This is a genomic window from Rhodococcus sp. NKCM2511, from assembly GCF_014905595.1.
In the GTDB taxonomy this organism is placed as follows: domain Bacteria; phylum Actinomycetota; class Actinomycetes; order Mycobacteriales; family Mycobacteriaceae; genus Rhodococcoides; species Rhodococcoides fascians.
This window is the reverse complement of sequence record NZ_BNHJ02000001.1, coordinates 291,877-349,547: the sequence shown is the minus strand read 5'-3', so window position 1 is coordinate 349,547 and position 57,671 is coordinate 291,877. Positions and strand designations below refer to the sequence as shown.

General features: G+C 66.1%; 55 protein-coding genes (2 of these 55 only partly in view). 44 read left to right on the top strand and 11 right to left on the bottom strand.

The genetic code is table 11. The features are described from left to right. The 8 genes from alaS to aroB all read left to right on the top strand — a co-directional run. Positions 1-1,647, top strand: partial view of an alanine--tRNA ligase gene (gene alaS, locus JLZ96_RS01430; RefSeq protein WP_027496968.1) — the 3' portion only. It extends 1,023 nt beyond the left edge of the window; the window shows 1,647 of its 2,670 coding nt (coding positions 1,024-2,670); its start codon lies off the left edge, out of view; the stop codon is at positions 1,645-1,647. Positions 1,648-1,649: 2 nt separating this feature from the next. Next, the gene (gene ruvX, locus JLZ96_RS01425) at positions 1,650-2,183 is read left to right on the top strand and encodes a Holliday junction resolvase RuvX (protein WP_032391452.1); all 534 of its coding nucleotides are present in this window, start codon (positions 1,650-1,652) and stop codon (positions 2,181-2,183) included. Next, positions 2,180-3,613, top strand: a complete 1,434-nt coding sequence (gene mltG / locus JLZ96_RS01420; protein ID WP_027496970.1) for an endolytic transglycosylase MltG — start codon at positions 2,180-2,182, stop codon at positions 3,611-3,613. Before ruvX ends, mltG begins: the two co-directional genes overlap by 4 nt. Position 3,614: 1 nt before the next feature. Next, the gene (locus JLZ96_RS01415) at positions 3,615-4,427 is read left to right on the top strand and encodes a shikimate dehydrogenase (protein ID WP_094694465.1); all 813 of its coding nucleotides are present in this window, start codon (positions 3,615-3,617) and stop codon (positions 4,425-4,427) included. 162 nt (positions 4,428-4,589) lie between these two features. Then, positions 4,590-5,177, top strand: coding sequence for a prepilin peptidase (locus JLZ96_RS01410; RefSeq protein ID WP_080729239.1), 588 nt, complete (start codon positions 4,590-4,592; stop codon positions 5,175-5,177). A 12-nt stretch (positions 5,178-5,189) separates the two neighbouring features. Continuing rightward, a complete protein-coding gene (gene aroC / locus JLZ96_RS01405) occupies positions 5,190-6,377 on the top strand; it encodes a chorismate synthase (RefSeq protein WP_201009381.1) in 1,188 nt (395 codons plus the stop codon). Continuing rightward, on the top strand, positions 6,374-6,928 hold the full coding sequence (locus JLZ96_RS01400; protein WP_027496974.1) for a shikimate kinase: 555 nt from the start codon (positions 6,374-6,376) through the stop codon (positions 6,926-6,928). Before aroC ends, JLZ96_RS01400 begins: the two co-directional genes overlap by 4 nt. A gap of 10 nt (positions 6,929-6,938) precedes the next feature. After that, complete coding sequence (aroB, locus tag JLZ96_RS01395) at positions 6,939-8,051, top strand: 3-dehydroquinate synthase (protein ID WP_032387325.1); 1,113 nt, start codon at positions 6,939-6,941, stop codon at positions 8,049-8,051. Positions 8,052-8,152: 101 nt separating this feature from the next. Here aroB and JLZ96_RS01390 read toward each other — a convergent pair whose 3' ends face one another. After that, a complete protein-coding gene (locus tag JLZ96_RS01390; RefSeq protein ID WP_032382143.1) occupies positions 8,153-8,803 on the bottom strand; it encodes a B-4DMT family transporter in 651 nt (216 codons plus the stop codon). A 115-nt stretch (positions 8,804-8,918) separates the two neighbouring features. Between JLZ96_RS01390 and JLZ96_RS01385 the strand changes: the two genes are divergently transcribed. The 16 genes from JLZ96_RS01385 to JLZ96_RS01310 all read left to right on the top strand — a co-directional run bounded on the left by JLZ96_RS01385 (position 8,919) and on the right by JLZ96_RS01310 (position 26,336). Further along, positions 8,919-10,010: a Xaa-Pro peptidase family protein gene (locus tag JLZ96_RS01385; protein ID WP_094694467.1), complete on the top strand. Its 1,092-nt coding sequence runs from the start codon at positions 8,919-8,921 to the stop codon at positions 10,008-10,010. Between the two features lie 76 nt (positions 10,011-10,086). Further along, on the top strand, positions 10,087-10,650 hold the full coding sequence (efp, locus tag JLZ96_RS01380; protein ID WP_027496978.1) for an elongation factor P: 564 nt from the start codon (positions 10,087-10,089) through the stop codon (positions 10,648-10,650). A 1-nt stretch (position 10,651) separates the two neighbouring features. Then, positions 10,652-11,206 (top strand): transcription antitermination factor NusB, encoded by a 555-nt coding sequence (gene nusB, locus JLZ96_RS01375; RefSeq protein ID WP_032365740.1) that lies wholly within the window; start codon positions 10,652-10,654, stop codon positions 11,204-11,206. Positions 11,207-11,347: 141 nt separating this feature from the next. Then, complete coding sequence (gene pyrR / locus JLZ96_RS01370) at positions 11,348-11,935, top strand: bifunctional pyr operon transcriptional regulator/uracil phosphoribosyltransferase PyrR (RefSeq protein WP_094694469.1); 588 nt, start codon at positions 11,348-11,350, stop codon at positions 11,933-11,935. Beyond that, positions 11,932-12,900 (top strand): aspartate carbamoyltransferase catalytic subunit, encoded by a 969-nt coding sequence (locus JLZ96_RS01365; protein ID WP_201009380.1) that lies wholly within the window; start codon positions 11,932-11,934, stop codon positions 12,898-12,900. Before pyrR ends, JLZ96_RS01365 begins: the two co-directional genes overlap by 4 nt. Continuing rightward, positions 12,897-14,213 carry a dihydroorotase gene (locus JLZ96_RS01360; RefSeq protein WP_032400778.1) on the top strand — a complete coding sequence of 439 codons (1,317 nt, stop codon included), beginning with the start codon at positions 12,897-12,899 and terminating at the stop codon, positions 14,211-14,213. Before JLZ96_RS01365 ends, JLZ96_RS01360 begins: the two co-directional genes overlap by 4 nt. A gap of 4 nt (positions 14,214-14,217) precedes the next feature. After that, positions 14,218-14,724 (top strand): hypothetical protein, encoded by a 507-nt coding sequence (locus JLZ96_RS01355; RefSeq protein ID WP_027496983.1) that lies wholly within the window; start codon positions 14,218-14,220, stop codon positions 14,722-14,724. Then, complete coding sequence (carA, locus tag JLZ96_RS01350) at positions 14,610-15,851, top strand: glutamine-hydrolyzing carbamoyl-phosphate synthase small subunit (RefSeq protein ID WP_373453881.1); 1,242 nt, start codon at positions 14,610-14,612, stop codon at positions 15,849-15,851. Before JLZ96_RS01355 ends, carA begins: the two co-directional genes overlap by 115 nt. After that, complete coding sequence (gene carB / locus JLZ96_RS01345; RefSeq protein WP_032365742.1) at positions 15,851-19,192, top strand: carbamoyl-phosphate synthase large subunit; 3,342 nt, start codon at positions 15,851-15,853, stop codon at positions 19,190-19,192. Before carA ends, carB begins: the two co-directional genes overlap by 1 nt. Then, on the top strand, positions 19,189-20,019 hold the full coding sequence (pyrF, locus tag JLZ96_RS01340; protein ID WP_201009379.1) for an orotidine-5'-phosphate decarboxylase: 831 nt from the start codon (positions 19,189-19,191) through the stop codon (positions 20,017-20,019). The genes carB and pyrF overlap by 4 nt, the downstream gene beginning before the upstream one ends. 205 nt (positions 20,020-20,224) lie before the next feature. Beyond that, complete coding sequence (gene mihF, locus JLZ96_RS01335; RefSeq protein ID WP_027496987.1) at positions 20,225-20,545, top strand: integration host factor, actinobacterial type; 321 nt, start codon at positions 20,225-20,227, stop codon at positions 20,543-20,545. Between the two features lie 5 nt (positions 20,546-20,550). Beyond that, positions 20,551-21,162, top strand: a complete 612-nt coding sequence (gmk, locus tag JLZ96_RS01330; protein ID WP_032391446.1) for a guanylate kinase — start codon at positions 20,551-20,553, stop codon at positions 21,160-21,162. Between the two features lie 72 nt (positions 21,163-21,234). Beyond that, positions 21,235-21,540 (top strand): DNA-directed RNA polymerase subunit omega, encoded by a 306-nt coding sequence (rpoZ, locus tag JLZ96_RS01325; RefSeq protein ID WP_008716576.1) that lies wholly within the window; start codon positions 21,235-21,237, stop codon positions 21,538-21,540. Between the two features lie 23 nt (positions 21,541-21,563). Beyond that, positions 21,564-22,817 carry a bifunctional phosphopantothenoylcysteine decarboxylase/phosphopantothenate--cysteine ligase CoaBC gene (coaBC, locus tag JLZ96_RS01320; RefSeq protein WP_027496989.1) on the top strand — a complete coding sequence of 418 codons (1,254 nt, stop codon included), beginning with the start codon at positions 21,564-21,566 and terminating at the stop codon, positions 22,815-22,817. 180 nt (positions 22,818-22,997) lie between these two features. Next, positions 22,998-24,212, top strand: a complete 1,215-nt coding sequence (gene metK / locus JLZ96_RS01315) for a methionine adenosyltransferase (RefSeq protein ID WP_027496990.1) — start codon at positions 22,998-23,000, stop codon at positions 24,210-24,212. A 156-nt stretch (positions 24,213-24,368) separates the two neighbouring features. Next, positions 24,369-26,336: a primosomal protein N' gene (locus tag JLZ96_RS01310; protein WP_201010625.1), complete on the top strand. Its 1,968-nt coding sequence runs from the start codon at positions 24,369-24,371 to the stop codon at positions 26,334-26,336. Between the two features lie 96 nt (positions 26,337-26,432). On the opposite strand, the gene JLZ96_RS25185 is transcribed toward JLZ96_RS01310, so the two are convergent. Beyond that, entirely contained in the window at positions 26,433-26,855 is a 423-nt protein-coding gene (locus tag JLZ96_RS25185; protein WP_371832492.1) for a hypothetical protein, read from the bottom strand. Between JLZ96_RS25185 and JLZ96_RS25180 the strand changes: the two genes are divergently transcribed. The 3 genes from JLZ96_RS25180 to JLZ96_RS01295 all read left to right on the top strand — a co-directional run bounded on the left by JLZ96_RS25180 (position 26,850) and on the right by JLZ96_RS01295 (position 29,746). Beyond that, positions 26,850-27,269 carry a PadR family transcriptional regulator gene (locus JLZ96_RS25180; RefSeq protein WP_032365748.1) on the top strand — a complete coding sequence of 140 codons (420 nt, stop codon included), beginning with the start codon at positions 26,850-26,852 and terminating at the stop codon, positions 27,267-27,269. The genes JLZ96_RS25185 and JLZ96_RS25180 overlap by 6 nt on opposite strands. An 87-nt stretch (positions 27,270-27,356) precedes the next feature. Continuing rightward, on the top strand, positions 27,357-28,280 hold the full coding sequence (gene fmt / locus JLZ96_RS01300) for a methionyl-tRNA formyltransferase (protein ID WP_032372469.1): 924 nt from the start codon (positions 27,357-27,359) through the stop codon (positions 28,278-28,280). Beyond that, the gene (locus JLZ96_RS01295; protein WP_032388415.1) at positions 28,277-29,746 is read left to right on the top strand and encodes an RsmB/NOP family class I SAM-dependent RNA methyltransferase; all 1,470 of its coding nucleotides are present in this window, start codon (positions 28,277-28,279) and stop codon (positions 29,744-29,746) included. The genes fmt and JLZ96_RS01295 overlap by 4 nt, the downstream gene beginning before the upstream one ends. On the opposite strand, the gene JLZ96_RS01290 is transcribed toward JLZ96_RS01295, so the two are convergent. After that, positions 29,747-30,136, bottom strand: coding sequence for an MmcQ/YjbR family DNA-binding protein (locus JLZ96_RS01290; RefSeq protein WP_032391442.1), 390 nt, complete (start codon positions 30,134-30,136; stop codon positions 29,747-29,749). 36 nt (positions 30,137-30,172) lie between these two features. Here JLZ96_RS01290 and rpe point away from each other — a divergent pair, with 36 nt between their 5' ends. The 15 genes from rpe (at position 30,173) to ppc (ending at position 46,352) form a co-directional block, all read left to right on the top strand. Next, the gene (gene rpe / locus JLZ96_RS01285) at positions 30,173-30,847 is read left to right on the top strand and encodes a ribulose-phosphate 3-epimerase (RefSeq protein ID WP_032391441.1); all 675 of its coding nucleotides are present in this window, start codon (positions 30,173-30,175) and stop codon (positions 30,845-30,847) included. A gap of 38 nt (positions 30,848-30,885) precedes the next feature. Next, entirely contained in the window at positions 30,886-31,878 is a 993-nt protein-coding gene (gene ribD / locus JLZ96_RS01280; protein ID WP_201010624.1) for a bifunctional diaminohydroxyphosphoribosylaminopyrimidine deaminase/5-amino-6-(5-phosphoribosylamino)uracil reductase RibD, read from the top strand. Continuing rightward, positions 31,879-32,490, top strand: a complete 612-nt coding sequence (locus JLZ96_RS01275; RefSeq protein ID WP_032391440.1) for a riboflavin synthase — start codon at positions 31,879-31,881, stop codon at positions 32,488-32,490. Between the two features lie 87 nt (positions 32,491-32,577). Beyond that, complete coding sequence (locus tag JLZ96_RS01270) at positions 32,578-33,879, top strand: bifunctional 3,4-dihydroxy-2-butanone-4-phosphate synthase/GTP cyclohydrolase II (protein ID WP_052053351.1); 1,302 nt, start codon at positions 32,578-32,580, stop codon at positions 33,877-33,879. After that, positions 33,876-34,373 (top strand): 6,7-dimethyl-8-ribityllumazine synthase, encoded by a 498-nt coding sequence (ribH, locus tag JLZ96_RS01265; RefSeq protein ID WP_032382074.1) that lies wholly within the window; start codon positions 33,876-33,878, stop codon positions 34,371-34,373. Before JLZ96_RS01270 ends, ribH begins: the two co-directional genes overlap by 4 nt. Beyond that, positions 34,370-34,843 carry a PH domain-containing protein gene (locus JLZ96_RS01260; RefSeq protein WP_027497001.1) on the top strand — a complete coding sequence of 158 codons (474 nt, stop codon included), beginning with the start codon at positions 34,370-34,372 and terminating at the stop codon, positions 34,841-34,843. Before ribH ends, JLZ96_RS01260 begins: the two co-directional genes overlap by 4 nt. An 80-nt stretch (positions 34,844-34,923) precedes the next feature. Next, positions 34,924-37,017: an excinuclease ABC subunit UvrC gene (uvrC, locus tag JLZ96_RS01255; RefSeq protein WP_048318514.1), complete on the top strand. Its 2,094-nt coding sequence runs from the start codon at positions 34,924-34,926 to the stop codon at positions 37,015-37,017. 86 nt (positions 37,018-37,103) lie between these two features. After that, entirely contained in the window at positions 37,104-37,970 is an 867-nt protein-coding gene (gene rapZ / locus JLZ96_RS01250) for an RNase adapter RapZ (RefSeq protein WP_027497003.1), read from the top strand. After that, positions 37,967-38,995, top strand: coding sequence for a uridine diphosphate-N-acetylglucosamine-binding protein YvcK (gene yvcK, locus JLZ96_RS01245; protein ID WP_201009378.1), 1,029 nt, complete (start codon positions 37,967-37,969; stop codon positions 38,993-38,995). The genes rapZ and yvcK overlap by 4 nt, the downstream gene beginning before the upstream one ends. After that, positions 38,986-39,969 (top strand): DNA-binding protein WhiA, encoded by a 984-nt coding sequence (gene whiA, locus JLZ96_RS01240; protein ID WP_027497005.1) that lies wholly within the window; start codon positions 38,986-38,988, stop codon positions 39,967-39,969. The genes yvcK and whiA overlap by 10 nt, the downstream gene beginning before the upstream one ends. A 121-nt stretch (positions 39,970-40,090) precedes the next feature. Continuing rightward, entirely contained in the window at positions 40,091-41,110 is a 1,020-nt protein-coding gene (gene gap / locus JLZ96_RS01235) for a type I glyceraldehyde-3-phosphate dehydrogenase (RefSeq protein WP_032365753.1), read from the top strand. Between the two features lie 5 nt (positions 41,111-41,115). Continuing rightward, the gene (gene pgk / locus JLZ96_RS01230) at positions 41,116-42,327 is read left to right on the top strand and encodes a phosphoglycerate kinase (RefSeq protein WP_027497006.1); all 1,212 of its coding nucleotides are present in this window, start codon (positions 41,116-41,118) and stop codon (positions 42,325-42,327) included. 3 nt (positions 42,328-42,330) lie between these two features. Then, a complete protein-coding gene (tpiA, locus tag JLZ96_RS01225; RefSeq protein ID WP_201009377.1) occupies positions 42,331-43,116 on the top strand; it encodes a triose-phosphate isomerase in 786 nt (261 codons plus the stop codon). Between the two features lie 119 nt (positions 43,117-43,235). Beyond that, positions 43,236-43,469 carry a preprotein translocase subunit SecG gene (gene secG / locus JLZ96_RS01220; RefSeq protein ID WP_027497008.1) on the top strand — a complete coding sequence of 78 codons (234 nt, stop codon included), beginning with the start codon at positions 43,236-43,238 and terminating at the stop codon, positions 43,467-43,469. Positions 43,470-43,520: 51 nt separating this feature from the next. Further along, complete coding sequence (gene ppc, locus JLZ96_RS01215; protein ID WP_201009376.1) at positions 43,521-46,352, top strand: phosphoenolpyruvate carboxylase; 2,832 nt, start codon at positions 43,521-43,523, stop codon at positions 46,350-46,352. Positions 46,353-46,652: 300 nt separating this feature from the next. On the opposite strand, the gene pgl is transcribed toward ppc, so the two are convergent. Genes pgl through tkt form a run of 5 tightly spaced genes read right to left on the bottom strand, consistent with a single transcriptional unit; the run spans position 46,653 to position 53,081 of the window. Further along, a complete protein-coding gene (pgl, locus tag JLZ96_RS01210) occupies positions 46,653-47,396 on the bottom strand; it encodes a 6-phosphogluconolactonase (protein WP_027497010.1) in 744 nt (247 codons plus the stop codon). Next, positions 47,389-48,297, bottom strand: coding sequence for a glucose-6-phosphate dehydrogenase assembly protein OpcA (opcA, locus tag JLZ96_RS01205; protein WP_027497011.1), 909 nt, complete (start codon positions 48,295-48,297; stop codon positions 47,389-47,391). Before opcA ends, pgl begins: the two co-directional genes overlap by 8 nt. Then, on the bottom strand, positions 48,294-49,850 hold the full coding sequence (zwf, locus tag JLZ96_RS01200; protein ID WP_032372462.1) for a glucose-6-phosphate dehydrogenase: 1,557 nt from the start codon (positions 49,848-49,850) through the stop codon (positions 48,294-48,296). Before zwf ends, opcA begins: the two co-directional genes overlap by 4 nt. A 3-nt stretch (positions 49,851-49,853) precedes the next feature. Then, positions 49,854-50,978: a transaldolase gene (gene tal, locus JLZ96_RS01195; protein WP_027497013.1), complete on the bottom strand. Its 1,125-nt coding sequence runs from the start codon at positions 50,976-50,978 to the stop codon at positions 49,854-49,856. 3 nt (positions 50,979-50,981) lie between these two features. Further along, on the bottom strand, positions 50,982-53,081 hold the full coding sequence (gene tkt / locus JLZ96_RS01190) for a transketolase (protein WP_201009375.1): 2,100 nt from the start codon (positions 53,079-53,081) through the stop codon (positions 50,982-50,984). Positions 53,082-53,525: 444 nt separating this feature from the next. On the opposite strand from tkt, the gene JLZ96_RS01185 reads away from it, so the two are divergent. Further along, positions 53,526-54,530, top strand: a complete 1,005-nt coding sequence (locus tag JLZ96_RS01185; RefSeq protein ID WP_027497015.1) for a heme o synthase — start codon at positions 53,526-53,528, stop codon at positions 54,528-54,530. Positions 54,531-54,558: 28 nt separating this feature from the next. Here the strand turns inward: JLZ96_RS01185 and JLZ96_RS01180 are convergent, their stop codons facing one another. Further along, positions 54,559-55,524 (bottom strand): quinone oxidoreductase, encoded by a 966-nt coding sequence (locus JLZ96_RS01180; RefSeq protein ID WP_201009374.1) that lies wholly within the window; start codon positions 55,522-55,524, stop codon positions 54,559-54,561. 135 nt (positions 55,525-55,659) lie between these two features. Here JLZ96_RS01180 and JLZ96_RS01175 point away from each other — a divergent pair, with 135 nt between their 5' ends. After that, positions 55,660-56,034, top strand: a complete 375-nt coding sequence (locus tag JLZ96_RS01175) for a hypothetical protein (protein ID WP_027497017.1) — start codon at positions 55,660-55,662, stop codon at positions 56,032-56,034. A gap of 189 nt (positions 56,035-56,223) precedes the next feature. On the opposite strand, the gene JLZ96_RS01170 is transcribed toward JLZ96_RS01175, so the two are convergent. Both JLZ96_RS01170 and JLZ96_RS01165 read right to left on the bottom strand, forming a co-directional pair. After that, positions 56,224-57,228 carry a heme A synthase gene (locus tag JLZ96_RS01170; RefSeq protein ID WP_032365763.1) on the bottom strand — a complete coding sequence of 335 codons (1,005 nt, stop codon included), beginning with the start codon at positions 57,226-57,228 and terminating at the stop codon, positions 56,224-56,226. A 67-nt stretch (positions 57,229-57,295) separates the two neighbouring features. Next, positions 57,296-57,671: the 3' portion of an ABC transporter permease gene (locus tag JLZ96_RS01165; protein ID WP_032365764.1), read on the bottom strand. The gene runs 425 nt beyond the window's last position; 376 of the gene's 801 nt are visible here — the last part of the coding sequence; its start codon lies beyond the right edge, outside the window; the stop codon is at positions 57,296-57,298.

Below are 57,671 nucleotides of genomic sequence, written 5' to 3'. Positions count from 1 at the left end.
TCGTACCCCAACCTGGTCACGGACTTCGATCGCATCCTCACCGTCGCAGTGGGGGAGGAGACCGCCTTCCTCAAGACCCTGACGTCGGGCTCGCGGCTGTTCGAGGGTGCCGCGGAGGCCGTCAAGGCGTCGGGCGCGAAAAAGATCGGCGGCGCCGAAGCCTTCGCGCTGCACGACACCTACGGGTTCCCGATCGACCTGACGCTCGAAATGGCCGCCGAGGCCGGACTGTCCGTGGACGAAGACGGATTCCGCTCGTTGATGGCCGAGCAACGCACTCGCGCCAAAGAGGACGCCCGCGCGCGCAAGCATGCACACGCCGACCTCACCGTCTACAAGGATTTCGTCGACGGTTCGCCGACCGAGTTCACCGGGTTCGACGAACTCGGTTCCGAGGCAACGGTTCTCGCGTTGATCTCCAACGGCGTTCGGGTTCCGACCGCGGTCGCCGGCGAGAGCGTGGAGATCATCCTCGACCGCAGCCCGCTGTACGCGGAATCCGGTGGTCAGATCGCCGACATCGGCACCATCACCGCACCCGGCCTGACCGTCAAGGTCAACGATGTGCAGAAGATCGCCAAGAAGGTGTGGACCCACAAGTCCGTGGTCGATACCGGCCAGATCACCGAGGGTGACACCGTGCATGTCGACGTCGACCACGCCTGGCGCAAGGGCGCCACCCAAGGACACTCGGGCACGCACATGGTGCACGCCGCACTGCGCCAGGTGCTCGGACCCAATGCGACGCAGGCAGGCTCGCTGAACAAGCCGGGGTACCTGCGATTCGACTTCTCCTGGCAGGGCTCGTTGTCCGAGGCGCAGCGCGACGACATCGAGAATGTCGCCAACGATGCGGTCGGCTCGGACTACGAGGTCAACACCCTCGTCACCGACCTCGACAGCGCCAAGAAGATGGGGGCAATGGCGCTGTTCGGCGAGAACTACGGCGACGAGGTCCGCGTGGTCGAGATCGGCGGGCCGTTCTCGATGGAACTGTGCGGTGGCACTCACGTCCAACACTCGTCGCAGATCGGTCCGGTCACCATCCTCGGCGAATCCTCGGTCGGCTCGGGAGTACGCCGCGTCGAAGCCTTCGTCGGCCTCGACTCGTACCGCTACCTGGCGAAGGAACGCGCGCTCTTGGCCGGCGTCGCGTCGTCGTTGAAGGTCCCGTCCGAGGAGGTGCCGGCGCGCATCGAGAACCTGGTGGAGCGTCTTCGGGTCGCCGAGAAGGAACTGGAGTCGGTCAAGGCCGCGGCCGTACTGGCCTCGGCGGGAGAGTACGTCGGTAAGGCCGAACGGTTCGGTGACGTGCGAGCAGTCGTCGCGCAGGCACCCGACGGCGTCGGCGGGAACGACCTGCGCACGCTGGCCACCGACATCCGCGGCCGACTCGGGACGGATCCGGCCGTGGTCGTGCTGTTCGGCACGGTCGGTGGCAAGGTCCCGTTCGTGGTCTCGGTGAACAAGGCCGCCCAGGAGACCGGAATCGCGGCCGGCGAGCTGGTCGCGTCGTTCGGCCCGAGCATCGGTGGCCGAGGTGGTGGCAAGCCCGAACTCGCCCAGGGATCGGGCTCGGATGTCGCGGGCATCGCCGCAGGGATCGACGCCGCTCGGGCGCGATTGACCGAACTCACCACCCACTGACGATCGTGCCGACTCAGGGGCGAGGCCCCGATCGACCCGGCGTCGACGATCCGGGCCGCGGCAGACGCATCGGCATCGACGTCGGGAGCGTTCGCATCGGCATCGCGTCGTCCGACCCCGACGGCGTCCTCGCGACGCCCGTCGAAACGGTGCCGCGGTCCAAGGTCAAGGGACCCGATGCGCCGGACGTCGTCCGGGTGGCGGAAATTATCGCCGAGTACGAGGCCGTCGAGGTCGTCATCGGACTGCCTCGGACGTTGCGCGGTGAACGTGGAAGTGCAGTCGACGCGGCGGAGAGATTCGGCCGTTCTCTGCACAGGCGGTTGGCCGGCGTGCCGATTCGCATGGCCGACGAGAGACTGACTACGGTGAGCGCGTCGCGTGCCTTACGGGAGAGTGGTGTGCGCGCGAAGGATCAGCGATCGGTCATCGACCAGGCCGCCGCGGTAGCGATACTGCAGGGTTGGCTTGACGAACGACGGGCCGCGGCGCACCGAGCAACGACGAATTCAGGATCGACGGAGGTCGACGAGTGAGCAACCATGGGTCCGATGATCGGGGTCGACGGCGGGTGGCTCCGGACGAGGCCCACACCGATCCGATCGGGTATCGCGTGGACGAGGGCAGTGAGTTCCACCGGAGTATGAATCGGTCCCGGCCGCCGCAACGCAGTGAACCGCATACGCAGGGCACCCGTCGTGCGGACCGCGAAGCCGGCGGCGGCCCGGTAGTCGACCCGGATGCCGGAGCGATGCCGCAGGCCGTGGGTCGGAGCCGCGCCGCCGGTCGCAGGGAACGCGCTGCGTCCAGCCGGAAGCGTCGTGGCCGAGTAGTCGCCCTGGTTCTCGGGCTGCTGTTGGTCGTCGCCGTGGCAGGAGGGGGGTACTTCGCAGTGAACAAGTTCGGGAATCGAACGACACCGAACGAGGACTTCGCGGCCGGTTCGTCCGGTGACGGAGTCGTGATTCAGGTCCATCCCAACGACACCGCCCAGCAAATTGGTACCGAGGCTGCGGACAAGGGCGTGGTGGCGAGTTCCGGAGCGTTCCTCGAAGCTGCGCTGCAGAACAATGCGATCACGTCGGTCCAGCCGGGCTTCTACCTGCTCACCAGCGGTGTTCCGGCTTCCCGCGCGGTCGAGGAGCTGGTGGATCCTGCCTCGCGGGTGGGAAACATGGTCATCTCGGAGGGGCGTCAACTGCACGACGCGAGAGACGTGAACACCGGTTCGGTCAAGAAGGGGATCTACACCTTGATCTCCGAGGCCAGCTGCGTGGATCGGACCGGCAGCGGCAGTCCGACGTGCATCAGCTACGACGATCTGAACGCAGCAGGAGCGGTCGACGATCCGGCAGCCCTGGGAGTGCCGCAGTGGGCAACCGACCGCGTCGAGGGCGTGCCGGACCGAGACCGGCAACTCGAGGGTCTGATCTCCGCCGGAACGTGGGACTTCGATCCCAGCGCCGCTCCTGCGGACATCCTGAAGCAATTGGTGTCCGAGAGCGCCACCCGGTACGAGGACACCGGAATCCTCACCGCGGGCAGCAACTCCGGACTGACCCCGTACGACACACTCGTCGCGGCCTCGCTGGTGGAGCGTGAATCCCTGCCGCAGGACTTCAGCAAAGTGGCGCGGGTGATCCTCAACCGTCTCGCGGTGCCGCAGAAGCTCGAATTCGACTCGACGGTGAACTACTCGCTCGACACCACCGAGGTGGCCACCACCGACGCCGATCGCGCCACGGTGACGCCCTGGAACACCTATGCCAGCGAAGGGCTGCCCGCCACTCCGATCTCGTCCCCGAGCATCGGTGCGGTACAGGCCGTCGAGATGCCGGCCGACGGAGACTGGCTGTACTTCGTGACCATCAACCAGGCTGGGGAGACGCTGTTCACCCGCAGTTACGACGAGCACCTGGCCAACATCGGCAAGGTGGAAGCCGGATTCCTCGACAGCGGCCGCTGACATGCGTGCCGCCGTACTCGGCAGCCCGATCGAGCACTCGAAGTCACCGGTGCTCCATCGGGCGGCTTACCGCGCCCTCGGCCTCGACGAGTGGACCTACGACCGCATCGAGTGCACGGCCGAGCAACTTCCCGGACTGGTCGACGGTTTCGGGCCGGATTGGGTCGGCGTGTCGGTGACGATGCCCGGCAAAGTCGCCGCTCTGACGTACGCGTCGGAACGTACCGAACGCGCCGTCATGGCCGGGTCGGCCAACACTCTGCTGCGGACGACGTCGGGATGGCGGGCGGACTGCACGGACGTGGACGGCGTCGTCGGCGCACTGCGAGATGCTCGAATCGACGATCTGACCGGTGCCGCCGTGACGGTGGTGGGTGCAGGAGGTACGTCGAGACCCGCGATCGTGGCACTGGCAACACTGGGTGCCGCGTCGGTCACGGTGGTTGCTCGATCGGCCGATCGTGCGACGGCCACTCTCGAGTGCGCGGTGGCCGCCGGGCTCCGCGCCGACTTCGCACAGTTCAGCGATCCCGGGCTCGCCGACGTCGCAGCGGCGTCGGCCGTGCTGGTCAGCACCGTGCCCGCAGCCGGAGTTGCCCCCTTCGCGGCCGCTCTCGGCCGGGCACCCGTCGTACTCGATGCGATCTACGACCCCTGGCCGACCGCACTCGCCGCTGCGGTCGACGACGCCGGCGGAACGGTCATCAGCGGACTGTCGATGCTGCTCAACCAGGCCTACGGGCAGGTAGAGCAATTCACCGGTATGCCGGCACCCAGATCGGCCATGCGAGAGGCGCTCGGCGTCGTTCTGTAGCCGCGTCTGTGGTCGACCGGCGAGCAACCTCGATCTGCGCCCGTCGGGTCATCGGCTGTGCACAAGACATCGGCTGTACACAGGGCGGCGGTTGTCCACAGGTCTTTTCGTGACCTGGACTGTGCGCGCAACTCGGTTCGTCTCGGTGCGACGCTTCGAGCCATGTGGAGTCTGGGTGTTGCTGTCACGGTCGGTGCTGTCGCCGGTGTGGTGCTGCGCGTCGTGTTGCGTCGATGGGAGCCGCGTCTTCTACCGGCGCTGTGTGTCCTCGGATCCGGGTGGGCGTGGTGGCGGTTCGGGGAGAGCCCGGATGCCGCGTCGTGGGGGCTGATCACCTGGTGCGTACTGACGTGGTGGTTCGCAGCGCTGATCGCCGTCGACCTGCGGTGTCGCCGGCTGCCGAACGTGTTGACCGTTCCCGGTGCGGTCGTGGTTCCAGCAGTGCTGGTGGCGACGGGTTCGGCTCAGGCTCTGCTGGGCGGCGGGCTGCTGTTCGGCATCTACCTCGTGGTTCATCTCGGTGCGCCGAGGGCGTTCGGCGCGGGTGACGTCAAGCTCGCCTGGTCGGTGGGTTCGATCGCTTGCCTGGGCGGTACAGCCGGGTGGACCGTCGCGGCGTTGGCGGCGCCGGTGGCCACAGCCGTGGTGGGGTCGATCGCGGCGGTCTGCGGATACCCCGGTGCGCGCATCGCGCACGGGCCGTCGATGTGCGCGGCCACCCTGCTGGCAGTTGCGGCGGCCACGACGTGAAAAGATGTTCGAGTGCTGCGCTGGATAACTGCCGGAGAATCCCACGGACCCGCTCTCGTCGCCATCCTCGAAGGAATGGTCGCGGGAGTCGAGGTGACCTCGGACGACATTGCTCGCCAACTCGCTCGCCGCCGCCTCGGTTACGGCCGCGGTGCTCGCATGAAGTTCGAAGCGGACAAGGTGACCCTCACGGGCGGCGTTCGTCACGGCCGGACCATGGGCGGGCCGGTGGCGATCGAGGTCGGTAATACCGAATGGCCGAAGTGGGAACAGGTGATGTCGGCCGACCCCGTCGACGAGGCCGTCCTCGCCGATCTGGCCCGCAACTCTCCACTGACTCGACCACGACCCGGGCATGCCGACTTCTCCGGGATGCTCAAGTACGGTTTCGACGACGCACGTCCGGTGCTCGAGCGTGCCAGTGCGCGTGAGACCGCGGCGCGGGTGGCGATCGGAACGGTCGCGCGGCTGTTCCTGAAGCAGGCGTTCGGCATCGACGTCGTCTCGCACGTGATCTCCATCGGTGCCTCGGATCCCTACGTCGGCCCGCCGCCCGCGGGCGCGGACATCGATACCATCGACGAGTCTCCGGTGCGGGCCTTCGACAAGGCCGCCGAGGAGTCCATGATCGCCGAGATCGAAGCCGCCAAGAAAGACGGCGACACCCTCGGCGGCATCGTCGAGGTCGTCGTGCACGGACTGCCGGTCGGCCTCGGCTCGTTCGTCTCGGGTGAACGCAAGCTCGACGCCAGACTGGCGGCTGCGCTGATGGGCATCCAGGCGATCAAGGGTGTCGAGGTGGGCGACGGTTTCGAGACCGCGCGCCGACGCGGCAGTGTCGCACACGACGAGATCAAGCCGGGGCCAGACGGAGTTCTCCGCTCGACGAACCGTGCGGGCGGGATCGAAGGCGGAATGACCAACGGTGAGGCTCTGCGGGTGCGTGCCGCGATGAAGCCCATCTCCACGGTTCCCCGCGCCCTGTCGACGGTGGACATGTCGACCGGCGACGAAGCGGTCGCCATCCACCAGCGCTCGGACGTATGCGCTGTTCCGGCCGCCGGGGTCGTGGCAGAGACGATGGTTGCCCTCGTGCTCGCGCAGGCAGCGTTGGAGAAGTTCGGTGGGGATTCGCTGGCGGAGACGACGAGCAACGTCGACCACTACGTGAAGGGCACCGCCGCCCGACCTCCGCGATGAGCCCGTACGCGGTCCTCGTCGGACCGCCGGGTGCAGGGAAATCGACCATCGGACGGCGACTGGCCCAGGCGTTGAATCTGGATCTGTTCGATACCGACGTGGCCATCGAACGAAAAACCGGGCGAACCATTGCGGATATCTTCTCGCACGACGGTGAGCCTGCATTTCGCGAGATCGAAGAGCGGATAGTCGCCGATGCCCTGGCCTCGCACGACGGCATTCTTTCCCTCGGCGGCGGAGCCGTGTTGTCGGCTGCAACCCGGAAGCTGCTTGCTGCGCACACTGTGGTCTATCTGGAAATCAGTGTGTCGGAGGGGCTTCGGCGAACGGGAGCCAACACGTCTCGGCCACTGCTCGCGGGCCCGGACCCGCGCGCCAAGTACCAGGAATTGATGCGTCACCGCCGCCCGCTCTATCGCTCGGTTGCCACCGTGCGAGTGCGGACGGACAGTCGTAGTCCGGCCCGAGTCGTGAATCAGTTGGTGGCCAAGCTCACTGCTCTCGCACCGGTGCCCGTTCGCGAAGTGAACGACGAAACCCCCAGTAGATGAAGGTGATTCGATGACAGAGCCCGTACGCGTCCAGGTCGAGAGTGCCAACCCTTACCCGGTGATCATCGGCCGAGGCCTGTTGACGGACCTCGTCGACGAGCTCGCCGGAACCGCGACGGTCGCGATCTTCCATCAGCCACCCCTGGCCGAGACGGCCGAAGCAGTGCGAGCAGCGTTGGCGGACAAGGGGATCGATGCACACCGCATCGAAATTCCGGACGCCGAGGACGGCAAGGACCTCGCGGTCGCCGGATTCTGTTGGGAGGTGCTGGGACGCATCGGCCTGACCAGAAGTGACGCCATCGTCTCGCTCGGCGGCGGCGCGGCCACCGATCTCGCCGGTTTCGTTGCGGCGACGTGGATGCGCGGCGTTCGAATCGTCCACGTTCCGACGACTCTGCTGGCCATGGTCGACGCCGCCGTCGGTGGAAAGACCGGAATCAACACCGATGCCGGCAAGAACCTGGTCGGCTCGTTCCACGAACCGGCCGCGGTGCTGGTCGACCTCGCGACACTCGAGACAGTGCCGAAGAACGAGATCGTGTCGGGCCTGGCCGAGGTGATCAAGACCGGCTTCATCGCCGACCCGGCGATTCTGGACATCATCGAATCAGACCCCGCTGCGGCGCTCGATCCGACCGGCGACGTACTGCCGGAGCTCATCAGACGGTCCGTGGAAGTCAAGGCCAGGGTCGTGGCCGCCGATCTGCGGGAATCGAATCTACGGGAGATCCTGAACTACGGGCACACCCTCGCCCACGCCATCGAGCGACGCGAGCAGTATCGCTGGCGGCACGGAGCCGCGGTGTCGGTCGGGCTCGTGTTCGCCGCCGAGCTCGGTCGTCTGGCGGGCCGGCTCGACGACGCGACCGCGGACCGCCATCGGACGATTCTCGAATCGGTCGGTCTGCCGGTGACCTACGACGAGCACGCATTCGCGGATCTGCTCAAGGGAATGCAGACGGACAAGAAGAACCGCGCAGGCCTGCTTCGATTCGTCGTCCTCGACGGATTGGCCAAGCCCGGTCGACTCGAGGGCCCGGACCCGGCTCTGCTCGTCGCGGCTTTCTCGGCTGTGGGGCGCGAGGCTCCGGCGGCCGGTGGTTCCGCCATCATGTTGTAGATCCAGGTGTTGTACGCCTGCGACACGCTTTGAACACACAACGGGCGGTGGTCGATGCATCGGTGCATCGACCACCGCCCGTTGGACGTGTGCCGCGTGGATCAGGAGCCGTCGGCGCTCCCGTGACGGTTGCCGCGCTTGTCCATCCGGGGCTTGCCGTCGGCGTCGACAGCCGAGAACACCTCGGTGTCGGCCTCGCCGTGCTCGGGTGCCCATTGCGGTTCGGCCTGCGACCGTGTGCCCGCCTGGTCCGCCCGCTCGGCCGAGCCCGCGTTCACCAGCTGGCGCTCGTGTGCTCGCTCGGCGTCGGAGGTGGCCAACTTCTTCTTCGCCTCGCGGTTGACGATCTGCCTGCCGACGAACATCGCGATGCTCGCGACGACGAACACCGTCAGGATCGTGAACGCTGCACCCGAGGTCAGCTCGAAGATCAGTCCGTTCTGGCCCAGGCTGAAGTCGACGAAGAAATCGATGATCCAACTGATCGATCCGGCAAGCAGGCCGCCGACCACAGCAGCCTTCAGCCAGACCATCGTCAGGTCCTCGCCCTTGTCCGGGTCGGGGTTCCTGCGTCGGTCGCGGATCCCGTCGATGCCGGCCCAGACGGCGATGACGAGCACGACGAGGGCATACGCCACCCATCGCAGCGCCGAACCGCTCAGAGGCCACATCGACACCGCTGCCCCCAGCAGCAGTCGAGCGACGACGTTGATCAAAGCCATACCTATGCCACGCACTGCCCACCCAGTCATGCGGCACAGCATATCCGCACGTGGCCGATTGTGTGTCGGGGCCCACAGGTTCGCCGTGGGGGCGGCGCAGCCGAGGCTCCCGATCCGTTGACGGCCGACCAGTAATGTCGGGAACATGTCTGCTGATTTCGGCGCCCGCCGCGGTGCCTTGCGAGAGCTGTTGATCCAGGACGGCCTCGACTCGATTCTGATCACCGACCTGCTCAATGTGCGCTACCTGACCGGCTTCACCGGCTCGAATGCCGCGCTGCTCGTGTCGACCGGAGGTGACGAGCGAACAGTGATCTGCACCGACGGCCGCTACGTCACCCAGGTCGCCGAGCAGGTTCCCGATCTGCGCGCAGAGATCGACCGCGCGTCGGCGCTGCACCTGCTCGGTGCCGGTATTTCCGGTCGCGGCACCCGTGTCGGCTTCGAGAGTCATGTGGTCACGGTCGACGCCCATCGCGCGTGGGCCGAGCTCGACGGCGGCCTCGAACTGGTGCGCGCGCCGGGAGTCGTGGAATCGCTGCGCATGGTCAAGGACGAGTACGAGGTGGGTGTGCTTCGAGACGCGTGCCGCGCCGCCGACGACGCGCTCGCCGAGCTTCTGAGCGGCGGCGGGATTCGCGCGGGCCGGACCGAGCGTGAGGTGGCTCGCGAGCTCGAATCGCTGATGCTCGATCACGGTGCCGACGCCGTCTCGTTCGAGACCATCGTCGCCTCCGGAGTGAACTCCGCGGTGCCGCATCACCGCCCGACTGACGCCGTCCTGGCCGAGGGAGACTTCGTGAAGCTGGACTTCGGTGCGCTGGTGGCCGGGTACCACTCGGACATGACGCGGACCTTCGTCATCGGTGCGCCGGCGCAGTGGCAGCGCGAACTATACGAACTGGTGCAGCGGTCGCAGGCCGCAGGCCGAGAGGCGCTGGCACCCGGTATCGAGACCGCTTCGGTCGACGCCGCATCGCGGTCGGTCATCGAGGAGGCAGGGTACGGCGAGTACTTCCTGCACGGGCTCGGTCACGGAGTCGGCCTCGAAATTCACGAAGCGCCGGGAATCGCGAAGTCGAGCACCGGTACACTGCTGAGCGGTGCAGCGGTCACCGTCGAACCGGGTGTCTACTTCTCCGGCCGCGGCGGCGTTCGGATCGAGGACACACTCGTCGTTCGCGACGAGGGTCCGGAACTGCTCACCCTGACAAGCAAGGAACTCACGTCCGTCTAGCGCGCGGGCGGGAGCGAATCCCGCACGTGACCGACGGCGCGTCACGCGCACAAACGATTGAGGAGACGCGAAGCAAGTGGCTTCCACCAGCGATTTCAAGAACGGACTGGTTCTCAACCTGGAGAACCAGCTGTGGTCGATCATCGAATTTCAGCACGTCAAGCCCGGTAAGGGGCCTGCGTTCGTGCGAACCAAGCTCAAGAACGTGCTGTCGGGCAAGGTCGTCGACAAGACGTTCAACGCCGGTGTGAAGGTCGAGACCGCAACGGTCGACCGACGCGACATGACGTACCTCTACCACGACGGTAGCGACTACGTGTTCATGGATGCCGACACCTACGACCAGCTCTCCATCGGTGAGGCGACCGTCGGCGACGGCGCGCGATTCCTGCTCGAGAACCTTCGCGTCCAGGTCGCGATGCACGAGGGCGTCCCGCTGTACGTCGAGCTTCCCGTCACCGTCGAGCTCGAGGTCAAGCACACCGACCCCGGCCTGCAGGGAGACCGCTCGACCGGTGGCACCAAGCCGGCCACGCTCGAGACCGGAGCCGAGATCTCGGTGCCGTTGTTCATCAACACCGGCGACAAGCTCAAGGTCGATTCCCGTGACGGCAACTACCTCGGGCGTGTGAACTCCTAACGTGTCATCGAAGAAGTCGACATCCTCCGGTTCGCAGAACGGCGTCCCCGGCGCGAAGAAGCTGGGTGCGCGCCACAAGGCCCGCAAGCGTGCCGTGGATTTCCTGTTCGAGGCAGAAGCGCGCAACGTCGACCCGGTGAATCTGACCAGCGAACGGATCGAACTCGCGCGCGGCGACGACACGATCGCACCGGTCAGTGAGTACACCTCCACGCTGGTCGAGGGGGTGGCAGAGAACCTGGACCGACTGGACGGCGTGATCGCCGATCATCTCAAGGACTGGACGATCGGTCGCCTGCCCGCAGTCGATCGGGCGATCTTGCGGGTCGCGGTGTGGGAGCTCTTCCACGCCACCGACGTCCCACCGGTCGTTGCTGTCGACGAGGCCGTCGAGCTGGCCAAGCAGCTGTCCACCGACGATTCGCCGGGCTTCGTCAACGGTGTACTCGGCCAGATCGTGCTCGTGGCACCGCAGGTTCGCGCCGCTGCGGCTGCTGTGTCGTCGCGTCCCCAGGCCGCAGGCCCGGACGATGCGACGGTCGACTCCGATCTGTGACACACCCGTCCACGGCAGTGTGACCGAACGCTCTGCGAGCCTGGTGGGTTCGGTTCGCAGAGCGTTGCTAGGCTTTACGCAGTTCTAGTGCCAGACATCCTTTAACGATCCGTCCAGAGAGGCGGAGAAGGAGGTCGTAGTTTGCCTGCGCCCGAAAGTTCATCCGCCGATTCTGCCGTCCGTGAGCTGCTGTCCGCAGCCGATGTAGGTCGGACCATCTCTCGCATGGCTCACCAGATCATCGAGAAGACCGCGCTCGACGCTTCCGACTCGCCGCGTGTCGTGCTACTGGGCATTCCCACTCGCGGTACCACCCTGGCCGAGCGTCTCGCCGAACGTATCGAGGCGTTCTCCGGCGTGCGGCCCCCGCTCGGCTCGCTCGACATCACCCTGTACCGCGACGATCTGCGCAACAAACCGCACCGTCCACTCGAACGCACCTCGGTGCCGACCGGCGGAGTCGACGATGCTTTGGTCGTTCTGGTCGACGACGTGCTGTTCTCCGGCCGTACCGTCCGCTCGGCGCTCGACGCGCTGCGCGATCTCGGACGCCCTCGCGCCGTCCAACTCGCGGTCCTGATCGATCGCGGCCACCGCGAACTTCCCCTCCGGGCGGATTACGTGGGCAAGAACGTGCCCACGGCCCGCTCCGAGGACGTCTCGGTACTGCTCTCCGAGCACGACGGGCGGGATGGCGTCAGCTTGTCCGAGGGAGGATCGACGCGATGAAACACCTGCTGTCGGTCGCCGACCTCACTGCGGAATCCGCCACCGAACTGCTCGACGAGGCCGAGCGTTTCGAGCAGGCACTGCTCGGTCGCGAGGTCAAGAAGCTGCCGACGTTGCGCGGCCGGACGATCATGACCGTCTTCTTCGAGAACTCCACCCGAACTCGGGTGTCGTTCGAGGTCGCGGGCAAATGGATGAGCGCCGATGTGATCAACGTCAGTGCCAGTAGTTCGTCGGTATCCAAGGGGGAGTCCCTCCGCGACACTGCGATGACCCTGCGCGCGGCCGGTGCCGACGCACTCATCGTCCGCCACCCTGCGTCGGGTGCCGCGCACCAGATCGCTCGGTGGACCGCCGACCAAGGCGCTGGTCTCGATGGTCGTTCCACCGGTGCCGGTCCGGCGGTCATCAATGCGGGCGACGGTACCCACGAACACCCCACACAGGCGTTACTCGACGCGCTGACGGTCCGGCAACGCCTGGGCGATATCTCCGGTCGCCGGATCGCGATCGTCGGCGATGTTCTGCACAGCCGGGTAGCGCGATCGAATGCGATTCTCCTGTCCACCCTCGGAGCCGACGTCGTGCTGGTAGCGCCGCCGACTCTGCTGCCGGTCGGTGTCGAGGGCTGGCCGGTTCGGGTCTCGCACGACATCGATGCCGAGCTACCCGGGTTGGACGCGGTGTTGATGCTTCGGGTGCAGGCCGAGCGGATGAACGACGGGTTCTTTCCGTCGGCGCGGGAGTACTCGATCACGTACGGGCTCTCGCAGCGCCGACTCGACTTGCTGCCCGAGCACGCCGTGGTGCTGCATCCGGGGCCGATGCTGCGCGGTATGGAGATCGCGTCCTCGGTGGCCGACTCGCCCAAAACTGCAGTCTTGCAACAAGTTACGAATGGAGTTCACGTGCGGATGGCAGTCCTGTTCCGATTGCTGGTCGGTTCGGACGGGGGAGCATCATGACCGCTCCGGCACCGTCGGTACTGCTGCGTGGAGTCCTGCTGTACGGCGAGGGCCCCGAAACGAACGTCCTGATCACTGGCGAGGAGATCGTCGAGATCGGGCCTGACGTCGACGCCGACGGTGCCGACGTGGTCGAGGCGCGCGGCCAGGTTCTGCTGCCCGGCTTCGTCGACATGCACACCCATCTGCGGGAGCCCGGTCGGGAAGACACCGAGACCATCGAATCCGGCTCCGCCGCAGCCGCTCTGGGTGGGTACACCGCCGTGTTCGCCATGGCCAACACCTCGCCGGTCGCGGATTCGGTCGTCGTGACCGACCATGTGTGGCGCCGCGGACAGGAAGTCGGGCTCGTCGACGTGCACCCCGTCGGGGCCGTCACCGTGGGGCTCGAAGGCAAGCAGTTGGCCGAGATGGCCACGATGGCTGCCGGGGTCGGTCGGGTCAAGATGTTCTCCGACGACGGCCACTGCGTCGACGACCCACTGATCATGCGTCGCGCACTGGAGTATTCGAGTTCGCTCGGAGTGTTGATCGCCCAGCATGCGGAAGAGCCGCGATTGACCGTCGGTTCGGTCGCTCACGAGGGTCCCAACGCCGCCCGGCTCGGTCTCACCGGTTGGCCGCGTGCCGCCGAGGAATCGATCGTCGCGCGCGATGCCCTCCTCGCTCGGGACGCGAATGCGCGGGTGCACATCTGCCATGCCTCCACTGCCGGCACCGTCGAGTTGCTGAAATGGGCTCGGGGGCAGGGAATTTCGATCACCGCCGAGGTAACGCCCCATCACCTGCTCCTCGACGACTCGCGTCTGGAGACGTACGACGCCGTGAACAAGGTGAACCCGCCGTTGCGCGAGAAGTCCGACGTGGACGCGTTGCGAAGGGGTCTGGCCGACGGCGTGATCGATTGTGTGGCAACCGATCACGCGCCGCATGCCGAGCAGGACAAATGCTGTGAGTTCTCCATCGCGCGGCCCGGGATGCTCGGACTGGAGACCGCGCTGTCGATCGTCGTCGACACGATGGTGAACCCGGGTCTGCTGGACTGGCGCGGTGTGGCGAGGGTCATGAGCGAACGCCCGGCCGAGATCGTCGGCCTGGCCGATCAGGGCCGTCCGATCGAGGTGGGCGAAATCGCCAACCTGACGCTGGTCGATCCGCAGGCCGACTGGACGGTGTCGGGCAAGAAGCTCGCCAGCGTCGCACACAACACACCGTTCGAGGACATGAGCTTCTCGTCCAAGGTGACCACGACCGTCTTCCGTGGACGTATCACCGTCCGCGACGGAGTCGTGGCGAACAGGGCAGGGGAGTAGAGCCGTGGACAGAGTTCTCATCGTCATCGGCTTCATCCTGTTCTGGGCGCTGATGATCGCGCTGATCTTCTGGGGTTGGCGCGGGCGTCAGAAGCGTCAGGAAGGACGCATCGGCGAGTTCCCGGCCGTGCCGGACGATCTGGGTGCCAACCGAATCCAGCCGGCCACCGGGCTCTACGTCGGCAGCACCATTGCGCCGAGTTGGCAGGACCGGATCGCCGTGGGCGACATCGGCCACCGCGCCACCGGCGAGCTGTCACGACACGAGAAGGGAATCCTCCTCGATCGGGACGGCGAGTCACCCATCTGGATTCCGAACGAATCGATCCGGGCGATCCGTACCGAGCGCGGACTCGCAGGCAAGGTCATGACCAAGGACGGTCTCCTGGTCATCCGATGGGAATTGCCGACGGGGACCGAAATAGACACCGGCTTCAGGGCCGACGACAAGCAGATCTACCCGGTGTGGACAGAGGGTTTCACCGGAGAAACCAAGGAGGAAACCGCGTGAGCAGCGCAGTTCTTGTTCTGGAGGACGGCCGGACGTTCCGCGGCACCGCGTTCGGGGCCCAGGGGCGCACGCTCGGCGAAGCCGTCTTCTGCACCGGTATGACCGGATACCAGGAGACGCTGACCGATCCGAGCTACCACCGCCAGATCGTGGTGGCCACGGCTCCGCAGATCGGCAACACCGGCTGGAATCAGGAGGACGGCGAGGCGGCCAGTGCCCAGGATCCCAACAAGATCTGGGTCGCCGGTTACGTCGTCCGAGATCCAGCGCGCCGCACCTCGAGTTGGCGTTCGACCGGAACTCTGCAGGATCAGCTCGAGGCGCAGAACGTCGTCGGCATCGCCGGAATCGACACGCGCGCCCTCGTCCGCCACCTGCGCACCCGCGGTTCGATGCGAGCGGGAGTGTTCTCGGGCGACGCCCTCGGCACCTCGGACGAGATGCTCGAGCAGGTGGTCGGTCAGCAGTCCATGCTCGGTGCCGATCTCGCCGGTGAGGTGACCACCGGTGCCGGGTACACCATCGAACCGACCGGCGATGCTCGATTCACCGTCGTGGCAGTCGATCTCGGTATCAAGACCAATACTCCACGGATGTTCGCCGAGCGCGGTATCCGCGTGCACGTGGTGCCGTCGAACACCAGCATCGAGCAGGTTCTCGAACTGAACCCGGACGGTGTGTTCCTGTCCAACGGCCCGGGAGACCCGGCCACGGCAGACACGAGTGTCGCGCTGACCAGGCAGGTACTCGAACGAGAGCTGCCGCTGTTCGGCATCTGCTTCGGCAACCAGATCTTCGGGCGGGCACTGGGTCGCGGCACGTACAAGATGAAGTTCGGCCACCGCGGCATGAACATCCCGGTGATCGAGCACACCACCGGTCGCATCGCGATCACCGCACAGAATCACGGATTCGCACTCGAAGGCGAAGCAGGCGAGGAGTTCGACACCGACTTCGGCCGGGCGCGCATCAGCCACACCTGCGCCAACGACGGCACCGTCGAGGGCGTCGAGCTGATCGGCGGCAGCGCCTTCTCGGTGCAGTACCACCCCGAGGCCGCGGCCGGCCCGCACGACGCCGCCTACCTCTTCGACCGTTTCACCAGCGTCCTTCAGGAGAAGAAGTAATGCCACGCCGCACAGACCTGAACCACGTCCTGGTCATCGGATCCGGCCCGATCGTCATCGGCCAGGCCTGCGAGTTCGACTACTCCGGCACCCAGGCATGTCGAGTGCTTCGTGAGGAAGGCCTACGGGTCAGCCTCGTCAACTCGAACCCGGCCACGATCATGACCGACCCGGAGTTCGCCGACGCGACGTACGTCGAGCCGATCACCGCGGAGTTCATCGAGAAGATCTTCGCTCGCGAGGCCGAGCAGGGCCACCCCATCCAGGCCGTACTCGCGACCCTGGGCGGACAGACGGCTCTCAATGCTGCTGTCGCTCTGCACGATCAGGGCATTCTCACCAAGTACGGCGTCGAACTGATCGGGGCCGACTTCGACGCGATCCAGCGCGGCGAGGACCGACAGAAGTTCAAGGACATCGTCGCCAAGGTCGGTGGGGAATCCGCCAAGTCGGCCGTCTGCTACACGATGGACGAGGTACGCGAGACCGTCGCCGAGCTCGGTTTCCCGGTCGTCGTCCGGCCGTCGTTCACGATGGGTGGGCTCGGTTCGGGATTGGCCTACAACGACGAGGATCTGACTCGGATCGCGGGAGGCGGCCTGGCGGCGTCCCCGACGGCCAACGTGCTGATCGAGGAGTCCATCCTCGGCTGGAAGGAATACGAGCTCGAGCTCATGCGTGACGGCCGCGACAACGTGGTCATCGTCTGTTCCATCGAGAACGTGGATCCCGTCGGCGTGCACACCGGTGACTCGGTCACCGTCGCGCCGGCGATGACGCTGACCGACCGCGAGTACCAGAAGATGCGCGACCTCTCCATCGACATCCTGCGCGAGGTGGGCGTCGACACCGGTGGCTGCAACATCCAGTTCGCGATGGATCCGGCCGACGGCCGACTGGTCGTCATCGAGATGAACCCGCGAGTGTCACGCTCGTCGGCTCTGGCGTCCAAGGCCACGGGCTACCCGATCGCCAAGATGGCCGCCAAGCTGGCCATCGGGTACACCCTCGACGAGATCGTCAACGACATCACCAAGGAGACGCCGGCCTGCTTCGAGCCGACGCTGGACTACGTGGTGGTCAAGGCACCGCGATTCGCGTTCGAGAAGTTCCCCGGTGCCGACGGCACACTGACCACGACGATGAAGTCCGTCGGCGAGGCGATGTCCATCGGCCGCAACTTCACCGAGGCCTTCGGCAAGGTGATGCGCTCGCTCGAAACCAAGCGCGCGGGCTACTGGACCGGCCCCGAGGTCGAGGCAGAAAGTCTGGACGCGTTGCTGAAGGACCTGTCCGTACCGCAGGACGGTCGGATGTACGGGATCGAGAAGGCATTCGCTCTCGGTGCCACCCTCGAGCAGCTGTTCGAGGCGACCAAGATCGACCCGTGGTTCCTCGACCAGTTCCAGCAGATCCACGAACTCGGCGTCCAGGTTCGCGAGGCGGCCGAATTCGACGAGGCGCTGCTGCGTCAGGCCAAGTACCACGGTCTGTCCGATCGCCAGATCGCCGCTCTGCGACCCGAACTCGACGGTGAGGACGGAGTGCGGGCGCTGCGCGACGAGCTCGGTGTGCACCCGGTCTACAAGACCGTCGACACCTGTGCGGCGGAGTTCGAGGCCAAGACCCCGTACCACTACGGCACCTACGAGCTCGACCCCGAAGCCGAGACCGAGGTTGCCCCGCAGCCGGACCGGCCCAAGGTCCTGATCCTCGGATCCGGTCCCAACCGGATCGGTCAGGGCATCGAATTCGACTACAGCTGTGTGCATGCGGCGCTGACGCTGTCCGAGGCCGGCTACGAGACGGTCATGGTCAACTGCAACCCCGAGACCGTCTCCACCGACTACGACACCGCCGACCGCCTGTACTTCGAGCCGCTGACGTTCGAGGACGTGCTCGAGGTCTACCGAGCAGAGGCGGCGTCGGGCACGGTTCGTGGAGTCATCGTGCAGCTGGGCGGACAGACCCCGCTCGGTCTGGCGAAGCGACTGAAAGCCGCAGGCGTACCCATCGTCGGAACCTCTCCCGAGGCCATCGACCTCGCCGAGGACCGCGGAGAGTTCGGCAAGGTACTGGACGCGGCAGGACTGCCGGCAGCCAAGTACGGCACCGCGACGACGTTCGACGGGGCCCGTGAGATCGCCGCAGGAATCGGTTACCCGGTGCTGGTGCGCCCGTCGTACGTGCTGGGCGGACGCGGTATGGAGATCGTCTACGACGAGGCATCCCTGGCGACCTACATCTCCAATGCGACGGAGATCTCGGACGACCGACCGGTGCTGGTCGACCGGTTCCTGGAAGATGCCGTGGAGATCGACGTCGACGCGCTGTGCGACGGCACCGAGGTGTACATCGGCGGCATCATGGAGCACATCGAGGAGGCCGGCATCCACTCCGGCGACTCCGCATGTGCACTCCCGCCGATCACGCTCGGCAAGACCGACCTGGAGAACGTGCGTCGATCGACCGAAGCCCTCGCGAAGGGAATCGGTGTCCAGGGCCTGCTGAACGTGCAGTACGCCCTCAAGGACGACATTCTGTACGTCCTCGAGGCCAACCCTCGAGCCAGCCGGACGGTGCCGTTCGTGTCCAAGGCGACGGCCGTGCAGCTTGCGAAGGCCTGCGCCCGAGTGATGTTGGGGGAGAGCATCGCCGAACTTCGGACCGCGGGAATCCTGCCGGAGACCGGAGACGGTGGCACCGTCCCGGCGGGTGCGCCTATCGCCGTCAAGGAAGCGGTGTTGCCGTTCAACAGGTTCCGCCGCGCAGACGGAACCGGCGTCGACACACTGCTCAGCCCGGAGATGAAGTCCACCGGCGAGGTGATGGGTATCGACTTCGATTTCGGCACTGCCTTCGCCAAGAGCCAGACCGCCGCGTACGGTTCGTTGCCCGCCGGTGGTGCGGTATTCGTATCGGTGGCGAACAAGGACAAGCGGTCGTTGATCTTCCCGGTGAAACGACTCGCCGATCTCGGGTTCGACATCCTGGCCACCGAAGGAACCGCAGATGTGTTGCGGCGCAACGGAATCAAGTGCGAGCAGGTGTACAAGCAGTCGGGCGAGGATGTCCCGGAGGGTGAGCAGACGATCGTCGACCGAATTCTGGCCGGCGACATCGCGATGGTCATCAATACCCCGTACGGCAACTCCGGTCCCCGCGTCGACGGATACGAGATTCGTAGTGCCGCTGTGGCGCAGAACATTCCGTGCATCACCACGGTGCAGGGTGCGTCGGCCGCAGTGCAGGGCATCGAGGCAGCCATCGCCGGTGGAATCGGTGTTCGTTCCCTGCAGGATCTGCATGCGGGTCTGAAGGAAGGCCTGGTTCTGCCGTGAGTCATCACCACAGTTGGTCGGACCGGCTCCGGGCAGCGGTCGCCGCGCGCGGTCGGCTGTGCGTCGGCATCGATCCGCATCCGGCTCTGCTCGAGGCGTGGGGCCTGCCGCGCTCGGCGGACGGTCTCGAGGTCTTCGCCGAGCTGTGTGTGGAGGCGTTCGTCGGTGAGGTGGCTGTCGTCAAGCCTCAGGTGGCGTTCTTCGAGTCGTACGGTTCGGCCGGCTATGCGGTTCTCGAGCGCACTGTCGGGGTGTTGCGGGACGCAGGCACGTTGGTGATCGCCGATGCCAAGCGCGGCGATATCGGAACGACGATGGATGCGTACGCGCAGGCGTGGCTGGAGCCGGGTTCTCCGTTGTCGTCCGATGCCGTCACGGTGTCGCCGTACCTGGGGTTCGACTCGTTGGGTGCGGCGATCGACCGAGCTGTCGCTCACGACCGCGGTGTGTTCGTCCTTGCCCGGACGTCGAATCCGGAAGGCTCCGCGCTGCAACACGCGTCGATGTCGACGGGTGGGTCCGTTGCGCAGTCGATCGTCGACGCGGCGGCTGCGCGCAACCGTGTCGATGCAGACACGGTCGGCCTGGTGGTCGGGGCCACCCGTGATCACGGCCTCGATCTGTCGGGCTATCGCGGGCCAGTGCTCGCGCCCGGCCTGGGTGCCCAGGGTGCCACGGTGAACGATCTGGCGGAGATCTTCCGTGATTGCCGAGAGCTGCTGTTGCCGAACTCTTCTCGGAGTGTGCTGGCGGCGGGTCCGTCGGTGACGGCGTTGCGTGCGGCGGCGACGCAGTTGCGTGACGAGATCGAAGCGGGTCTCGCATAGTCCATGGTCGCGTCGGCGAGCGTGTGGGGGTGGGTTAGCGGTGAGCGCCCGTCGTCGGTACGGTCGCTAACGCTGCCGACGACAATGCGAATCGACCGGGAATCCCTGCACGGATGGTCCTCGGCAGGCACCTACCGATGAGCGGCGAACCGATCCTGATCGGACCGGTCGCTCGCCCCGAAACGAGAAGACGGAGGAACCGACAGTGGCCCTTCCCCAGTTGACCCCCGAGCAGCGCGCTGCTGCCCTCGAAAAGGCAGCTATCGCCCGCAAGGCTCGCGCCGAGCTCAAGGAGCGCCTCAAGCGCGGCGGCACCGACCTCAAGCAGGTTCTCAAGGACGCCGAGACGGACGAGATTCTCGGCAAGATGAAGGTATCCGCATTGCTCGAGGCGTTGCCGAAGGTGGGCAAGGTCAAGGCCGCGGAGCTGATGACGGAGTTGGAGATCGCGCCCACTCGTCGACTGCGCGGACTCGGGGATCGGCAGCGCAAAGCGCTGTTGACGAAGTTCGATTTCGAGGCCTGACGACGGTGAGTGACACTGCGGCGACGTCCGTGCCGGAGAAGAAGCGGGGCCGGTTGGTGGTGCTGTCCGGCCCTTCCGGCGTCGGCAAGTCCAGTGTCGTTCGGCTCGTGCGCGCGGCGCTACCGGAGCTGGTCTTCAGTGTGTCGGTCACGACGCGATCGCCGCGCCCTGGCGAGGTGGACGGTCAGGACTACCACTTCGTGTCGTCCGAGGAGTTCGACCGGATGATCGCCGACGGTGAGCTGTTGGAGTGGGCGAGTATCCACGGCGGCCTGCAGCGGTCGGGAACTCCTGCTGCCGCAGTGGATGCCGCATTGGAGGCCGGCAGTCCGGTGCTGCTCGAGCTCGACCTGGCCGGGGCACGGGCCGTTCGGGTGTCCAAGCCGGAAGCTCTGCTGGTGTTCATGGCACCGCCGACGTGGGAAGACCTGGTCTCTCGACTGGTCGGTCGAGCGACGGAGGAGAGCGCCGCCACCGAGCGCCGGTTGGAAACGGCAAGGGTAGAATTGGCGGCACAGGACGAGTTCGACACGGTCGTTGTCAATACCGATGTCGACCATTCGTGCGAACAGTTGGTATCCTTGTTGGTCGGTAGGTCGTCGGTCGGTAACAGCTGACCATTTTCACGGCGCACGAGGCCCCGACCAGCTAGTTCGTAGCACCAACGATGCAATTTCAGGAGATCATCAGTGAGCAGCACTTCAGCGGCCGTTTCCGACTTCGACGGACGCAGCGCTCTGCCGGCCTACGACACGCCGCTCGGCATCACCAATCCACCCATCGACGAATTGCTCGCGCGCACCTCGTCGAAGTACGCCCTCGTCATCTACGCGGCAAAGCGTGCACGCCAGATCAACGACTACTACAACCAGCTCGGTGATGGCATCCTCGAATACGTGGGACCGTTGGTCGAGCCCGGTCTGCAGGAAAAGCCGCTGTCCATCGCGCTTCGCGAGATTCACGCAGACCTCCTCGAGCACACCGAAGGCGAATAAGAACCCGACAGGGGACACCTGACGTGCATGTGGTCGTCGGAGTAGGCGGCGGTATCGCCGCCTACAAGAGTTGTGCGCTCATTCGAAAATTCACCGAGAACGGCCATCAGGTTCGAGTGATTCCGACTGCGTCGGCGCTCGAATTCGTCGGCCGCGCAACATTCGAGGCATTGTCCGGCCAGCCGGTGCACACCGGCGTGTTCGCCGATGTGCCCGAGGTGCCGCACGTCCGGCTGGGGCAGGAAGCGGATCTCGTCGTCGTCGCGCCGGCCACCGCCGACCTGATGGCTCGAATCGCGGGCGGGCGGGCGGACGATCTGCTCACCGCGACGTTGCTGACCGCTCGGTGCCCCGTCGTGTTGGCCCCGGCCATGCACACGGAGATGTGGGAACACCCGGCCACCGTCGCGAACGTCACTACGCTCCGATCGCGCGGTACCCAGGTGATCGAACCTGCGTCCGGCCGGTTGACCGGACGCGACACCGGTTCGGGCCGACTGCCCGAGCCCGAGGAGATCTTCGCTCTCGCCATGCTGCTGACCGAACGTGCGGACGCGATGCCGCGCGATCTCGAGGGACGGCGAATTCTGATCTCGGCCGGTGGTACGCGGGAACCCCTCGATCCCGTTCGTTTTCTGGGGAATCGGAGTTCCGGCAAGCAGGGGTACGCGTTGGCTCGAGTCGCAGCCCAGCGCGGTGCCCACGTGACCTTGATCGCCGGGTACACAAGCGACCTCGAAGCACCCGCGGCGGTCGATGTGGTCCACGTGAAGACCGCATCCGATATGCAGGACGCGGTGCGCTCTCATGCGACCGACGTCGACGCAGTGGTGATGGCGGCTGCGGTCGCCGACTTCAGACCCGAGTCCATCGCGAGCAGCAAGATCAAGAAGGGCTCGAACGAACCGTCGTCGATTCCTCTTGTCCGCAACGACGACATCCTCGCCGGTCTCGTGTCGGCTCGGCACAGCGGAGACGTCCGATCGTCGACGGTGATCGTCGGATTCGCCGCCGAGACGGGCGACGCCGACGGTGACGTGCTCACCTACGCGCGAGCCAAGCTCGAACGCAAAGGCTGCGATCTGCTCGTCGTCAATGCTGTGGGTGACGGCAAGGCCTTCGAGGTCGACCACAACGACGGCTGGTTGTTGGGATCCGACGGCTCCGAGGCCGCGCTGGGGGAGGGCTCGAAAGCCCTGCTCGCCAGCAGGGTGTTGGATTCGGTCGCCCAGATGCTTCGTTCCCGCGATACGCGCCCCACTTCGGATACCCGCTGATGTCGAGGGTGCACGATCGATGTCGTAGCAGCTAGCGTTCTGGATACCAGGGCGACAGCGCCGTAAAGGTTTGCGTGGCTCCCACAGGGGCGATAACACCGAGGGAACATCAATTTTCGTGGAGTGCTCGGCCGGCATCAGCCGTCGGGTCGGGCAAGAACATGCGTCGAGAGGAAGTCCGTGAGCAAGTCCGGTAGTCGGCTTTTCACCAGCGAGTCCGTTACAGAAGGTCATCCAGACAAGATCTGTGACGCCATCAGCGATTCCATCCTCGACGCTCTTCTCACCGAGGATCCGCGAGCCCGAGTGGCGGTGGAGACGCTCGTCACCACGGGCCAGGTCCACGTCGCAGGTGAGGTGAACACCACCGCCTACGCAGACATCCCGAAGATCGTGCGCGAGAAGGTGCTCGAAATCGGGTACGACTCGTCCGCCAAGGGATTCGACGGAAACTCCTGTGGTGTGAACGTCGCCATCGGCGCGCAGTCACCCGAGATCGCGCAGGGCGTCGACCATTCGCACGAGGCCCGCGTCGAGGGATTGTCCGACGACGAGATCGACCGTCAGGGTGCCGGCGACCAAGGATTGATGTTCGGCTACGCCAACACCGATACACCCGAGTTCATGCCGCTGCCGATTGCGTTGGCACACAGGCTTTCTCGGAGACTGACCGAGGTTCGCAAGAGCGGTGTGCTGCCGTATCTGCGTCCGGACGGCAAGACTCAGGTCACCATCGAGTACGACGGGGACGACGCCGTTCGTCTCGATACCGTCGTGATCTCGACGCAGCATGCAGCAGACATCGACCTCGACAACCTGCTCACTCCCGACATCCGTGAGAAGGTTCTGGGCTCGGTACTTGAAGAGCTGGACGTACCGACTCTCGACACCTCGAACGTCCGGTTGCTGGTCAATCCCACCGGAAAGTTCGTGCTCGGTGGTCCGATGGGAGACGCCGGTCTGACCGGCCGAAAGATCATCGTCGACACGTACGGCGGCATGGCTCGGCACGGCGGCGGAGCATTCTCGGGCAAGGACCCGTCGAAGGTCGACCGCAGCGCCGCATACGCAATGCGGTGGGTCGCCAAGAATGCGGTCGCAGCCGGTCTGGCCGACCGCATCGAGGTGCAGGTGGCCTACGCGATCGGCAAGGCAGCACCGGTCGGTCTGTTCGTCGAGACGTTCGGCACCGAGAAGACCGATCCCGCGCGTATTCAGGCGGCGATCAGCGAGGTCTTCGACCTCCGTCCCGGTGCCATCATCCGCGACCTCGACCTGCTGCGCCCGATCTACGCGCAGACGGCCGCGTACGGTCACTTCGGACGCACCGACATCGATCTTCCGTGGGAATCCACCGATCGCGCCGACAAGCTCCGGGATGCGGCAGGCCTGTAGGTCCCTCCACTCCGGCAGCGATGCTGCCGCACGTACCCTGTTCGCACCGGCTCGGTGCTCCCACGACGAGTGTGGGGTGACGATCGAGAAGGAGGTGCGGTGGCTGGTGTGACGCCGGTAGCGGCAACCGATCTGCCGATCGCGCGCATTCTTCCGATGCTTCCGCTGCCGCACCTCGACCGCGAGTTCGATTACCTCGTTCCCGAGGACGCCAGCGACGATGCCCAGCCCGGTGTGCGGGTGCGCGTTCGTTTTGCCGGCCGGCTCGTCGACGGGTTCGTACTCGCCAGGCTGGCCGAGACCGACCATCCCGGTCGTCTCGGCTGGCTCGACCGGGTCGTGTCCGCCGAGCGCGTACTGACTCCCGAGATCGCCGAGTTGGTGTCGGCGGTGGCCGATCGCTACGCAGGAACGCGAGCGGATGTGCTGCGTCTGGCGGTTCCGGCTCGCCACGCACGGGTCGAGGCAGAGCCCCCTCCGGCCGTCGACGAGGCAGCAGAGCCGGTCGTCGATCGCACGGGCTGGGCGGCGTATACCCATGGCTCCAATTTCCTCGATGCCCTTGGCGAGCACCGTGTTCCGCGTGCGGTGTGGCAGGCCCTACCCGGCGAGATGTGGCCCGCTCGATTGGCCGAATTGGCTGCCGTCACCGTGGGAAGCGGACGGTCCGCAGTGGTCGTGGTGCCCGACCAACGGGATCTCGATCGTCTGGAGGGTGCATGCGCCGCGGCAGTCGGGACCGACCGCGTGGTGGCGCTGTCGGCCGGTTTGGGCCCGGCCAAGCGGTACCGGCAGTGGTTGCGCTGTCTGAGGTCGGGCCCCGTTGTCGTGGTGGGGACACGCAGTGCGGTGTTCGCGCCCGTGTCGAACCTCGGCCTGATCGCGATCTGGGACGACGGCGACGACAGTTTCGCCGAACCACGCTCACCGTATCCGCATGCACGTGAGGTGGCGTTGCTCCGCGCCCATGTGTCGGGAGCTGCGGTCGTCGTCGGCGGACATTCCCGGACGGCCGAGGCCGAGGCTCTCGTCGATTCCGGCTGGGCCCACGACCTGGTCGCCCCACGTGAGCTGGTGCGTGAACGGCAACCTCACGTGGTCGCGCTGGCCGACTCGGACCACGCGCTCGCTCGGGATCCGGCAGCCCGGGTCGCACGGCTACCGGCGATCGCTTTCGAGGCCGCACGTGCGGCGCTGAAAGCGGATACCCCTGTGCTGGTTCAGGTTCCACGCGCCGGCTATGTTCCGTCGCTGGCGTGTGCGAAGTGCCGCCATCCGGCTCGGTGTCGACGCTGCAACGGTCCGCTCGCCCTGCCCTCGGCTCCGGGCAGCGACGGCGCGGGCAGCCCGACGTGTTCCTGGTGCGGAATCGCCGATGCCGCACACCGCTGCACGGTCTGCGGGTCGCGCAACCTGCGCGCGGTGGTGATCGGAGCGGGACGCACGGCCGAGGAGCTCGGCCGCGCCTTCCCTGGCGTGCCGATACACAACTCCGGTGGGGCCACCGTCCTCGATACCGTGCGCCCCGGTGGCTCGCTCGTGGTGTCGACCGTCGGTGCCGAGCCGACCGTGGACGGCGGATACGGCGCCGCGCTGCTGCTCGACGGTTGGGCGCTGCTGGGCCGGGCGGATCTGCGTGCGGCAGAAGAGACACTGCGCCGCTGGATGACGGCTGCGTCGATGGTTCGGCCCGGGTCGGCTGGGGGCCGTGTGGTCGTGGTGGCCGAGTCCGAGATCCCCACCGTCCAGGCCCTGGTGCGCTGGGATCCGCTGTGGCACGCGCGCAGTCAGCTGGACGAACGAGTCGAGGTTCGGTTTCCACCGGCCGTTCACGTGGCGGCGATCGACGGGACCACCGACGCGATATCAGCGTTGGTCGAGAGTGCAGATCTACCCGAGACGGTCGAGGTGCTGGGTCCCGTCGATCTCCCGGACGGTCAACGCGCACCGGCGGGTAGTGGCGAGGACGGGTTGTCCGGAGACGTTCAGCGGCTCCTGATCCGGGTTCCGCGAAGCACCGGAGCAGCGCTGGCGCGAGCGCTGTCGACTGCGCAGGCGTCCCGAAGCGCCAAGAAGCTCGGCGCGGGCGTACGGATTCAGATCGATCCCATTCGGATCGGGTGATGGGCTTTCTCTGTCCTGTCGCGTTCCCGTCGTCCAGATAGAGAGGCAACCTCAGGGCCTTGTCAAAGTTCTATTGCCGATATATCGTCGACTTGTTCAATTGATACGAAGGAGAACGAGATGAACTACGCATTCGAAGGCTTTGCACACGAATTCGGACGCCGCGGAGGTCCCCGGATGGGACTCGCAGGCAATCGGCACGGAGACCCGCGCCGACGTGGCGCGCCGTTCCAGATGTGGGTTGCGCAGGACGACGAGCACGGCCCGGCAGAAGACGGAGAACCTGACGGCGGAGAACGACACGAGAGAGGTCGGGGAAGGAGAGGTCACGGAGAACACGGCAGACGTCGGGGAGGTCCTGTCGGGCGGGGGCGTGACGGTATGTGGCCCGGTGGTGTCGGGGCCGGCGGTTTCGGGCCGAATGCCGACTTCGGTCGTGGTCGGGGCCGAGGCGGTCGGGGCCGACGTGGCGATGTCCGCGCTGCGATCCTCCTGCTGCTCGAGGACCGGCCGATGCACGGTTACGAACTCATCCAGCAGATCGCCGAGAAGAGCAACGGAACCTGGAAGCCGAGCCCGGGATCGATCTACCCGGCCTTGTCGCAGCTCGAAGACGAGGGCTTGGTGCTGATCGACAAGGTGGCCGGCCGGAAGACGGCAGCACTGACGGCCGAGGGCAGGCGTCATGTCGACGACCATCGAGCAGATCTCGGCAGTCCTTGGGACGACGTAGCCGATTCCGTCGGCATCGATGCGCGTGATCTTCGGGCACTGATCGGACAATTGATGGGAGCGGCCGGTCAGGTGGCCGGAGTCGGAACCGTGCGTCAGGTCGACCAGGCAGCCGAGGTGCTCATCGAGGCACGCCGATCGCTGTATCGCATCCTCGCGGAGGACGCGTCCGACAGTTCCGACAGCACCGACGCGACGTGATCGTCGGTGCGGAATCGTCGCACGCTGCCGTGACTCCCTAGGATGGACAACCGACATCGTTTCGTCCATCCCAGGGAGTTGCCTTCAGTGCGCGTCGTCTTCGCCGGAACACCGGAACCCGCGGTCCCGTCACTCGCGCGACTGGTGGAGTCCGAACGGCACGAGGTGATCGCCGTGGTCACCCGGCCCGACGCCGCAGCCGGCCGTGGACGCAAGACCGTGCGCTCGCCCGTAGGAGTGTTGGCGGACGAGCACGGCATCCCGGTACTCACTCCCGCGAGGCCGTCGGACCCGGAGTTCGTGGCGGCGCTGACCGACCTCGCCCCCGACGTGTGCCCGGTCGTAGCGTACGGCGCGTTGTTGCCGCAACAGGTACTCGACATACCTCGGTACGGCTGGATCAACCTGCACTTCTCACTGTTGCCCGCGTGGCGTGGCGCGGCACCGGTACAGGCCGCGATCGCCGCGGGCGACGACGTCACAGGCGCATCGACGTTCCTTCTCGACGTCGGGATGGACACCGGTCCGGTACTCGGTGTCACCACCGAACGGATTCGGGATTCCGACACCACGGGTGATCTGCTCGGGCGTCTGGCGTCGAGCGGAGCCCACTTGCTCGCCGCGACGTTGGACGCGATCGAGGACGGAACGGCGGCAGCGCTACCGCAATCCGAGGACGGTGTGTCCTACGCGAGCAAAGTGACAGTCGATGCCGCGCGCATCGACTGGACGCGATCCGCGGCATTCGTCGACCGACACATCAGATCCGTCACACCGGCCCCGGGCGCGTGGACGACCATCGGGGATCTCCGCGTCAAGATCGCTCCTGTTCAACTGTCGCCGGACACGTTGGAGCCGGGAACGATCGACGTACGCAAGACCGGTGTACACATCGGAACCGGAACCGGCGCAGTCGTTCTCGGTGATATTCAACCTCAGGGCAAAAAGGTCATGAGGGCACTCGACTGGGCGCGCGGCGCTCGGCTGGACGATACGGCGGTGGCACGATGACAGAGCCCGACAGGCCTCGTAAGCGCGAGTCGAGCCAGCCCCGCAAGTACGTCAAGAAGTCACCGGGGGCACGTGGGCCCAAAGGGAACCGGCCGCCGCAGGGCACCGGACCCCGTGCGGTCGACGCGATCGATCCGGCACGGCGTGCGGCCAGAGACGTGCTCAAAGCGGTGCGGGAGCGCGATGCATACGCGAACCTGGTGCTGCCCGGGTTGCTCCGCGAGCGCAAGTTGGATTCTCGCGATGCCGCGCTGGCCACCGAACTCGCCTACGGCGCATCTCGCGCTCGGGGTGTGCTCGACGCCGTGATCGCACACGCGGCCGGGCGGCCTGCCGCAGAGATCGACGGACCACTGCTCGACATCCTTCGGCTCGGGGCTTATCAGCTGCTGCGCACCCGGGTTGCCCCGCACGCAGCCGTCGCCACGTCGGTGGACCTCGCCCGCTCCGAATTCGGTTCCGGCAAGGCAGGTTTCGTCAATGCCGTGCTGCGACGAGTGTCCGAGCGAACCGCAGCGCAGTGGGTCGACGAGCTGGCACCGGCGACGACGGCGGATCCGGTCGGTCACCTGGCATTCGAATACGCCCATCCCAAATGGATTGCGCAGGCCTTCGCCGACGCGCTCGGAGCCGATGCCGGCGAACTCGCCGCGGTGCTCGAAGCGGACGACGCGCGTCCCTCGGTCCACCTCGTCGCACGTCCGGGAGAGATTTCCGCCGAAGAATTGGCGCTGATCACCGGGGGAGAGGAAGGTCCCTATTCGCCGTACGCGGTTCACCTCGACGGCGGCGACCCCGGCAAGCTCGATGCCGTCCGTGACGGTCTGGCCGGAGTTCAGGACGAGGGCAGTCAGCTCGTCGGCCGCGCGCTGACGTTGGCACCGTTGCTCGGCGACGACGGTGGCAGATGGTTGGACCTGTGCGCCGGTCCGGGCGGCAAGGCCGCCCTGCTCGGTGCCCTGGCGGAGATCGACGGCGCACGGGTCGACGCCGTCGAACCGACCCCGCACCGTGCCGACCTCGTGTCCAAGACCACCAAGGACCTGCCGGTTACGGTGCACATCGTCGACGGCCGCGAGTCCGGACTCGACGCGGGCTACGACCGCGTGCTCGTCGACGCGCCGTGCACCGGTCTCGGAGCGCTGCGTCGTCGCCCCGAAGCGCGGTGGCGTCGCCAACCGTCCGACGTGGCGGCATTGGTCACCCTGCAGAAGGAATTGCTGGCGGCAGCGATCGATCTGGTCCGGCCCGGCGGGGTGGTGCTGTACTCGACGTGCTCGCCGCATCTGTCCGAAACAGCGGCCGTCGTTGCCGACGCCGTACGCCGATACGGCGTCGAACAGCTCGACACCCGCGCGCTCGTGCCAGGAGTACCGCAACTGGGTGACGGCCCGTCGGTGCAACTGTGGCCGCATCGGCACGGTACCGACGCGATGTTCATGGCGGCGCTGCGCAAGCCGGTCTGATCACCCTCCGGCCAGGAACGCCTCGGCCACGTCTGCGGGTGCGTACACCAGCCACCCGTCGACGAGGAGTTCGCGCAGTTCGTCGTCCTCGGCGTTGTCGACGTCGATCAGAACAGCAGAGAACCCGTCGAAGTGCGGGATCGTGAAGGACGAGCGCGGATGTGCGGCGAGGATGGCTTCCTTCTCGTGCAGGTCGGCAGTCCTGACGGCCAGGATCGGTCCGGTGGGCGGGGTCTCGTCGCCGAATCGTTTCAGGTCGGCCTTGCTGAACGGTCGTACCCACGCGAACACGTGCTTGCCTATGCCCCAGGCGGGATTCCCGTACCGAACGCTTTCGGTGACTTCGGGCAATTCGGCAAGGACGGCGCTCGCGGAGTCCATGGTGGCCATGTCGGCACCATACCGGCTCGACTAGGCTCACCAGTCGTGGTTTCCCCGATGATCGCTCCCTCGATTCTGTCCGCCGATTTCGCGCGCCTCGCCGCCGAAGCCGATGCCGTCACGGGGGCCGATTGGCTCCACGTCGACGTCATGGACGCACACTTCGTCCCCAATCTCACCCTCGGGCTACCGGTGGTCGAGAGTCTGCTCAAAGCAACGAGTATTCCCCTCGATTGCCACTTGATGATCGAGGATCCGGCGCGCTGGGCCCCGCCGTATGCCGAGGCCGGGGCATACAACGTCACGTTCCACGCCGAAGCAACGGATGACCCCACCGCCGTGGCGCGCGACATCAGGGCCGCCGGTGCGAAAGCCGGCCTGTCGGTGAAGCCGGGTACCCCGATCGAGCCCTACCTCGAGATTCTGCGCGACTTCGACACTCTGCTGGTGATGAGTGTGGAGCCCGGTTTCGGCGGCCAGTCGTTCATGCCCGAAGTGCTGTCCAAGGCCAAAGCGGTTCGGGCACTTGTCGATTCTGGAGATCTACGCTTGGTGGTCGAGATCGACGGCGGCATCAACTCCGACACCATCGAGCAGGCCGCCGAGGCCGGCATCGATTGCTTCGTGGCCGGTTCGGCCGTGTACAACACCGCCGATCCCGCCGCCGCAGTGCGCGATCTCCGTGGCCGGGCCGCCCGCGCATCGCACCACCTGTCGTGACCGACGCCCCGGGCCCGGCCGTGTCGGTCGTCGAGGCGATGGCTCTGGCCGTCGACGCGTCCGAGGCCGCTCGGGGTATCAGCAGCCCCAACCCCGCGGTCGGTGCCGTGATCCTCGACGGCCGCGGCGTCGTCGTGGGCACCGGCTCCACCCGTCCACCCGGCGGCCCGCACGCCGAGATCGTCGCACTCACCGAAGCCGGCGACCGTGCGCGCGGCGGCACCGCGGTGGTGACACTCGAGCCGTGCAACCACACGGGCCGCACCGGACCGTGCTCGCAGGCCCTCGTCGCAGCCGGGGTCGCGTCGGTCGTGTTCGCGGTAGCGGATCCGAACCCGCTCGCGTCCGGCGGGGCAGACACACTGCGGAACGCCGGGATTCGCGTCGAACAGGGCGTCGGTGCGCGCGAGGTACAGCAGGGCCCACTGCGGGCCTGGTTGCACAAACAACGCACCGGACGGCCACACGTCACCTGGAAGTACGCCGCGACACTCGACGGACGTAGCGCGGCTGCCGACGGTACGAGTCAATGGATCACCGGACCCGAGGCGCGGGCGCACGTGCACGCCGAACGGGCCAAGCTCGACGCCATCGTCGTCGGAACCGGAACCGTACTGGCCGACGATCCACGGCTGACCGCCCGTCGCCCCGACGGCACCCTGTCGTCGCATCAGCCGGTTCGAGTTGTCGTCGGATCGAGGCGCGTACCGGCGACCGCCGCGATCCGCGGTCCGGAGGCACCGACGGTGTTTCTGGACACACATGACCCGGCTGCGGTGATCGACGCGCTGAGCGAGTACACCGACATCCAGATAGAAGGTGGTCCGACTCTGGCCGGCGCGTTCCTCGCCGCCGGTCTCGTGGACCGCATTGTCGCCTACATCGCACCTGCGGTGTTGGGGACCGGCCCGGCTGCGGTGGAGAATGCGGGGATCGGAACAATTGCCGACGCAATTCGGTTCCGCACGGAGACAGTCACCATGATCGGCAACGACGTTCTTCTGAGTGTCGTGCCCGAAGGAGCGAAGTAGATGTTCACCGGAATCGTCGAAGAGCTGGGCGAGATCGTGGCCAAGGACGAACTGCCCGACGCCGCTCGCTTCACCGTCCGGGGCCCGGTGGTGACCTCCGATGCCGGCCACGGGGATTCCATTGCGGTGAACGGAGTATGTCTGACCGTCGTCGAAGTACTTCCCGACGGCGGATTCACCGCCGACGTCATGCAGGAGACGTTGAACCGATCGAGCCTCGGCGCTCTGGATATCGGCAGTCGCGTCAACCTCGAACGCGCAGCGGCACTCGGTAGCAGGCTCGGCGGGCACCTCGTCCAAGGACACGTCGACGGAACCGGCACGGTAGCCGGACGCAGCCCGTCCGAGAACTGGACCGTCGTGCGCATCACGATGCCCACGTCGGTAGCGCGCTACGTCGTCGAGAAGGGATCCATCACGGTCGACGGTGTCTCGCTCACCGTGTCCGGGCTCGGAGTCGACGACGGCGGGCACTGGTTCGAGATCTCGCTGATCCCCACCACCCTCGACCTGACCACACTCGGCACGGCCGAGGTGGGTTCACCGGTCAACCTCGAAGTCGACGTCATCGCCAAGTACGTGGAGCGGCTGCAGGCGATCGACGCACAGTAAGTACTGTTGAAGTGCACGCAGGTAACGGTGCATCGGAGACATATCCAGGGCGCTGAGCCAGGCCCGAGACCTATGGAGCGCACTTTCGTGACCAGGTTCGACAGTATCGAGCGCGCAGTTGCGGACATCGCTGCGGGCAAAGCAGTGGTGGTCGTCGACGACGAGGACCGCGAGAACGAAGGCGACCTCATCTTCGCCGCCGAGAAGGCCACCCCGGAACTGGTTGCCTTCATGGTCCGCTACACCTCGGGCTACCTCTGTGTCCCGCTGTCCGGTGAGGATTGCGACCGACTCGGCCTGCCGCCGATGTTCGCCACCAACCAGGACAAGCACGGAACGGCGTACACCGTCACCGTCGACGCACGAGAAGGTATCGGAACCGGTATCTCCGCCTCCGACCGAGCAGCCACGATGCGCCTGCTCGCCGACCCCGACACCGGAGCGAACGACTTCACCCGCCCCGGCCATGTCGTCCCGTTGCGCGCCAAGGAAGGCGGCGTACTGCGCCGCCCCGGCCACACCGAGGCGGCCGTGGACCTCGCCCGCATGGCCGACCTCCGCCCCGCCGGAGTCATCTGCGAGATCGTCAGCCAGAAGGACGAGGGAGCGATGGCGCAGACCGACGAGCTGCGGGTGTTCGCCGACGAACACGACCTCGCACTGATCTCGATCGCCGATCTGATCGCGTGGCGCCGTAAGCACGAGAAGCACGTCGTCCGCGTCGCCGACGCGCGCATCCCCACCAGCCACGGCACCTTCCGGGCCGTCGGTTACCAGAGCATCTACGACGAGGTCGAGCACGTCGCGCTGGTGCGCGGCGACATCTCCGGCCCCGACGCCGACGGCAGCGACGTGCTGGTCCGGGTGCACTCCGAATGCCTCACCGGCGACGTCTTCGGATCGCTGCGCTGCGACTGCGGCCCTCAGCTGGACGCCGCCCTCGAAATGGTGGCGGCCGAGGACCGGGGAATCGTGCTGTACATGCGAGGACACGAAGGACGCGGAATCGGCCTGCTGCACAAACTCCAGGCCTACCAACTCCAGGACGCAGGCTCGGACACCGTCGACGCCAACCTGCAGCTCGGTCTGCCCGCAGACTCCCGCGACTACGGAATCGGCGCCCAGATCCTCGTCGACCTCGGGGTCTCGTCGATGCGCCTGCTCACCAACAATCCGGCCAAACGAGTCGGGCTCGACGGCTACGGCCTGCACGTCACCGAGCGGGTGCCGATGCCGTTGCGCGCCAACGCCGAAAACCTCACCTACCTGCGCACCAAACGCGACCGTATGGGCCACGACCTGGTCGGCCTGGACGACTTCGAGCAAAATGACCCCGCAGGTCATTCCGCAGGCTCCACTCCTGCCCGCGAGAACGGGGTCAACCCATGAGCGGCGACGGCGAACCCACCCTTCAGCTGGCAGGCGCGAGTGATCTGAAGTTGGCTGTCGTGGCCGGTCAGTGGCATCGGACGATCTCCGAGGCGCTGCTCGCCGGTGCGCTCCGCAAAGCCGAGTCCGCCGGGGTACGCGACGTCACGGTCATACGCGTCGCCGGAGCCATCGAACTACCCGTCGTCGCCCAGGCCCTGGCTCGCACCCACGATGCCGTCGTCGCTCTCGGCGTGGTCATCCGCGGCGGCACACCGCACTTCGAGTACGTCTGCGATGCCGTCACAGCCGGCCTGACACGGGTATCGCTCGACGAGGGCACTCCGGTCACCAACGGGGTGCTCACCACCAACGACGAGCAGCAGGCGCTCGATCGCGCCGGTCTGCCCGACTCGTTCGAGGACAAGGGTGGGCAGGCCACCGCGGCCGCCATCGACACGGCCCTGACCCTCAAGCACCTCCGGCAGCCGTGGACCAATCAGGACTTCCAATGACGCGCGACGAATCCCCGTCCGAATGGGACATGGAAGTGAAGTCCCGTAAGTCGGCCCGGTACGCGATCGCTGCCGCGGTGTTGCTCGTCGTCGCTCACTCGACTGTCGCGGTGCTGCTTCGGGTGTCGCCGACCGGGGTGTACTTCAGGACCGCCGATCAGCTGGCGATGGCGGGAATAGGCGTGTTGCTGGCGGGCCTGGCTCTGCTGCTCACCCGCCCGCGCATTCGCGTCGGTCCGGCAGGTGTGGCGGTCCGAAACGTGTTCTCGGAGCGGATGATCGAGTGGGATCTTGTCCGCGGCCTGTCATTTCCCGACGGGGCGATGTGGGCCAGGGTCGACATCCCCGACGACGAGTTCATCAATGTGATGGCCATCCAGTCCAACGATCGTGAGCACGCCGTCGCGGCCGTCCGAAAGTTCCGTGCGCTCGAGCGCGAGTACGCGCCCGCTCGCGTCGATCAGGACTGACTCTCTGCCGCACGCTCTCGGGCACCGCTGCTGAGCTGGAGATGCGGAGAACGTCGGACCCGACCGCTAACGTGGAAGGCGTGTCCGACCCCGCTACCTATCGTCCGGCCACCGGAACCATCCCGGTGGAACCGGGCGTGTACAAATTCCGCGATCCGCACGGTCGCGTCGTCTACGTAGGCAAGGCCAAGAGCCTGCGCAGTCGCCTCAATTCCTACTTCGCCGACGTGGCCTCGCTGCATCCGAGGACCCGGCAGATGGTCACCACCGCGGCGTCCGTGGAGTGGACGGTGGTCACCACCGAAGTCGAGGCACTGCAGCTCGAGTACAACTGGATCAAGGAATTCGATCCACGGTTCAATGTCCGCTACCGCGACGACAAGAGCTACCCGATGCTCGCGGTGACGATGAACGAGGAATTCCCACGCCTGTTCGTGTACCGCGGACCCCGCCGTAAGGGCGTGCGCTACTTCGGTCCCTACGCTCATGCGTGGGCCATTCGCGAGACGCTCGACCTGCTGCTGCGCGTATTCCCGGCACGAACGTGCTCGACCGGAGTCTTCAAGCGGCACAACCAGATCGGTCGCCCCTGCCTGCTCGGGTACATCGACAAGTGCTCGGCGCCGTGCGTGGGACGCGTCAGTGCCGAAGAACACCGCAGTACCGTCGAGGACTTCTGCGACTTCCTGGCCGGCAAGACCGACAAACTCGTGCGACAGCTCGAGAAGAAGATGCAGGCGGCCTCGGAGGATCTCGACTTCGAGACCGCGGCACGGTTACGTGACGACGTGGGCGCGCTGCGTCGGGCGTTGGAGAAGCAGGCCGTGGTGCTCGGTGACGGTACCGACGCAGATCTGGTCGCATTCGCCACCGACGCCCTCGAAGCCGCCGTTCAGGTCTTCCACGTCCGCGGTGGCCGCGTACGGGGACAGCGCGGGTGGGTGGTCGAGAAGGCGGGTGAGGTGATCGAACGGCAGGACGAGGCCGACCTCCCCGCCCTCGTCGAACAGTTCCTCACCCAGTTCTACGGCGAACAGGCTGCGTTGTCCGCGCAGACCCCGGGCGGCGATGACGGCGGGTCCAACGCGGTTCCGCGTGAGGTACTGGTGCCGGTGTTACCGGACAACGCCGACGAAGTGCAGGTGTGGCTCAGCGAGTTGCGTGGATCCAATGTCACTTTGCGGGTTCCGCAGCGCGGCGACAAGAAGGCACTGGCAGAGACCGTCGAACGCAACGCCAAAGAGGCTCTGCAGCAGCACAAGCTGAAGCGTGCGGGTGATTTCACATCGAGATCTGCTGCGCTGCAAGGCATTCAGGAGGCGCTCGATCTGGATTCGGCACCGCTGAGAATCGAATGCATCGATATCTCGCACGTGCAGGGCACCGATGTGGTCGCGTCACTGGTCGTGTTCGAGGACGGATTGCCGCGCAAGAGCGACTACCGCCACTACGCGATCAAGGAAGCGGCAGGCGACGGGCATTCCGACGACGTCGCCAGCATCGCCGAGGTGACCCGGCGTCGTTTCCTCCGTCATTCTGCAGACGGAGCCAACGCTGTCGGCAGCGGCGGCGATCTGGCTCCCGAAGCCGCGCTCGATCCCCAAACCGGGAGGCCACGCAGGTTCGCTTATCCGCCCAACCTGTTCGTCGTCGACGGCGGTGCACCACAGGTCGCAGCGGCCGCAGCAGTGCTGGACGAACTCGGTGTCACCGACGTCGCCGTCGTCGGGCTCGCCAAACGACTGGAAGAAGTGTGGGTACCGGGGGAGGAGGATCCGGTGATCCTGCCGCGCACGAGTGAATCTCTGTATCTCCTGCAGCGAGTACGCGACGAGGCGCACCGATTTGCCATCACCTTCCATCGAAGCAAGCGATCGCGCCGTATGACTGCGTCGGCCCTCGACTCGGTGCGCGGGCTCGGCGAGTCGAGGAGAACCGCGCTGGTGGCGCATTTCGGATCGGTGGCCAATCTCAAGAAGGCAACGGTCGAAGAGATCGTCGAGGTCCCCGGAATCGGCGCGACCACCGCCAAGTCGGTGCTGGCCGCATTGGGTTCCGACCCGAGCGGGGCCGATGTAGGCGATGATGGCAGCGCAACGGCAACGACACCGGGCGAGAACACGGCCGACCATGCGATCGAACCGCGTGTGGAATCGGCGGGACAGGCTTCGTAGTGAGCGAACACCAGACACAGGCACACCCACCGTCCGAGCCGCACCCCGGAAACCCCGACGAGCGGGCCGACTCGCCGCACGACGGTATCGAAGTGGCATTGGTCACGGGCGTGTCCGGCGCCGGGTTGCGCACGGCCGCCAAGATTCTCGAAGATCTGGGTTGGTACGTGGCCGACAACCTGCCACCCGAGCTGATTTCCAAGATGGTCGATCTCGGGCTGGAGTCGCAGCCCCGTATCGAGCGTCTCGCACTGGTGATGGACGTGCGCAGCCGCCTGTTCACCGGCGACCTGGGCTGGGTGGTCAAAGAACTCGACTCCAAGGGTGTGCGCAATCGCGTGCTGTTCCTGGATGCGTCCGACGCCGTGCTGGTCCAGCGGTTCGAATCGAATCGGCGCAGTCACCCGTTGCAGAACGACGGCCAGGACGGAACTCTGACCGAGGGGATCACCGCCGAGCGTCTGCGGCTCGCCCAGGTCAAGGCGGCCGCCGACCTGACCGTCGACACGACCTCGTTGTCGGTGCACCAGCTTCGGCGCAAGATCGAAACAGTCTTCGGGGCCGCCGACACTGTCGGCGTCGGCGTGACGGTCCAATCTTTCGGCTTCAAGTACGGCTTACCGATGGATGCCGACCTGGTCTGCGACGTGCGTTTTCTGCCCAATCCGCACTGGGTGCCCGAACTGCGCGAACACACCGGTCAGGACGCGGATGTGCGCGACTACGTCCTCGGACAGAACGGGGCGCACGACTACCTGCAGACGTACACGCACCTGTTGAATCTGACCATCGAGGGATACGTGCGGGAAGGCAAGCGATACATGACGGTGGCCGTGGGCTGCACCGGAGGAAAACACCGAAGCGTCGCGATGACGGAGGCCCTGGCCGGTATTCTCGCCGAACAGGGGGACGTATCGGTCCGCGTCCTGCACCGTGATCTGGGCCGCGAATGAGCGATACTCCGCACCGTCCGGTATCGGGTTCGGGTCCCAAGATCGTCGCGCTGGGCGGCGGCCACGGTTTGTACGCGACGCTGTCGGCAGCTCGGCTGCTCAGCAGCGATGTCACTGCCGTGGTGACGGTCGCCGACGACGGCGGGTCCTCGGGTCGTCTGCGGGCAGAACTCGGCGTCATCCCGCCCGGAGATCTGCGGATGGCGCTGGCTGCCCTGGCCCGCTCGGATGCCAGAACCCAGCTGTGGACCGACGTCATTCAGCACCGATTCGGGGGCACCGGCGCCTTGGCCGGCCACTCGGTGGGCAATCTGGTTCTCGCCGGGCTCACCGAAGTACTCGGCGACCCGATAGCTGCCCTCGACGAGATGGTGCACATGCTCGGTATCGACGGACGAGTGCTGCCGATGTCACCGATTGCGCTCGACATCGAGGCCGATGTGTCCGGCCTCGAGGACGACCCACGCGTGAGTCGCGTCATTCGTGGTCAGGTCGCCGTCGCCACGACGCCCGGCAAGGTTCGACGCGTGCGGCTGTTGCCACCGGATCCGCCTGCGACGCCGGAGGCGCTGACCGCCATCGCCGCGGCGGACCTGGTCGTGCTCGGTCCAGGATCGTGGTTCTCGAGTGTCATTCCCCACGTTCTGGTGCCCGATCAGCTCGCTGCACTGGCGCACACGAGCGCGCCCAAGGTGCTCGTACTCAACCTGGCACCGGAGCTGGGGGAGACGACCGGATTCTCCGCGGAGCGCCATGTCCACGTACTCTCCCAACACGCACCTGATTTGGGAATCGACCATGTGTTGGTCGATTCCGCCTCGGTCCCGGAGGGCAGCAACCGCGAGCACGTGGCGCGCGCCGCTGCCCGGCTCGGCGCTGGGGTCGTCTACGTCGACGTTGCCGAAACCGGCACTCACGCACATCATTACGGAAAGCTGGCTGCTGCTCTCGGAGCCATCGTGTCGTCCACCGACGGCTCGGCACCGACAGCGGCGCGCAGAGAGGGGATCACTTCGTGGCCATGACAGCGGAGGTCAAGGACGAGCTGAGCAGGCTCACCGTCAGTCAGGTCAGCTGCCGCAAGGCCGAGGTGTCCGCCCTGCTGCGTTTCGCCGGCGGGTTGCACATCGTCGCGGGTCGAGTGGTGGTGGAGGCCGAGGTGGATCTCGGCTCCATCGCACGGCGGCTGCGACGCGAGATCTTCGAGCTGTACGGCTACTCCTCGGATGTCCACATGCTCAGTGCCGGAGGCCTGCGCAAGACGTCTCGGTACGTGGTGCGCGTGGCCAAGGACGGTGAGGCTCTGGCCCGCCAGACCGGGCTACTCGACCTCCGTGGACGTCCCGTGCGTGGCCTGCCCGCTCAGGTCGTGGGCGGCACGGTCGGCGACTCCGAGGCCGCGTGGCGCGGCGCGTTTCTCGCCCACGGCTCGCTCACCGAGCCGGGCCGGTCGTCCGCGCTCGAGATCAGCTGCCCCGGGCCCGAAGCGGCGCTCGCCCTCGTCGGTGCCGCTCGGCGCCTCGGCGTGGCAGCCAAGGCACGCGAGGTGCGCGGCACCGATCGAGTCGTCGTACGAGACGGCGAAGCAATCGGAGCGTTGCTCACACGCATGGGCGCTCAGGACACCCGGTTGGTGTGGGAGGAGCGTCGGATGCGCCGCGAGGTGCGGGCCACCGCCAACCGTCTGGCCAACTTCGACGACGCCAACCTGCGCCGGTCCGCTCGGGCCGCGGTTGCGGCCGCCGCTCGCGTCGAGCGGGCTCTGCACATTCTGGGCGACGACGTACCCGATCATCTCGCCGCGGCAGGATCGCTTCGGGTCCAGCACCGCCAGGCCTCACTGGAGGAACTCGGTCAGTTGGCCGACCCGCCGATGACCAAGGACGCGGTGGCCGGTCGGATCCGGCGCCTGCTCTCCATGGCCGATCGAAAAGCGAAGGAGACCGGGATACCCGACACCGAGTCGGCGGTCACCGCGGAGCTGCTCGACGAGGCGTAGAGCGCCTCGATCGAGTGATGCGCGCGCTCCGCCGGAGCGCACACTAGGGTAGGAACCGCGTGTGGCACCCCGCATGCAGGCACGACCAGACATCTGTTTTCACAACTTTTAGGAGCGAACAGTGACGATCCGGGTAGGCGTCAACGGCTTCGGCCGCATCGGGCGTAACTTCTTCAGGGCTGTCGACGCGCAGAAGGCGCTCGGTACCACCGACATCGAAATCGTTGCTGTCAACGACCTGACCGACAACGCATCGCTCGCACACCTGCTCAAGTACGACTCGATCCTGGGCCGCTTGCCGCACGACGTCTCGCTCGAAGGCGAAGACACCATCGTCGTCGGCGGCCAGAAGATCAAGGCTCTGTCGCTGCGTGAGGGACCGTCCGCACTTCCGTGGGGTGACCTGGGTGTCGACGTCGTCGTCGAGTCCACCGGCATCTTCACCGACGCTGCGAAGGCTCAGGGTCACATCGACGCCGGTGCCAAGAAGGTCATCATCTCCGCGCCTGCCAAGGGCGAGGACATCACCATCGTCATGGGCGTCAACGACGACAAGTACGACGGCAGCCAGAACATCATCTCCAACGCGTCGTGCACCACCAACTGCCTCGGCCCCATCGCCAAGGTTCTCGACGACGAGTTCGGGATCGTCTCGGGCCTCATGACGACCATTCACGCGTACACGCAGGACCAGAACCTGCAGGACGGCCCGCACAGCGACCTCCGTCGTGCACGTGCAGCCGCGCTGAACGTCGTCCCCACCGGTACCGGTGCGGCCAAGGCCATCGGCCTGGTTCTCCCGCAGCTGCTCGGCAAGCTCGACGGCTACGCGCTCCGGGTTCCGATCCCCACCGGCTCGGTCACCGACCTGACCGCTCTGCTGAAGAAGAAGGCCAGCGCGGACGACATCAACGCTGCGATGAAGGCAGCTGCAGAAGGCCCGCTGAAGGGCATTCTGAAGTACAACACCGATCCGATCGTGTCCTCGGACATCGTGACCGATCCGCACTCGTCGATCTTCGACGCGCCGCTGACCAAGGTCATCGACGACCAGGTGAAGATCGTCTCCTGGTACGACAACGAGTGGGGCTACTCCAACCGCCTCGCCGACCTCATCGGTCTCGTCGGCAAGTCCCTCTGACACCGATGGCTGTCAAGACACTGCAGGATCTGCTCGATGCCGGTGTCGAAGGACGTGGCGTCCTCGTGCGATCGGACTTCAACGTCCCGCTCGAGGACGGCACGATCACCGACCCCGGCCGCATCCAGGCGTCGATTCCGACCCTTCGTGCACTGGTCGAAGCCGGAGCGAAGGTCATCGTCACCGCTCACCTCGGTCGCCCCGACGGCAAGCCCGATGCGAAGTACAGTCTGGCTCCGGTCGCTGCCAAGCTCGGCGAACTGCTCGGCCGGCACGTCCAGCTCGCGGGAGACGTGGTGGGTCAGGACGCCGAGGCACGCGCCGAGGGCCTGACCGACGGCGACGTACTGCTGCTCGAGAACATCCGCTTCGATCCGCGGGAGACCAGCAAGGACGAGTCCGAGCGAGCCGCACTGGCTCGTGAGCTCGTTGCTCTGGCCGGCGACGATGCGGCATTCGTTTCCGACGGATTCGGCGTCGTGCACCGCAAGCAGGCGTCGGTCTACGACGTGGCGCAGCTGCTTCCGCATTACGCGGGCACACTCGTCGCGGCCGAGGTCGAGGTGTTGGCCAAGCTGACCGAGGATGCGGCTCGTCCGTACGCGGTGGTGCTCGGCGGCTCCAAGGTCTCGGACAAGCTCGGCGTCATCGAGGCGTTGGCTCCCAAGGTCGACACCCTCGTCATCGGCGGCGGCATGGCGTTCACTTTCCTTGCCGCCCAAGGTTATTCGGTCGGTAACTCGCTGTTGCAGGAGGATCAGATCGGGGTCTGCAAGGACCTGCTCGAGCGCTTCGGCGACGTGATCCACCTTCCGGTCGACATCGTCGTCGGAGACAAGTTCGCGGCGGACGCCGAGTCCAAGACCGTCAAGGCATCCGAAATTCCGGACGGCTGGATGGGTCTGGACATCGGACCGGACTCGGTCAGTCGTTTCGCCGTCGTGCTGTCCAATGCGAAGACGATCTTCTGGAACGGACCTGCAGGCGTCTTCGAGTTCGACAAGTTCTCGGCCGGTACCAAGGGCATCGCAGAGGCGATCATCGGAGCCACCGAGAAGGGCGCGTTCAGCGTGGTCGGTGGTGGTGATTCCGCTGCTGCGGTACGCACCCTCGGGCTGCCCGACGACGGCTTCTCGCACATCTCCACCGGTGGCGGTGCATCCCTCGAATACCTCGAGGGCAAGCAGCTGCCCGGTCTATCCGTCCTGGAGGCGTAACGCATGGCACGTAAGCCGCTCATCGCGGGCAACTGGAAGATGAACCTCAACCACCTCGAGGCCATCTCGCTGGTGCAGAAGATCGCCTTCTCGCTGCCCGAGAAGTACTTCGACAAGGTGGACGTCACGGTCATTCCGCCGTTCACCGACATCCGCAGCGTCCAGACGCTGATCGAAGGCGACAAGCTCCTGCTCACCTACGGTGCGCAGGACGTCTCCGCCGAGGACAGCGGCGCATTCACGGGCGAGATCAGCGGGTCGATGCTGGCCAAACTGGGATGCACCTTCGTCGTGGTCGGCCACTCCGAGCGACGCACGTTGCACAGCGAGGACGACGCCGTCGTGCTGGCGAAGACGAAGGCTGCCTTGAAGAACGGGCTCGCACCGATCGTGTGCATCGGCGAGGGTCTGAACATTCGCGAGGCCGGTGAGCACGTGGCCTACAACGTGGCTCAGCTCCGCGGTTCGCTCGACGGCCTCTCGGCCGACGACATCGCCAAGGTCGTCATCGCCTACGAGCCGGTATGGGCCATCGGCACGGGACGCGTGGCCTCGGCGTCGGACGCTCAGGAAGTGTGCGGTGCCATTCGGGAGGAATTGAAGGAATTGGCGTCGGCTGAGGTCGCCGCGGGCGTCCGCGTGCTGTACGGCGGTTCGGTCAACGCCAAGAACGTCGGCGAGATCGTCGGTCAGCCCGACGTCGACGGCGCGCTGGTCGGTGGCGCTTCGCTCAAGGCGGACGAGTTCGCCACATTGTCGGCGATTGCCGCAGGCGGACCGTTGCCCTGATCGGCCATCGTCACCGCTGCACAGAACTGGTTTCGGACACCTCGCTTCGGCGGGGTGTCCGAAGTCGTTCGCGGGGCCAGGTAGGCTGCTGAGGGCATCGAATCGAGTTTGAGGTGGACATGGATCTGTTTCTGGATATTCTGCTGGTCATCACCAGCCTGGCGCTGATCTTGCTGATCCTGCTGCATCGCGGCAAGGGTGGCGGTCTGTCCAGCTTGTTCGGTGGCGGCGTGCAGTCCAGCCTGTCCGGCTCCACGGTCGTCGAGAAGAACCTCGACCGCCTCACTGTCTTCACCGGCCTCATCTGGCTCATCGCGATCCTCGGGATCGGTCTCGAGATCAAGTACACCTGATCCGTCCCGGCTCCGAGTGCGAGTTGACGGCCGAGCGACGATACTGGGGGGATGAGCGAATCCTCTTACGAGTCAGTCGGTTCCCCGGCATTCGTCACACCGACAGCTCGCGGGCGAGAGTTGACCGAGCCGCTGCGGGAGGACATCCGCTATCTCGGCGGCATCCTCGGTGAGATCATTCGCGAACACGAGGGCGACGAGGTCTTCGAGCTCATCGAGTCCGCGCGAGTGGAATCCTTCGCCGTGCGCCGCTCGGAGATCGAACGCGACGACTCTGTCGGCCGGTACACCGATGTCGAAGTGGCGCAAGCTGTTCCGTTGATCCGTGCGTTCAGCCACTTCTCGTTGCTGGCGAACCTGGCCGAGGATCTCCACCGCGAGCGTCGACGTGCCATTCATCTGGACAACGGAGACCCGCCGCAGGACAGCAGCCTGGACGCAACGTGGTCGAAGATCGACGCCGCCGCTCCGTCGCGCGAGCAGGTTGCCGCCGCGCTGACCGACGCGTTGGTGGCACCGGTCATCACCGCGCACCCCACCGAAACGCGTCGTCGAACGGTGTTCGACGTCCAATCGAAGATCACCGCACTGATGCGTCGTCGCGAGGTCGCGGCGGCTGCCCCGGAGGGCAAAGCCGCCGGAGCCGCCAAGGAATTGGCCGCGATCGACGTGCAGATTCGCCGGCAGGTGCTGACGCTGTGGGAAACCGCCCTGATTCGGCTGTCGCGATTGCGCATCCAAGACGAGATCGAAGTGGGTCTCCGCTACTTCGAGTCCTCGCTGTTCGATGTCATGCCCGCCCTCAATGCCGATGTCCGCGCGGCGCTGCGAGCGCGATGGCCGGAGGACGACCTGCTGCCGCGGCCGATACTTCGGCCGGGGTCGTGGATCGGTGGAGACCGCGACGGTAACCCGAACGTCACCGGCGAGGTGGTGCACACGGCCACTCATCAGGCCGGTTACGTGGCGTTCGAGCATTACCTCGACGAACTGGTTGCGCTGGAGAAAGAGTTGTCGATGTCCGCGCGGCTCGTCGCGGTCACCGAGGAACTGGAAGCTCTGGCCGAGGCGTCGGCAGAACCGGACGATCGCCGGGCCGACGAACCATACCGTGTTGCCGTTGTCGGTATCCGGGCCCGTCTGACAGCAACGGCACGGGCGGTTCTCGATGCGGTTCCGGTGTCCGGAATCGATCTCGGTGCCAACCAGTATGCGAGCCCGCAGGAAGTCCTCGACGATCTCGACACTCTCGACCGCGCGCTCCGGGCCGACGGAGACGGTCTGATCGCCGACGATCGACTGCTTCGACTCCGGCAATCGGTCGAGACGTTCGGATTTCATCTCCAGGCGTTGGACATGCGGCAGAACTCCGAGACCCACGAGGAAGTGGTCGCGGAGCTGTTGGCCTGGGCCGGGGTTCATCAGGACTACCGGTCTCTCGACGAGGACGAGCGCGTGTCGGTGCTGTCCCACGAACTCGCCACTCGGCGTCCCCTGATCGGGCCCACCGCGCAACTCAGCGACCTCGCTGCGAAGGAACTGGGCATCGTCAGGGCGGCCAAGGAGGCCATCGACCACCTGGGACCGGACACCGTTCAGAACTACATCATCAGCATGTGTCAGTCCGTCAGTGACATGCTCGAGGCGGCCCTGCTGCTCAAGGAAGCGGGGATCTTCGATCCCGGCGTCGACGGTTCGGCACCCACGTCGACGGTGGGTGTCGTGCCGCTCTTCGAGACGATCGAGGACCTGCAGCAGGGTGCCGCGACGCTGCTCGCCACTCTCGACGTTCCGATCTATCGCGCTCTCGTCGCCGGTCGAGGCATGAACCAGGAGGTCATGCTCGGGTACTCGGACTCGAACAAGGACGGTGGCTATCTCGCGGCCAACTGGGCGCTCTACCGAGCCGAACTCGACCTGCTCGAAGCGTCCCGTAAGGCAGGAATTCGGTTGCGGCTCTTCCACGGTCGCGGTGGCACCGTCGGGCGCGGCGGCGGCCCCAGTTACGACGCGATTCTGGCGCAACCGCCCGGCGTGGTGCAGGGATCGCTTCGTCTCACCGAGCAGGGCGAGATCATTGCAGCGAAGTACGCCGAACCGTCGATGGCGCGGCGCAACCTCGAATCGTTGGTCGCGGGCACACTCGAATCGACGTTGCTCGACCTCGAAGGATTGGGTGACGGCTCCGAGGCCGCCTACGACGTTCTGGACGATCTCGCGGCCAAGGCTCGGGCAGCGTACGGCCGGCTGGTGCACGAGGAGCCCGGGTTCGTCGAGTACTTCCGCACGTCCACGCCCGTTGCCGAGGTCGGCGAGCTGAACATCGGGTCGCGTCCGGCGTCGCGTAAGCCGACGAATTCCGTGTACGACCTGCGTGCTATCCCATGGGTGATGTCGTGGAGTCAGTGCCGCGTCATGCTGCCCGGTTGGTACGGCACCGGATCGGCCTTCGAGGAGTGGGTCGGTGACGACGACTCCAAGCTGGAGGTGCTTGCGGATCTGTATCGGAAGTGGCCGTTCTTCCGCACTGTGCTGTCCAACCTGGCGCAGGTCATGGCCAAGTCCGATCTGGGTATCGCCGCTCGGTATGCGGAACTCGTTCCCGACGCCGACCTCCGCGCACGCATCTTCGGCATGATCGAGGCCGAACACGCCACCACCGTGCGGATGTATCTGAAGATCACCGGTCACAGTCGATTGCTGGAGGACAACCCGGCGCTGGAGCGATCGGTACACAACCGGTTCCCGTACCTGGAACCTCTCAACCAGATGCAGGTCGAGATGTTGCGTCGATACCGCAACGGCGACGACGACGAACGGGTCAAACGGGGAATCCTGCTGACGATGAACGGCCTGGCCACGGCACTACGCAACAGCGGCTAGCACCGTACGTCTCGCTGCGCTGCCGCGGAACCGGTGGCCGACAGTCTGCGTCCAACCGGGTATGAGGACGTGCAGAAACACTCTCGACGCGTGGCGGGACGGGACGGCGTATCGGGTGATCGCTCGATCGCGGTATGCGGACTTCCGAGGCGGACTCGGTGACGACGGCGAGTCCATGCGTGGTTCGGACGGCAGTGCTTCAGACGGCGTCGGTTCGAACGACTACGGCGTCGATTCAGGGGAGTGAATCTCCTGAATCGACGCCGCAGTACGTCTGCTGTCAGCTGTGGCTCGAGCCGATCACCGGTCCAGCTGTGAGGCCGCTGCCTCGTCGACGAACCAGACCGTCGATTCCGCGCCGATGGCACCGGCCGACGGCCAGTCGTCGGACGCTGCTCCGCCGACGGCGGCGGCAACGGCCTCGGCCTTCCCTGCACCGGACACCAGCAACCACACGTGCTTCGCCCTCCGGACAGCGGGCAGGGTGAGTGTGATGCGTACCGGTGGCGGCTTGGGGGAGTCCTCGACGGCCACGACGAAGCGATGCTGCTCGCGCACCGCGTCGGTGTGCGGGAAGAGCGAGTTGATGTGGCCCTCGCCGCCCATGCCCAACAGGTGGATGTCGAAGTCGGGGCATTGACCGTCGTCGGCCCGTGAGTGCAGCGTCTGTGCGTACGCCGCCGCAGCCGTTTCCGGGTCGGAGCCGTAGGCGCCGTCCGACGTCGCCATCGTGAACAGTCGATCCGGGTGCACGTCCACGTGCTTCAGCAGCGCGTCCGATGCCTGGACCTCGTTGCGCTCGGGATCTCCCGAGGGGAGAAAACGCTCGTCACCGAAGTAGATGTCCACCCGTGACCAGTCGATGGCACCGGAATCCGCGCGCAGTGCCTCGAGGAGGGCGATTCCCGTCCCGCCTCCGGTCAACACCACCGACGCGACACCGCGCTCGGCCTGCGCCGCGACGACAACGTCGACGAAGCGAGTGCGGGCGGCATCGACCAGCCCTTGTGCGTCGAGGTATCGGAGGACCGACTGATTACTCATAGCTCACTTTCGACAGACCGTGGAGGGCGAGTTCGTAGATTTCGTCCGTGTCGAGCCGCCGCAGTTCCTCGGCCAGGCACTCGCGGGTGTTGCGACGTGCCAGAGCAACCTGAGCGTCGGGCTGACCGGTACGCCGCAGTGTGGCGGTTTTTCCGGTCTGCGGACGGGTCAGCGAAATACTGCTGTTCTCCCTGGTCAGCTCGACCTTGAGCTCGCCGGCTCGCCGGTAGACCGGCACGTCGAGCTTCGCCGCCAACCAGCCGGCCAGAATGTCGAGTGCCGGCTCCTCTGCCAGTCCCGACACGGTGGCCGAGGTGACGGCCTCGAACGGTGCCTGATCGAGGGCAGTCGCCAGCAGGCCGCGCCAGTAGGTGATTCGGCTCCACGACAGATCCGTATCACCCTCGGTGTAGCTGCTCAGCCGTCCCTTGATCGCTGCGGTGGTATCCGACGAATTGGTGGCATCGGTGATCCGCCTGATCGCCAACCGGCCCAGTGGATCCTTCGCCGGTACCGTCGGTGCCTCGTCCGGCCACCACGCGACGATCGGCGTATCGGGCAGCAGGAAGGGAATGACGACGCTGTGTTCGTGATCGGCGAGCTCGCCGTTCAGTCGAAGTACGACGACCTCGGACGCGCCGGCGTCTCCGCCGACGCGGATCTGGGCGTCGAGACTCGACTCGGCGGACCGATCACCGTGGATGAGGACGATGACGCGACACGGATGTTCCCGGCTCGCCTCGTTCGCGGCATCGATCGCCCGTTCGGCCTTGCTCGCATCACGGCTCGCGACGATCAAGGTCAGCACGCGGCCGATGGTGACCGCGCCACCTGCTTCGCGAACCTCGACGAGCTTCTTGCCGACCTCGGCCGTCGTGGTGGCGGGAATGTCGACAATCACGGCCTTCTCCATTCGCGTCCGGTGCGGTGCATCATCTCGTCACCCGAGGACGGACCCCAGGTGCCGGCCTCGTACGGTTCGGCGGTGCCGCCCGAGGCCCAGTACTCGAGAATCGGGTCGAGAATCTTCCACGACAGTTCCACTTCGGCGTTGACCGGGAACAGTGAGGGCTCACCCAGGAGTACGTCGAGTATCAGTCGCTCGTACGCCTCGGGAGATGACTCGGTGAACGCCTGGCCGTAGCTGAAGTCCATGCTGACGTCGCGCACCTGCATGCTGGACCCGGGAACTTTGGAACCGAAGCGCATCGTGACGCCCTCGTCCGGCTGGACTCGAATGACCAGTGCGTTCTGCCCCAGTTCCTCGGTCATGGTGGCGTCGAACGGCAGATGGGGGGCACGCTTGAACACCATTGCGATCTCGGTGACTCTGCGGCCCAACGCCTTTCCCGTACGCAGATAGAACGGAACTCCACCCCAGCGCCGAGTGTCGACCTCGAGGGTGATGGCGGCGTAGGTTTCGGTGTTCGACTCGGAGTCGAACCCCTCTTCCTCCTTGAGCCCCTTCACTTTCTGGCTGCCCTGCCACCCGGCGGAGTACTGCCCGCGGGCGGACGTGCGATCGAGCGGCTCGGCGAGCTTGGTCGCCGAGAGCACCTTGATCTTCTCGGACTGCAACTCGGTGGGGTTGAAACTCACCGGCTCCTCCATCGCAGTGATCGCGAGCAACTGGAGGAGATGGTTCTGAATGACGTCGCGGGCCGCCCCGATTCCGTCGTAATAGCCTGCGCGGCCACCCAACCCGATGTCCTCGGCCATCGTGATCTGCACGTGGTCCACATAGTGCGCGTTCCAGATCGGATCGAACAACTGGTTGGCGAAGCGCAGCGCGAGAATGTTCTGCACCGTCTCCTTGCCCAGGTAGTGATCGATCCGAAAGACGGTGTCCTCGGGGAACACTCGGTTCACGATCGCGTTGAGCTCCTTGGCGCTCTGCAAATCGTGACCGAACGGCTTCTCGATGACGACGCGTCGCCAGTTGCCGTCCTGCGCCTGGGCCAATCCGGAGCGTGAAAGTTGTTGCAGTACAACGGGGAACGCGCCGGGTGGGATCGAGAGGTAGAAGGCATGGTTTCCACCGGTGCCGCGGGTGGCGTCGAGTTCGGTGAGAGTCCGCGACAACTCGTCGAACGCGGCATCGTCGTCGAACGAACCCTGAACGAACCGGAAGCCCTCGGCAAGTGTGTTCCACACCTCTTCGCTGAACGGGGTTCGAGCATGGTCGCGCACGGAGTCGTGCACGATCTTCTCGAAATCCTGGTTCTGCCACTCACGGCGAGCGAAGCCGACCAGGGCGAAACCGGGGGGTAGGAGCCCCCGGTTCGCCAGGTCGTACACCGCAGGCATGAGCTTCTTACGCGCGAGGTCACCGGTCACCCCGAAGATGACCATGCTGCACGGCCCGGCGATGCGGGGGAGCCGCTTGTCTCGCGCGTCGCGAAGTGGATTGCGCCAATCCGCGGAATTCAGGTTTTCTGTGTCTGCGGTGGGCACAGGTCAGCTCTTCTGACCTGCTTGGCGGAGCTGCTCCTCGGTAGCTTCGAGCAGCTCGTTCCACGCAGCCTCGAACTTCTGGACGCCCTCGTTCTCCAACGTCAGGAAGACGTCGGTGAGGTCGATTCCCAGCGCAGAGATGCGGTCGAAGATCTCCTGCGACTCCGGTCCCTTACCCGAGACGGTGTCGCCGACGATCTCGCCGTGGTCTGCGACCGCGTCCATGGTCTTCTCCGGCATCGTGTTCACGGTGTTCGGAGAGACGAGCTCGGTGACGTACATGGTGTCCGGGTAGGCGTCGGACTTGACGCCCGTCGAAGCCCACAGTGGCCGCTGCGGACGTGCACCGTTGCCCGCGAGTTCGCGGAACCGGGGAGCAACCTCGAAGACCTGCTGGTAGGCCACGTACGCGAGGCGTGCATTGGCCAAGGCGGCCTTGCCCTTGAGGGCCTCGGCGTCGGGGGTGCCGATGGCGTCCAGGCGGGAGTCGATCTCGCTGTCCACGCGGGACACGAAGAACGACGCCACGGAATGGATCTTGTCGAGGTCGTGACCGGCGGCGCGGGCGGCCTCGAGACCCTCGAGGTACGCGTTCATGACCAGCTCGTAGCGCTCGACGGAGAAGATCAGGGTCACGTTGACGCTGATTCCCTCACCGATCACCTTGGCAATGGCGGGGATGCCTTCTTCGGTTGCCGGAATCTTGATGAGGAGATTCGGACGGTCGACGATCTTCCAGAGCTCGACGGCCTGCTCGTACGTCTTGTCCGCGTCGTGCGCCATGCGGGGGTCGACCTCGATCGACACGCGTCCGTCGACGCCCGCGCTGGCCTCGTACTGCGGTACGAGGATGTCGCACGCCTCACGGACGTCGTCGGTGGTGACGGTGCGAATCGTGGTCTCGACATCGGCACCTTCGCCGGCGAGCTTGGTGACCTGCTCGTCGTAAGCATCACCCTTGCTCAATGCGGCCTGGAAGATCGACGGGTTGGTCGTCACGCCGACGACGCTCTTGGTGTCGATCAGGTCCTTGAGATTGCCCGACCGAATGCGGTCGCGGGACAGGTCGTCCAGCCAGACCGAAATTCCGGCGGCGGACAGCTCGGCAAGGTTTTTGTTCTGGGTCATGAGTTATCCCTTCACGTTGGTGATGGAGCGCTGCGCGGCCGCGACGACGGCGTCGGCCGTGAAGCCGAACTCGCGGAAAAGTGTTGCCGCATCGGCAGATTCGCCGTAGTGCTCGAGCGAAATGATCTCGCCGAAACCGCCGACGATCTTCCACCACGGCATCGCGATGCCGGCCTCGATGGACACCCGCGCCTTGACGGTGGGCGGAATGACCTGGTCGCGGTAGTTCTGGTCCTGGCTCTCGAACCACTCGACACACGGCATCGACACCACGCGTGCCGCGATGCCCTGCGCCTCGAGCAGCTTCTGGGCCTCCACTGCGTACTGCAGTTCGGAACCGGTGCCGATCAGGACGACGTCGGGAGCGGCCTTGGAGGACTCGGAGAGGATGTAGCCACCCTTCGAGACGCCCTCGAAGCTGGTGCCTTCCAGGATCGGGATGCCCTGACGCGTCAGCGCCAGGCCGACGGGCCCGCTGCTGCTCGACCTGGCGAGCACCGACTGCCAGGCGTAGGCCGTCTCGTTGGCGTCACCGGGGCGTACGACAGACAGGTTGGGAATTGCACGCAGGGCCGCGAGGTGCTCGACCGGCTGGTGCGTCGGGCCGTCCTCGCCGAGGCCGATGGAGTCGTGGGTCCATACGTAGATGGGATCGATGTCCATCAGCGACGCCAGGCGAACCGACGGCCGCATGTAGTCGCTGAACTGCATGAACGTTCCGCCGTACGCGCGGGTCGGACCGTGCATGACGATGCCCGACAGGATCGCACCCATGGCGTGCTCGCGGATACCGAAGTGCAGCGTGCGGCCGTAGGGCTCGGCGTCCCAGTCGTCGGTGGAGATCGATGTGGGGCCGAAGGACTTCGCACCCTTGATCGTGGTGTTGTTGCTGCCTGCGAGGTCGGCCGAGCCGCCCCACAGTTCCGGAAGAACGGGTCCGACGGCGTTGAGGACCTCGCCCGACGCCGCACGCGTGGCGACGGCCTTGCTGCCGGGCTCCCACGTGGGCAGCACGTCGGTCCAGTTCTCGGGCAGCGTGCCCTGCTGAAGACGGTCGAGCAACTGCTTGCGCTCGGGCTCACGGGCTGCCCAGGCCTCGAACTGCGTCATCCACTCGTTGTGTGCGGCGCGGCCGCGTTCCTGGAGTTTGCGAGTGTGGCCGATGACCTCGTCGCTGACCTCGAACGTCTTGGCCGGGTCGAAGTCCAGGGCCTGCTTGACCTTCGCGACCTCGTCGTCGCCCAGCGCGGCACCGTGGACGGCACCGGTGTTCATCATCGTCGGAGCCGGGAACCCGATGATGGTCCGCAGCACGATGATCGACGGCTTGTCGGTGACGGCCTTGGCGGCCTCGATGGCGTCCTCGATCGCGGTGACGTTCTCGCCGCCCTCGACGACCTGTACGTGCCACCCGTAGGCCTCGTACCGCGCGGCGGTGTTCTCGGACAGGGCGATGTCGGTCGAGTGCTCGATCGAGATCTTGTTGTCGTCGTAGAACAGGATCAGGTTGCCGAGCTGCTGGGTGCCAGCGAGCGACGACGCCTCGGACGTGACGCCCTCTTCGATGTCGCCGTCGGAGGCGATCACGTAGATGAAGTGATCGAACGGGCTCTCGCCGAGCGCAGGTTCGGGATCGAACAGTCCGCGTTCACGGCGCGATGCCATTGCCATTCCCACAGCGGATGCCAGTCCCTGGCCGAGAGGGCCGGTGGTGATCTCGACGCCGTCGGTGTGGCGGAACTCGGGGTGCCCCGGGGTCTTGGACTTGTAGGTCCGCAGTGCTTCGATGTCTGCGAGCTCGAGACCGAAACCGCCCAAGTAGAGCTGCAAGTACAGGGTCAGGCTCGAGTGACCGCACGACAGCACGAAACGGTCGCGGCCGATCCAGTGGGTGTCGGTGGGGTCGTGGCGCATGGTGCGCTGGAAAAGGGTGTACGCGAGGGGAGCCAAGCTCATCGCGGTTCCGGGGTGGCCGTTGCCGACCTTCTGCACTGCGTCCGCTGCCAGGACACGAACGGTGTCGACCGCCCGGGTGTCCAGGTCCGTCCAATCGCTGGGGTGGTGCGCCGTGGTGAGGACGTCAATATCGTCTGTGATCGACACGAGCAGAAATCTCCTGACATTCGTTCGAGTTGTGGCTCCGAGGATTCGTCGCTCGGCGGTAACTGCACAGCGCCTGCGTGAGGCGCGAACGTAGTCGATGCCGAAGGACGTCCCCCACCAGCCTAGTTCCGACCGACGCTACTGTCGTGCCTTCCCCCGTCGGAGCACGAACGTGTGTGGCGTCGCCGCATCGTTCTTCGGTTTGGGTGCCCTGCGAATTGGACGTGCAAACCCCGCCGTCTACCATCGTCTGTAGTAGGCGCATGCTCGACGGCTCCCGGGGGCAATTTCCGAACCGGGACCATCCGCGTGCGCGTCGGTGGCCGAGGTCCTCGTGAGGCGGTTCTCCCAGGATCGGTCGGTCGCCAGGAACGAACCCGCGTGCCCGACGGCGCGTGGCAAGTGGCCGAGCGCCAGAGAACGACAGTCGTGCGAGGAGACGCAGTGCGAATTGGGCAGCAGCCGGGCGGACACGGTTTCGCCGGCGGCCCCGGATTCGGAGCAGACGACCAGGGCGACACCGAACACGCCGCGCCGGCGTCGGCGCCGCGCAGAGCGTGGGCTCTCTTCCTGGCCTATGTCGCGCTGACGAAGCCTCGGGTCATCGAACTACTTCTCGTCACGACCATTCCCGCGATGCTGCTGGCAGATCGCGGTCACGTGGACCCGTGGCTGATTCTCACCACACTGTTCGGTGGAATGCTGGCCGCGGCGAGCGCGAACACCTTGAACATGGTGGTCGACGCAGACATCGACAAGGTGATGAAGCGCACCGAGAAGCGGCCGTTGGCCCGCGGCGCGATGCCTGTGTCGCACGCACTGGTGTTCGGTCTCGTCCTCGGGGTGTTCTCGTTCTTCTGGCTCTGGGCGACGACCAACCTCCTCAGCGGCGTGCTGGCCGTCGTCACGATCTGCTTCTACATCTTCGTCTACACCCTGGTGCTCAAGCGCCGAACTTCGCAGAACGTGGTGTGGGGCGGTGCCGCCGGCTGCATGCCGGTCATGATCGGCTGGTCCGCCGTCACCGGCACGATCGGCTGGCAGGCGCTGGTGATGTTCCTCGTCATCTTCCTGTGGACACCGCCGCACACCTGGGCCTTGATGCTTCGCTACAAGGAGGACTACCAGGCGGCCAACGTCCCGATGCTTCCTGCCGTCGCGTCGGAGACCAAGGTGACCAAGCACATCGTGCTCTACGCGTGGGCCACGGTTGCTGCGACGTTGGCACTGGCCCCGGGCTCCGGCGTCGTCTACGCGGTGATCGCGGTGGCATCGGGAATTTGGTTCCTCGTCGTGGCGCATCGCCTGTACGCAGGCGTGCGGGCTGGAACACCGGTCAAGCCTCTCAAGCTGTTCATCCTGTCCAACGAATACCTGGCGCTGGTGTTCTGCGGCCTCGCCGTCGACTCTGTCCTCGGCTGGCAGACGCTCGCCCAGCTGGTCTCCTGAGCGAGCGCCTCCTCACATCTGCACCCGATCAGGGGACGAGAACGATCGAACCGGTCGTCTTACGTCCTTCCAGGTCCATGTGTGCCTGCGCGACATCTTCTAGCGCGTAGCGAGCGCCGACCTCGACCGTCAGAGCGCCGCTCGACAACGCGTCGAACACATCGCCCGCGCGCCATTCGAGCTCGGCTCGGTCCCGTATGTGATGCGCCAGCGTGGGTCTGGTCAGAAACACCGATCCGGCCCCGTTGAGCCGTTGTGGGTCGAACGGCGGTACCGGTCCGCTCGCAGCACCGAACAGGGCCAGCGTGCCTCTGATGCGCAGCGACGCCAGACTGGCCTCGAACGTGTCGGCTCCGACACCGTCGTAGACGGCATGGACGCCCTCGCCGCCGGTGAGTTCGCGAACCTGGGCCGCAATGTCGTCGTCGTACCGCAGTACGTGGGCGGCACCGGCCTGGACCGACCGCTCTGCTTTGGCATCGGTGGACACCGTCGTGATGACCCGTACGCCCTTTCCGACCGCCATCTGGGTCAGCAGTAGTCCGACGCCTCCCGCGCCCGCGTGCACGAGGACCGTGTCGCCGCTGCGCGCCGGGTAGGTGGACTCGATCAGGTAGTGCGCAGTCATGCCCTGGAGCAGCGCCGACGCCGCCTGATCGGCCGGAACGCCGTCGGGAACGGATATGGCGGACGAGGCGTCCACGACGACGAACTCGGCATAGCTACCCGGCGCGGCCGCCCAGGCGATACGGTCCCCAGAAGCGAACGCGGTGACGTCAGGACCGGCCTCGTGGACAACTCCGGAACCCTCGTCGCCGGGGATGTAGGGCAGGGACCGTGGATAAAGGCCGAGGCGGAAGTAGGTGTCGATGTAGTTGATCCCGATGGCGTCGACGCGCACGAGAACCTGCCCCGGTCCGGGCTCGGGAATGGGCACGTCCACGACGACCATGACCTCGGGTCCGCCGGTGTTGTCTACTCGAATGGCACGCATATCCCTGTTCTACACGGGAGCGATGTGAGTTCGAGAGCGGACGCACGCTTCCACGACGGGTGCGACAAGTTACCGATCAGTAGCGATTCGGCGGGCCGATGCCGCCACGGTGGACGACCTCGGTATCGTGTCGGCATGGCTACCGAAATCGACAGTGCGGGCAACGAGAAGGACACGTCCAACGAGGTTCCGAAGGGAACTCTCGCGGCTGTGAAGGCGTTTCTCGCCGATCACGGCAACTCGGCAAGTGTGGTGATCCAACCCATCGGTCGGGCCGGAACCCGGCTCACGCTGGTCGGCGCAGACGGAGTGCTCGGAGATCAGGTGGTTCCGTCCACTGCGGTCGCACACGCGATCGTCGCCAGGTTCGACGAACTGACCGAGGCGGAGTGGGACCGCGAGCTGGTCAGTTCGGTCAATCCGGCACCGGGCCATTACGAGAAGATGGCCGGCTGGGTCGCTCGGCAGAAGAAGTTCCCCAAGGCCCGCAACCAGGCCATCGTCGGGTAGGACGAGAGCCGCAAAGTTTTTTCGACTCGACGGGAACCGTCTCGCAGTCCGATGCGTCGAAGTCAGTGGAGGGGCAGTCGGCCATCTGAGGGGGAGGTCGGCTGCCCCTCCGCTGTGATTCGAAACTGCTGTGCTCGGACACCCGCGTGTCGAGCCTGCTGAGGCCCGGCACCCGAAGACTGCCGGGCCTCAGGACGCTGCGGCGACCCTGTCCACTTCGTCTTCCCGATCGGCAACCGCAGGACCGCGTGTTCTGCACGATGCCCACAGCGCAGCCGTGGCAGCCGTGCAGGCTCCGGCACCGGCAACGTGGAACGCGACGAGTACTGCGGGAACGCCCGTGAAGTACTGCACCAGGCCGATCAGGGACTGGGCCAGCACGATCGCCACCAGAACGTGCAGCCGCTGCTTGACGGCAGTCGGCGCCCCGACCGCGTACAGGGCGAAACCGAGCCCGACGAGCAGCGCGAGATACCCGACCAGGAATTGCGAGTGGGCGTGCACCAGCGTGACGATTTCGATGCCCAGGCGCGGTACCGGCTCGTCGATGCTCTTGTCGCCGGCGTGCGGGCCGGCACCGGTCACCATCGTCCCGGCGATCAGTACGCCGGTCAGCGCGACGCCGGACAGGGCAGTGAGCCCGCGTAGCGCGGCGGGGACGGTGGGCAGTGACTTCGGCGCGGAGTCGGTTTCACCCACCTTGACGAACAGCAGGGTAGCCAGCCAGACCATTGCCATCGACACCACGAGGTGAATGGCCACTGTCCACCACAGCAGGCCGGTCAGCACGGTGAAGCCACCGATGACGGCCTGCACGACGGTTCCCAGCGGCATGAACCACGCGAAGAGCAACACCTCGCGCCGCCGGGCCGCGCGAGTGACAGCGAGAACGACGGCCGCAGCGGCGATGACCACCACGAAGGTGAGCAGTCGATTACCGAACTCGACTGCCTGATGCAGCACCGGAACCTCGGATACTCCGACCGGCGTGAAGCTTCCGGGGAAGCACTGTGGCCAGGTGGGGCACCCGAGCCCGGAGCCGGTCACTCGAACCACCGCACCGGTGACGGCTATGCCGCCCTGGGTGAGGATGGCGATGAATGCCAGCACCCGCTGTACCCGCAGCGAGGGCAGGGGCAGATAGGCCACGAGGCGCAGGAACACGCCGTAGAGCTTCCGTAGGAGGTAGGGCACTCCACGATGGTAAACGCCGATCAACTACACAGCGTCGTTGGGTAGAGCGACCGGTGGAAAGCCTCGCTCAGGTGAATTTGAAGGTTCGGACCGCGAGAGTGCCGCAGACCGCAGCCCAGACGAGCAGCACGGCGATCCCGAAGAGGTCGAACGACGAGGCCACACCGCGGTTGAGCGCCTCGCCGAGTGCGCCGGACGGGACTATCCGTGCGACGTTCTGCAGGCCCTGCGGAATCTGGTCGTCGACGAACACCGCGCTGCCGATCCCGAGCATCACGAACCAGGCGACGTTGGCCAATGCCAACACGATCTCCGCCCGCAGGGTGCCGCCGAGCAGCAACCCCATCGAGGCGAACGTCACCGTTCCCAAAGCGATGACGACCGCCCCGAGCACCAGGCCTGCCGCACTCGGTCGCCAGCCGAGGGCGACGCCGATCGAGCCC

Bases quoted from the DNA above. Each gene is read 5' to 3' on its own strand.
- JLZ96_RS01415 (WP_094694465.1), top strand. From the start codon at position 3,615: ATGCGTGCCGCCGTACTCGGCAGCCCGATCGAGCACTCGAAGTCACCG.
- JLZ96_RS01410 (WP_080729239.1), top strand. From the start codon at position 4,590: ATGTGGAGTCTGGGTGTTGCTGTCACGGTCGGTGCTGTCGCCGGTGTG.
- JLZ96_RS01400 (WP_027496974.1), top strand. From the start codon at position 6,374: ATGAGCCCGTACGCGGTCCTCGTCGGACCGCCGGGTGCAGGGAAATCG.
- aroB (WP_032387325.1), top strand. From the start codon at position 6,939: ATGACAGAGCCCGTACGCGTCCAGGTCGAGAGTGCCAACCCTTACCCG.
- JLZ96_RS01390 (WP_032382143.1), bottom strand. From the start codon at position 8,803: ATGACTGGGTGGGCAGTGCGTGGCATAGGTATGGCTTTGATCAACGTC.
- JLZ96_RS01385 (WP_094694467.1), top strand. From the start codon at position 8,919: ATGTCTGCTGATTTCGGCGCCCGCCGCGGTGCCTTGCGAGAGCTGTTG.
- JLZ96_RS01365 (WP_201009380.1), top strand. From the start codon at position 11,932: ATGAAACACCTGCTGTCGGTCGCCGACCTCACTGCGGAATCCGCCACC.
- JLZ96_RS01360 (WP_032400778.1), top strand. From the start codon at position 12,897: ATGACCGCTCCGGCACCGTCGGTACTGCTGCGTGGAGTCCTGCTGTAC.
- carA (WP_373453881.1), top strand. From the start codon at position 14,610: ATGGGAATTGCCGACGGGGACCGAAATAGACACCGGCTTCAGGGCCGA.
- carB (WP_032365742.1), top strand. From the start codon at position 15,851: ATGCCACGCCGCACAGACCTGAACCACGTCCTGGTCATCGGATCCGGC.
- JLZ96_RS01310 (WP_201010625.1), top strand. From the start codon at position 24,369: ATGCTTCCGCTGCCGCACCTCGACCGCGAGTTCGATTACCTCGTTCCC.
- JLZ96_RS25180 (WP_032365748.1), top strand. From the start codon at position 26,850: ATGCACGGTTACGAACTCATCCAGCAGATCGCCGAGAAGAGCAACGGA.
- JLZ96_RS01295 (WP_032388415.1), top strand. From the start codon at position 28,277: ATGACAGAGCCCGACAGGCCTCGTAAGCGCGAGTCGAGCCAGCCCCGC.
- JLZ96_RS01290 (WP_032391442.1), bottom strand. From the start codon at position 30,136: ATGGCCACCATGGACTCCGCGAGCGCCGTCCTTGCCGAATTGCCCGAA.
- ribD (WP_201010624.1), top strand. From the start codon at position 30,886: ATGGCTCTGGCCGTCGACGCGTCCGAGGCCGCTCGGGGTATCAGCAGC.
- JLZ96_RS01275 (WP_032391440.1), top strand. From the start codon at position 31,879: ATGTTCACCGGAATCGTCGAAGAGCTGGGCGAGATCGTGGCCAAGGAC.
- ribH (WP_032382074.1), top strand. From the start codon at position 33,876: ATGAGCGGCGACGGCGAACCCACCCTTCAGCTGGCAGGCGCGAGTGAT.
- JLZ96_RS01260 (WP_027497001.1), top strand. From the start codon at position 34,370: ATGACGCGCGACGAATCCCCGTCCGAATGGGACATGGAAGTGAAGTCC.
- yvcK (WP_201009378.1), top strand. From the start codon at position 37,967: ATGAGCGATACTCCGCACCGTCCGGTATCGGGTTCGGGTCCCAAGATC.
- pgk (WP_027497006.1), top strand. From the start codon at position 41,116: ATGGCTGTCAAGACACTGCAGGATCTGCTCGATGCCGGTGTCGAAGGA.
- tpiA (WP_201009377.1), top strand. From the start codon at position 42,331: ATGGCACGTAAGCCGCTCATCGCGGGCAACTGGAAGATGAACCTCAAC.
- secG (WP_027497008.1), top strand. From the start codon at position 43,236: ATGGATCTGTTTCTGGATATTCTGCTGGTCATCACCAGCCTGGCGCTG.
- ppc (WP_201009376.1), top strand. From the start codon at position 43,521: ATGAGCGAATCCTCTTACGAGTCAGTCGGTTCCCCGGCATTCGTCACA.
- pgl (WP_027497010.1), bottom strand. From the start codon at position 47,396: ATGAGTAATCAGTCGGTCCTCCGATACCTCGACGCACAAGGGCTGGTC.
- tal (WP_027497013.1), bottom strand. From the start codon at position 50,978: ATGACCCAGAACAAAAACCTTGCCGAGCTGTCCGCCGCCGGAATTTCG.
- JLZ96_RS01180 (WP_201009374.1), bottom strand. From the start codon at position 55,524: ATGCGTGCCATTCGAGTAGACAACACCGGCGGACCCGAGGTCATGGTC.
- JLZ96_RS01175 (WP_027497017.1), top strand. From the start codon at position 55,660: ATGGCTACCGAAATCGACAGTGCGGGCAACGAGAAGGACACGTCCAAC.